Source organism: Sulfitobacter brevis (assembly GCF_900112755.1).
Lineage (GTDB): Bacteria > Pseudomonadota > Alphaproteobacteria > Rhodobacterales > Rhodobacteraceae > Sulfitobacter > Sulfitobacter brevis.
Genome location: NZ_FOMW01000012.1, coordinates 1 through 57,288 on the forward strand (window position 1 = coordinate 1; position 57,288 = coordinate 57,288).

Here is a 57,288-nt window from a genome sequence, read left to right on the forward strand (position 1 = left end):
GACGCTTGACGAAGGGTTTGACGTAAGCTGGCGGGATCAGACGCACTTCGTGGCCCAACTTGCCAATCTCACGGCCCCAGAAATGCGCGCCGCCGCACGCTTCCATAGCAACCAAGCATCGCGGAAGTTGGCTGAAAAACGCCAGAACCTGCGTCCGCCGTAACTTCTTGCGCAAAACCGCGTGGCCTGCGCCGTCAGCTCCATGCACTTGGAATACATTCTTCGCCAAATCGAGTCCGACCGTGATAATATCCGACATGACCGCTCTCCTTTTTGTGGATCATTGCAGACCCACCTTGGCACATCGATGCCGCCGGAGGGCGGTTACATCATCAAAGCCAAGTGACGACCAAAAACGTGATAGTCGACGGCACGTCAGCTTTGTTGAAGCAAAAGCAAAACACGAAAGCTTTTTACGTAGTATTTTGATTGATCGCTATGCGGAGTTCTCCGCTTCTCGCAAGATTTCTTTATTCTTCGGTGTCATCATTGCATTAATAGGATACATCTTATTTTTACTTCCGAGTTTCGATCTGATCGTCACTATAATTTACACATATTTCTCTATTGCATGAATCTTGGTACACGTAGCCATCGCCGGTTTACAACGTGTCTTCGTTGATAGTCCTACCGCCCCCCGCTCGGAACGGGCGCGGCTCTTGCGATGCTCTTGTATTCCGAACGCGCAGTCGTCTTTATAGGAAGTCTCCTTAGAAAACCGGACCACACCCCATGACCCCTGCCGCCGCCCAAGCCTTCCTCGACGAGAACTTCGCCCCTTGGGTCCGTGCGCTCGACATCACCGTGACGCAGGTCTCGCCCGAGCGTACCACCCTCACCATCCCGATCACCGATGCGCTCAACCGTACGGGCGGCATCGTTTCGGGCCAGGCGCTGACGGCTTTGGCCGACACCGCGATGGTGCTCGCCATCGGCGGGTATGAAGGCGCGATGTCGCCTGTGGGCACGGTCACGCTCGACACCCAGTTCCTGCGCCCCGCCAGCGGCCACAACATCCGCGCCGAAGCGGAAGTCATGCGCGCAGGCCGCGGCATGGTTTTTACCCGCTGCACCCTGATTGCCGAGCCTTCGGGCAAGACCGTGGCCCTCGCCACCGCAACCTTCGCGCGTTAAGCCTCGCGCAATAACCGCGACGTGATCGGCCCTTGCTCATTTCCCGCTTGATCTGGCCGGAACCAGCGGCCTAACTCATCGCTATGATCCGAGCATTTTTCCTGCTGTTGTTGCTTGCCTCCTGCGGTCGCCCGCTGACGGAGCATGAGCGCGCGTTCCTTGCCACAATTCACGGCGATACGCTGGATATGGATGCGGTGCGCCTGCATGACGGGGCGCCAACACGCTCGGTCACGTTTCAGCGCAAGGTGCGGCCCCGCACCACCTGCCGCGAGCTGATACTGCCGCCGCAGAAGGACGAAACAGTATCCACCAAGCCCGCCGCCATCGCGCTGTTCAACACGATCCTGTTCGATGAAAACTGGTATCTTGATGATTACCTGCCGGATTACCCTGACAAAATCGGGCTCATCGCCTCGATGCTATTTGCCCATGAGCTAACCCATATCTGGCAGTGGCAGAACCGCAAGACCACCGGCTATTCCCCGATCCGCGCCGCATTGGAGCACGGCGGCGGGGCTGATCCTTATCTGTTTGAGATCAACACCTCACGGCGGTTCCTTGATTTCGCCTATGAGCAGCAAGGCTCCATCGTCGAAGAGTTTGTCTGTTGTCGTGCCTTGGCCCCGACAGCGCCGCGCACGCAGCGCCTGCACGGGCTGATCTCGCAGGTTATGCCTGTCGCGCCCCTGACCGAAGCGCGGCAATCCGACGTGCGCCTGCCGTGGGACGGGGTTGAGCTGGAGAGCATCTGTCAGTGACGCCATTCACTAAGTGCAGCGGCTGAAAAACAGCAGGAGGCCCCGATCCGGTCTTGCCGCTGCCCCGCCGCCGCGACATGATCCCGCACATCAGCCCGTGAGGAGAAACCGGATGCACCATTACGCCCTGATCATGTTGATCGCCGGCATCGGAATTCCGGTCCTTGCTGCGCTGAATGCCGCCTTGGGGCGCACCATCGGCTCACCCGCAGCAGCGGCGACAGTATTGTTTGTAATCGCTTTTTTCGCCAGTTTGATCGTCGCGTTGATCACGGGGCCACATGCCTTCGCACGCATGGGGATCGCACCGAAGCACTTGTTTCTGGCCGGACTTCTGGTGGCCTTTTACATCCTGTCGATCACCTTCATCGCCCCGCATTTCGGCATTGGAAATGCCGTATTTTTTGTTCTGCTCGGTCAGCTAATCAGCGCCGCAGCGATAGATCATTGGGGTCTGTTCGGTGCCAATGTCTCGCCACTGGGACTGGCACGTGCGGGCGGTATTACCCTGATGGCGGCGGGCGTCTGGCTGACCCAGCAAGTTTGACGGGTTAGCGCGCCAGCCGGTTGACCAGCTCCCACAGGGCATCAGGCACGTCCACCACTTCAGCCTCGCGCCGGTTTTGTCCAGGCATCCGCGCAGCTTCGTCAAAGCTGGCGGTCACGGCGAGCTGCGCCAGACGGTTGGCGAAATCTGGGGAAACCGACGGATCGATGAGAATGTAATACTGGCCCAGATCATGCGGCGGGCCGTCGGGCGCTTTCAGCGGGTTTACGTCGCGCGATAGCACACTACCGGTCATCCCGGCGGCCAGAAGTTCGGCCATTAGGCCAAAGCCCCAGCCCTTATAGCCTCCCATCGAAACCAGCGAGCCTTCCAACGCGGCTTGCGGGTCCGTGGTCGGGTTGCCCTCTGCGTCCAGCGCCCAGCCTTCGGGAATGCGCTCGCCCGCGGCCTTGGCCATGGTGATTTTGCCTAAAGCGACGGTCGTGGTGGATTGATCAAAGTGCATGGCGATGCCGCCCTTCCCGTCTGCCACGGAAAAGGCAATCGGGTTGGTGCCGATCACGCGGGTCTTGCCGCCGGGGGCTGCGACAATTGGTGATGCATTGGTGAACCCCATGCCGATCAAGCCTGCCGCCGCAATCTGTTCGGTGAAATAACCCAGCGAGGTGCAGGTATGGGCATGTGCCACGGCAAGCGTCGCGATACCGGTCTGGCGTGCCGCCTCCAGCGCCGCAGGAAGCCCGTAGGAAAAGGCAGGTTGGGCAAAACCAAAACCTGCATCCACATGCACCGCCCCCGCCCGCAGCGCCGTCACCACAGGCAAAACCTTACCATTGACCCGCCCGGACAACAGTTGCTGACAATAGCTTTCGACGTAGTATAGACCGCAAATGCGGTTGCCAAAGGCCTCGGCCCGCGCCACGGCGAGCGCTACTTCTGAGGCCTGAAAAGCATCGGCCCCATGCAGCATCAACGCCGATTGGGTGATCCCCGAAATGTCCTTTAGTGTAACGTCAACCACGCCCGCCCTCCGCTTTGGCCCGCCGGATCAGCGGCGAAAGTCAAGTCTGGAAGACCGCAAGCCCCTGCGTCAAGCACAACTGCGTCTAAAGCGGCACCAAAACGCCCGCTTCCATGCGCACCTGACGGTCCATACGGGCAGCCAGTTCGAGGTTATGCGTAGCGATCACCGCCGCCAGCCCTGTGTCACGCACAAGCTCCATCAGCGCGCCAAACACCTGATCCGAAGTGGTGGGATCAAGGTTGCCGGTCGGCTCGTCTGCCAGCAGCAAGCGCGGGCCATTGGCCAAGGCACGGCAGAAGGCGACCCGCTGCTGTTCGCCGCCCGACAAAGCAGCAGGCCGGTGGCCCGCACGCCCAGCAATGCCCACTACAGAGAGCAATTTATGCGCCCGCTCGGCGGCATCCGCTTTGCTGGTGCCATTGGCAAGCTGCGGTAGGATCACATTTTCCGCCGCCGTGAATTCCGGCAGCAAGTGGTGGAATTGATAGATAAAGCCGACATCATTGCGCCGCATCCGCGTACGCTTGCGATCGGATTGCCCAGTCATGTCTGCGCCATCAATCTCGACTGTTCCGCTGTCAGGCGTGTCCAGCAGTCCTGCGATATGCAGCAGCGTGGATTTGCCAGCGCCGGAGGGTGCCACCAGCGCCACCACCTCGCCCGCCGCGACCTCAAAATCAACACCGCGCAGCACCGCGACTTCGTTCACCGCACCGGGATTGTAGGATTTGGTGATGCCGCTCAGGCGCAATACCGGGTTATTCATAACGCAACGCCTCTACGGGGTTCATCCGTGCCGCGCGGCGGGCCGGAAAGATCGTGACGACAAAGGACAACCCGAGCGACAGCGCCACTGCAGAAAGCACATCGTTGAGCTGCAATTTGGCTGGCAAGAAATAGATGCCCCGCACCGAAGCATCCCATGCCGTACCCCCGCTGAGGTAATTTACGAAGGCAAAAACATGGTCGACATATAGCGCAAACAGAACGCCAAAGATGACCCCCAGCGCCGTGCCGATGATACCGGTAAACGCGCCACAAATGAAGAATATCCGCAACACCGAACCTTCGGTCAGCCCCATAGTGCGCAAGATCCCGATGTCGCGGCCCTTGTTTTTCACCAGCATGATCAACCCCGAGACAATGTTCATCGCCGCAATCAACACCAGCACCGACAGGATCACAAACATCACCCGATCCTCGATATCCAGCGCGTTCAGGAAGGAACCGGAGGCATCACGCCAAGTCCAGATCTGGCTGCGATCCCCTGCGGCCTGCATCAAGGCAGGGGCCAGTAGGTCAACGGCTTCGGGTTCCTCGACCATAACTTCGATTTCGTCGACGACGTCTTCTTTGTTAAAAAACGATTGCGCCTCGGCCAGCGGCAGATAGGCGCGGGTGCGGTCGATGTCATAACGCCCTGCCGAGAAAATATAGACAACCTCATAGCCGTTGACGCGCGGGCTGGTGCCAAAGGCGGTTTTCACGCCGTTGGGCGAGATCAGCCGGATAAAATCACCGACTTCGACCCCAAGCGTGCCCGCGACTCCGATGCCGATCGCGATGCCTTCTTCCAAACGGTTAATGTCACCGCTCGCATCCTCGGACGCGGCGATACGCGGGATCGTCTTGAGGTTCTCCAGCGAGATGCCATAAACCTCGACGCCCGCATTCGCCGCCCCTTGGTTGGCCATGACCTGCCCGCGCACCACAGGCGCCGCACGGGTCACACCCGCCACACCTGCAACCGCCTCGGCCATCGCGTCATAGTCGCGGATCGAGCGGTCGATGGTGCCGTTCAGGCTGACCTCGCCCAATTGGAAAATGGTGACATGGGCATTCGCGCCTAAAATCGTATCGACAAACTCGGCCCGAAAGCCTGACCGCACCGCCAGCGTCGCGATCAGGGCAAAGACCGCAAGCGTGATGCCGATCAAACTGATCCAGGTCATTACACTGACGCCGCCCTCGGCACGGCGCGCCCGCAGATACCGCCACGCGATCATCCACTCGAAAGCCGCAAAAGGCATCGTGCGATTTTGTTTGTCTGCCATTTTGGACGGCTCCTGAAAGGGGCGGTGCCCTGCGGTTTAAACGCCGCAGAGGCACCGTATCTTAGCGGCTTTTCAGACCAGCTTGGCGTAAATCTGCGCGATCCGCTCCACTGCCTGCTCGGGCGGCATCTCTTCGCTCTCGCCGGTGCGGCGCGAGGTCAGTTCAACCACACCATTTTTCAGACCACGCGGCCCAACAGTGATGCGCCACGGCAAGCCGATCAGGTCCATCGTGGCGAACTTGCCGCCTGCCCGCTCATTGCGGTCATCATAAAGCGGATCAAGGCCCAGCGCTTTGAGAGAAGCATAAAGCGCTTCACAGGCCGCATCGGCCTCTTCGTCCCCCTGCTTGAGGTTCACGATACCGGCATGGAACGGCGTGACGCCTTCCGGCCAGATGATGCCCTTATCGTCATGACTGGCTTCGATAATCGCGCCCACCAAGCGGCTGACGCCAATACCGTGGCTGCCCATATGCACCGGAACAGGTTTGCCATCCGGCCCCTGTACTTTCGCGCCCATCGGCTCGGAATATTTGGTCCCGAAATAGAAAATCTGGCCAACTTCGATGCCGCGCGCCGTGCGACGGCGATCTTCGGGCACAGCGTCAAAAAGTGCCGCGTCATGGGTTTCGTCGGTGCGGGCATAGCGTGATGTGAACTCCTCCAACACCGCCGCACAGGCCGCATGGTCATTCACGTCAATCTCGCGATCGCCAAAGGTCAGATCGGTGATCTCGCTATCATAGAAAACCTCCGACTCGCCGGTGTCGGCCAGCACAAGGAACTCATGCGTGTCATCGCCGCCAATCGGGCCACTATCCGCCCGCATCGGGATCGCCTGAAGGCCCATCCGCTCATAGGTCCGCAAATAGCTCACCAGATGGCGGTTATAGGCATGCAGCGCGTCTTCTTTGGTCAGGTCAAAGTTATACCCGTCCTTCATCAGGAACTCGCGGCCGCGCATCACGCCGAACCGTGGCCGCACTTCATCGCGGAATTTCCACTGCACGTGGTACAACGTCAGCGGCAGATCCTTGTAGGACCCGACATGGCTGCGGAAAATATCCGTGATTAATTCTTCGTTGGTCGGCCCATAAAGCAAGTCGCGCCCCTGCCGATCCTTGATCCGCAGCATCTCATCGCCATAATCGTCATAGCGCCCGCTTTCGCGCCACAGGTCCGCCGATTGCAAGGTAGGCATCAACATCGGCATATGGCCAACCCGCTGCTGCTCCTGATGCACGATCTCTTCGAGATTGCGCAGCACCTTAAAGCCCAGCGGCAACCACGAATAAATGCCCGCTGCCGATTGTTTGATCATGCCCGCCCGCAGCATCAGCCGGTGGCTGACAATCTGCGCCTCGGCAGGGTTTTCCTTCAAAACGGGCAGAAAATAACGGCTCAGACGCATGGCGGCGCTCCTTGGAACATGATTGCGCCTTGCCTAATTCAAAGCCCCGCCTGACACAATCACCAAGAAAGAGGCTACGCCGCCGCCACCCTCGCGCCCGCCCCCTTTCAGTTGGCCAAATAAACTCCGGGGGTCCGGGGGCAGCGCCCCTGGCCGGTCAGCCCCGCGCGCTCCTCTGGGCAAGCGCTAAGGCGACCTTGGTTGCCACAGCCATATCCTGCACCGAAATCCACTCGAGCGGTCCGTGTATCTCTTGCATGCCGGTAAAGATATTCGGGCACGGCACGCCCATCTCGGTCAGCCGCGATCCATCAGTACCACCACGGATTGGCACGCTCACCGGCTCAATCCCGACCGCGCGCACTGCATCACGCACCAGCTCAACCGGCGTCATGTCCTTCTCCAGCCAATAGCGCATATTGCGGTACTGCGGCACGATCTCGCAGGAAATCTGCGCGCGCGGCTCGGTCAATGCGACAGCATCACAGACCTGACGCAGCAAATTACCCTTCGCCGCCAACCCATCGAGTTCGAAATCACGCAAGATAAGATGGATTTCCACTTTCGAGGAACCACCACTGATCTCGCCCACATGAATAAACCCTTGCGTGCCTTGCGTCGTGTCCGGCGTCAGGGTCGTCTGAGGCAGCATCATCACGACCTTTGCCGCCAAATGCAGCGCGTTGACCATCTTGCCTTTGGCATACCCCGGATGGGCCGACACACCAACGATCCGCACCAATGCCCCATCCGCTGAGAAGGTCTCGAACTCGATCTCGCCGGGCTTGCCTCCATCGAAAGTGTAGGCGAATGCCGCCCCCAGGTCGTCAGGCAACCGCGCATCGACGCCGCGCCCGATCTCCTCGTCCGGGGTAAATGCCAGCCGGATCTTCCCGTGAGGGATGTCAGGATTCTCGATGAGGTGCCGCGCGGCGGTCATCACGATCGCCACGCCAGCTTTGTCGTCACCGCCCAGCAAGGTTGTGCCGCTCGCCGTCACGATGTCATGCCCAACGCAGACCTCCAGATGCGGCGAATTTTCCGGTGACAGTTTTAAATCAGGCGCATCGGCGAAGGTGATGTCACCACCATTATAGCCGCGGTGCACGACGGGTTTCACCCCAGTCGCATTAAACTGCGGCGCCGTATCCACATGCGCCAGCCAGCCCATCACTGGCGCATCTTCGACGGTGGCGGGTACGGTGGCCAATACGGCACCGTAATCGGTCAGCAACACATCCGCCGCCCCCATCGCGGTTAACTCCTCCATCAACATCCGCGACATATTCAACTGGATGTCCGTGCTCGGGGAGGTCGGGCTCGCGGCATCGCTCTGGCTGTCGACGCCCGCATAGCGCACCAAGCGCTCTTCCAGTTCTGTATCAAATTCTGTGCGCATGATGGCCCCTTCCATTTTTCCCAAAGGAAGACCGGCGCCGCGGCACTGTCAAGCGGCGCAAGATGGTGATTGACCACCCGCCTGCATCGGATTGTATGGGAGCCATGACACAACACATCCAAGAACCCGCCCGCAGCACTCCCGTTATCCATGAAACTGGCGTGCTGGTGATCGGCTCCGGCCCCGGGGGGTTGGCCGCTGCCCTTGCCGCCGCACGCGCGGGCGCTGATGTCACCCTGCTTGATCGTTTCGGCTGTTTTGGCGGGAATATTACGGTTGTAGGGGTCGAAGGCTTTGCATGGTACCGCCACGAAGCCACAGTTGAAGCAGGCGGCATCGGCTGGGAGTTTGAGCAACGCGCCAAGGCCATGGGTGCCGCCTCGCCCGAGTCGCAGTCGCTAAGCTATGAACTGGACAGCGAGGGGTTCAAGCTGGTCGCCGACCGCTTGGTGGAGGAAGCGGGCATCCACCCGATGCTGCACCGCCAGTTCGTCGCCCCGATCATGGATGGCCATACCATCAAAGGCGTGATTGTCGAATCGAAAGCAGGCCGCGAGGCAATCTTGGCAAAGATCGTTATCGACGCCACCGGAGACGCCGATGTGGCCCAACGCGCCGGTGCTGCGACGATCAAAACGCCCGTGGAAGAGATGCAGGCGGCATCGGTGATGTTTCATATTGCGGGCGTCGATAAGGCCGCCTTCATGGCGGGCGTCAAAGCCGATCCGCAAACCTATGCCAACTGGTCCACCGGTGAATGGGTGGTAGAGACCGATGGCAAAGAAGACGCCATGTTCTCACCCTTTCTCGCCAAACCGTTTGCCCAGGCGATCCGGGACGGGGTGATGCCCGCCAACCTCAACACCATTGGCGGCACTTGGGGTGCGGTGCATGACAGCGGCGAGATGACCTATATGAACCTCGTGCACCTCGCCGGATGCGATGGCACCGATCCCGATAGCATGACCCGTTTCGAGATCGAAGGCCGCGTGCAAGCGATGCACGCCATCGACGCGCTCAAAACCTATACGCCAGGCTGCGCCACGGCACGGCTAAGCAATTTCGGCATGAGCATCGGCATCCGTGACACCCGCAAGATCGACGCAGTTTATAACATGACCGAAGCGGACGTACGCGGCGAAGCCCGTTTCGACGACAGCATCGGTATCTACCCCGAATTCATCGACGGCTACGGCGTGCTGATCATCCCCACCACAGGACGTTACATGCACATCCCTTACCGCGCGATGTTGCCCAAAGGCGTGCGCAATCTCTTGGTGACGGGCCGCGCCATCGGTGGTGACAAAATCGCCCATGCCGCGACGCGCAACATGGCCTGCTGTGCAGTGGCGGGCCAAGGCGCGGGCGTTGCAGCCGCACTTGCGCTGGCCCAAGGCATTTCGCCCGACCGCGTCGATATCACTGCCGTGCAAGCGGTTTTGCGCGCCCAAAACGTGCGCCTTCACTAGCCAGACGACAGGCAAATCCGTGCGCGCACCCTTGAAACGCCGCGCGACATGCGCAATGTGGAAGCTCATTGCAATCCGGAGCATCCCATGGCCCTGCCGATCCGCGACCAATTAAAGTACTGGGGCATCGCGGCGGCGGTGTTTTTGGTGGCGTTCTGGTTTTTGGGCAATGTGTTGGTGCCGTTTTTGATGGGCGCGGCGATTGCTTATTTCCTTGATCCGGTCGCGGATCGGTTGGAGCGCATCGGACTCAGCCGTACAATGGCGACCGCCGTCATCACCATCATTGCGCTGCTGACCTTTGTGGTGCTGGCGCTGCTTGTTGTGCCGACACTGGTCAACCAGACCACCAGCCTGATCGAAACCGCGCCGAAGCTTACCCGTGATTTCACCGATTTCCTGATCCAGCGCTTTCCATCCCTGCTCGACGAAGGCTCAACCCTGCGCACCTCGCTGACCTCGCTGGGCGCGACCATTCAGGAGCGTGGAGGTCAGGTGTTGAAAACTGCGCTGGCCTCGTTTGCTTCGATCCTCAACATCATTTTGCTTTTCGTGATCGTGCCTGTCGTCTCGGTCTATCTGCTGCTGGATTGGGACCGGATGGTCGCCTCTGTCGATGAATTGCTGCCGCGGGAACACGCGCCGACGATCCGCAGGCTGGCCCGTGAGATCGACAAGACGCTGGCCTCTTTTGTGCGCGGCATGGGGACCGTCTGTCTGGTTTTGGGCACCTATTATGCCATCGCGTTGATGGCGGTCGGGTTGCAGTTCGGTCTGGTGGTTGGCGCTATCGCGGGGCTGGTGACGTTCATACCTTATCTGGGCGCGCTAATTGGCGGTGCGCTGGCAATCGGCTTGGCACTCTTCCAGTTTTGGGGTGATTGGGTATCAATCGGCCTTGTCGCGGGCATCTTCGTGCTTGGTCAGGTCATCGAAGGCAACTTTCTAACGCCAAAGCTGGTCGGCAATTCCGTCGGACTGCACCCTGTCTGGTTGCTGTTGGCCCTATCGGTCTTTGGCACGCTTTTCGGGTTTGTCGGCATGTTGATCGCGGTGCCTGTGGCGGCAGCAATCGGGGTGATTGCCCGCTTTGCTGTCGAGCAATACCAACACAGCCTTCTTTACAAAGGCAGCGACGCGCCGCCCTCGCCACGGCAGGACCTTCCCTGAAATGAACCGCCAACTCGGACTTGACCTGCCCAGCCACACCGCGCTGGAGCGTGATGCATTCTTCATCGCGCCCTCCAACGCTGTGGCCGTGGCGATGATCGACAGTTGGCAGGCTTGGGCCGGTGGCAAACTGGTGCTTACGGGGCCGCATGGGTCGGGCAAAACCCATCTGGTGCACGTCTGGGCCAAGATGTCAGGCGCGCGGATCATCGCCGCGCAAGATCTTGATCTGGCTGCCGTCCCGGCGTTGGCCACCGGCCCCGTTGCGGTCGAGGACGTGCCGCAAATTGCGGGCGACGATGCCGCCGAAACCGCACTATTCCACCTGCACAACCTCGTGCTTGCCGAAGGGCATGCGCTGTTGGTCACCGGCACCGCGCCGGTGCCGCACTGGGGGTTGACCCTACCCGATCTGACCAGCCGTTTGCGCGGCACCACGGCGGCCGCACTTGAGCCGCCGGATGATACGCTGCTCTCTGCGCTGCTGGTCAAACTGCTGGCCGACAGGCAGCTTACGCCCAAGCCCGATCTGGTGCCCTACCTATTGGGCCGGATGGACAGGTCTTTCGCCGCCGCAATCGACATAGTCGAGCGGTTGGATGCGGCAAGCCTTGCCCTGAAACGGCCCGTGACCCGCGCCTTGGCCTCTCAGGTGCTGGACAACGCCCCCTAAGCCGCGTGATACTGGCCTGCGACACCATATTTCCGTCGCAAAATCGTTACAGATTAACGCCATAAGGCCCCCATGACCCATGCCGACTTTCTCGAGGCACCTTTTGTAGATGCCATTGACCTGCCCAATCTGGATATTTCCGGACCGGGCCGCTTTTTCAATCGCGAGCTCAGCTGGCTAAGCTTTAACTGGCGGGTGCTGGAAGAGGCTGAGAACCCCCGTGTGCCTTTGCTGGAGCGGTTGCGGTTCCTGTCAATCTCGGCGGGTAACCTCGATGAATTTTATACAGTTCGTGTCGCAGGCCTGCGAGAATTGGCCCAAGCCGGCAACACCACGCCCGCCGCCGACGGGCTGACCCCTGCCGAACAACTCGTTTTGATCAACGCCAACGCGCGTGACCTGATGCTTAACCAGCAGCGGGTTCTGGTTGACCTGATGGCCGAGATGGACGCCCAAAATATCATGCTCGAACGGATCGCTGATCTGACAGATGATGACCTGGAATACCTTAAGGAAGTGTTTCTCACGCAGGTATTTGCGGTTTTGTCTCCGCTGGCGATCGACCCCGCGCACCCCTTCCCCTTCATTCCCAACACCGGCTACGCATTGGCGCTTCAGCTTGAGCGCGAGCGGGATAAACGCCCCTTGCAGGCCCTGCTACCGATCCCCGCACAGATCGACCGTTTTGTAGCTCTGCCCGCTGACGAAGGCTGCTTGCGCTACCTCCCTCTCGAGGACCTGCTGCTGATCAACATCCCTGGCCTGTTTCCGGGCTATAAGCTGAAAGCGCATTTTGAATTCCGCGTGCTGCGCGACAGCGATCTTGAAGTCGAGGACGAGGCCGAAGATCTGGTGCGCGAATTCGAGGTTGCCCTGAAACGACGCCGTCGCGGCGAGGTCGTTCGGCTGACCCATTCGGCAGGCGCGCCGGAAAAGCTCAAGGCGGTCGTGATGGCCGAGCTGGCCGTGCACGACCGCGATGTCATCGAGATCGATGGCATGATCGGGATCGACGACCTGTCAAAACTGGTGACCGATGCACGGCCCGATCTGCTCTGGCCGCAATTCACCCCGCGCATCCCCGAGCGGGTCAGTGACCACGACGGCGATATGTTCGAGGCGATCCGCCAGAAAGATATGCTGCTGCACCATCCTTATGAGACCTTTGACATGGTTGTGCGGTTTCTGGCGCAAGCCGCGCGTGATCCGCAGGTGGTGGCGATCAAACAGACCCTCTACCGCACATCGCGTGACAGCCCGATTGTCGAGGCGCTTTGCGAAGCAGCCGAGGACGGCAAGTCCGTCACCGCACTGGTAGAGTTGAAAGCCCGCTTTGACGAGGCCGCCAATATCCGCCAGTCGCGCCGATTGGAACGCGCAGGCGCGCATGTGGTCTACGGCTTTATAAACCTGAAAACCCACGCAAAAATCTCAACCGTCGTGCGCCGCGAAGGCAATCAGCTGGTCACCTACACCCATTACGGCACCGGCAATTACCATCCCATTACCGCGCGGATTTATACCGATTTGTCGCTGTTTACATGCGACCAGAAGCTGGGGCGCGACGCCACCAAAGTGTTCAACTTTCTGTCCGGCTATGCCCAGCCCGAAAAGTTGGACAATCTGGCGATTTCGCCGCTTACGCTCAAGCCGAAATTGCTGGCGATGATTGCGGCAGAAGCGGATCATGCTGTGGCCGGAAAACCCGCGGCAATCTGGGCAAAGATGAACTCGATCATCGATTCCGATGTGATTGATGCGCTCTATGCGGCAAGCCAAGCGGGCGTGCAGATCAGCCTTGTGGTGCGCGGCATTTGCGGGCTGCGCCCTGGCGTAAAGGGGCTGTCGGAAAACATCCGCGTTAAATCCATTGTTGGTCGATTTCTGGAGCATTCGCGCATCGTGTGCTTTGGCAACGGTCATGGGTTACCGCACAAAAAAGCACGGGTTTTCATATCCTCGGCTGATTGGATGGGCCGCAACCTGACGCGACGGGTCGAAACTTTGGTGGAAATCGAAAACCCCACCGTAAAGGCGCAGATCACCAGCCAGATTATGGCCGCCAATCTGGCCGATGTGGCGCAGAGCTGGGTGATGGCTCCCGATGGCTCCTTTAGCCGTCCCGCGATCCCCGAAGGCCAGTTTGCCTTCAATTGTCACCGCTTTTTCATGGAAAATCCCTCCCTCTCCGGGCGCGGCTCGGCAGGGGCATCGGACGTGCCCAAGCTGACCCATACCGAAGACTAAACCCCGCGCTTAGGCCCGTTAGACATTGACCTCACAGGCTGCCTGCCCCACTTTACCCGTCACGCCGCACCGCCCGCAGGAGACCGCATGGCAGAGCTGACCCAATCCTCCCCCGCCGGGGTTCCCGAAACCGGCGTGGCCGACCTTGGGCCCTTTAGTAAGCCGTTGTTTCTGGACCCCTCTGCCCGCGCGCTCAGCCGTGTGGGTGTGGTGGATGTCGGGTCCAACTCGGTCCGGCTGGTGGTGTTTGATGGTGCGGCGCGGTCGCCCGCCTATTTCTATAACGAGAAAATCATGTGCGCCTTGGGTGCTGGCATGGCCGAAACCGGTCACCTGTCGCCGCAAGGCCGAGTCCGCGCCCTATCGGCGATGCGGCGTTTCAGCAAGCTCGCCGACAGCATGGGGCTGTCAGAACTGACCGTGGTCGCCACTGCGGCGGTGCGCGATGCCAGCGACGGCCGCGATTTTTGCGAAGATGTGCGCCGCGAGACCGGATTACGCATCTGGGTGATCGACGGCGAAGAAGAAGCCCGCCTGTCAGCGCAGGGGGTTTTGCTAGGCTGGCCCGGTGCTTACGGGCTGGTCTGCGACATCGGCGGCTCGTCGATGGAGCTTGCCGAAATTTCCGGCGGGCGCGTCGGGCGGCGGGTTTCCTCGCAGCTCGGGCCGCTGAAACTGCGCGACATCAAGGGTGGCGCCAAGGCGCGCAACGCCCATATCAAAGAGGTCATGCAAGGTCTGCAGGAACGGATGGGCGCACAGCGGGACCGTCTGTTTCTGGTCGGCGGCTCATGGCGGGCGATCGCGCGGATCGACATGTATCGTCGCGGCTATCCGCTGCATGTATTGCACGAATACCGCATGACCGTCCGGTCGGTCGCAGCAACAGTGGAATTCATCAAGAAGGCCGATCTGACCGAATTGCGCAACGCTTGCGGGGTTTCAAGTAGCCGGATGGAGCTGGTGCCCTATGCCTCAGAAGTTCTGAGCCGTTTGGTGAAATCGTTCAAACCCAAAGATATCGCTATCTCCAGCTATGGCATCCGCGAAGGCATGCTTTATGAGCAGATGCCGCAGCGCTTGCGCGACCGCGACCCGCTGATCGAAGCCTGCCGCTTTGCCGAAGCCAAGGACGCCCGCGTGCCGGGATTTGGCAAAATCCTCTACAACTTCATCTTGCCGCTCTACAAATCCGCGCCACAGCCACGGCGGCGCTTGGTGAAGGCTGCTTGCCTGCTCCATGACGTCAGCTGGCGTGCGCACCCCGATTATCGCGCCGAAGTCTGTTTTGACGCGGCCACCCGCGCCAATCTGGGCGGATTAAAACATTCGGAGCGCATTTATCTTGGGCTCGCGCTGCTCCACCGCTATTCAAACAAGCGCGAAAACACCCGGTTTGCCGATCTCTATCAAATGGTTGATGAAAAAACCCAGACCGAGGCCGCGATTTTGGGCAAGGCGCTGCGGTTTGGCGCGATGCTCTGGATGGACAAGGACGCCGAGCGCGGTGAGTTGCGGTGGTTCCCCAAGAAAAAGCTGCTGGAGTTATGGCTCACCCCTGACATGCTGCCGCTCTTCGGCGAAGTCGCCGAGGCGCGGCTGAACTCACTCGCCTCATCACTGGATGCGGAGGTACAGGTCAAGACCCGCAAAGCAGGTATTCCGGCGGACTGAAGATCTCAGGTCTAAATTTCGATCTGGGGCTCCGGCTCGGTCGGGGTCTCGGGCGGCACCAGCGGATGATCAGGCTTGCGCCGGATAATAATGTCGCCATTGGGCAGCATTTCGGGTGCTTGGTAGGCGTTCCAGTCTTCGACATCCTCCAATATTTCGGAAAGCTTAGGCCCCATTTCCTTGGCGAAGTTGCGTAACGCCGGAGCCATCTGTTGCGCCAAACCCTCAACCCCGTCCAAGGCAGGTTCCATCTCGTCGAGGATTCCTTCCATGAACAGTCGGGCCCCGCGCTCCATCAGTGAGAGCCCACGTTCAGACGGCGCCTCTTCCTCAGCCATCAGAGGGGCAGCCAAAAGGCCAAAAGTCAAAACTGCGGCGCTGATCTGTTTCATAGACTTTAGTATAGCGCGACTAGCGACGGTTTCTAATCACGAATCGTCGAAATCTATCGTTACCGGAAAATGGTCGGAGGCGGTGATGAGTGCGTCACGCAGCGCAGGGTTGGTCCAGCATTCAGGGTCGTCCATTGGATGCCAGATCCGCCAGGTTGCGCCGCGCTCCCGAAATTGCGGCGTGACCATGATGTAATCCAGCAGCGCCTGCAAAAACCGGTTTTCCTGCCGGATCCAGAAGCGCGACGTGCTGGGCACCGCGCCTATTTTCTGCCCGAGCGCGCGTTTTGCATGCGGATCGAACAGCGCGTCCGGTCCATCAAGCCCCAGCAGAATTTCGACAGAGGACCGTCCAAAGAGGTCCTCAAAAGCATCTAGGCCAGGGCCGTCATTCATGTCCCCCATCACCATCAAGGGGGTGCCAGCGGCCAGATGCTCTTCGATCCGGCGCCGCAGCCAGATCGCCTGCGCCAGTTGTTTGCGGCGGTTGGCAATGCCAAAGCGCAGGACGTCGGCCTCGGTCTTGGCACCGTGAGGGGCTTTGGATTTCAGGTGCGCGCCGATCATATGAAAGGCAAACCCCGCTCTATTTTGGACAGCGAGTTCGAGCGGCGGCTTGGAAAACACCACCAAGTCTTCGGTCGCGTCGATATCCAGATCAATCCGGAAGGCACTGTCAAATCGTGGTGCGCCAGTGGCCCCTTCTGGCCCGCTGAACGGCCCATGCGGATCATGCCGCGCCGTGAGCTTGGCAGGATCGAAAAGCAGCGCGATCTCCTGCTGGGTATCGTTGCCAAAACCCAACACTGCTTCGCTGGTGCGTAGGTCAAACTGGCGGGCAAACCGCTCAAGTGCGCGAACTGTTGAATGGCGGCGACCTTGATCGGGGGCCTCGATAATCATCACCGCATCGGCATCCAGCGCCTGCAACACACGGGCAATCGCATTGGTCTGGTCGGCGCGGGTAACATTATAGCGGCCCGACCAGCCTCCATCGTTGTACAACTGGTCGTGGTCGTCAAACAGGCCCGAAAACCATTCCACATTATAGGTCGCGATCCGCATCAGGCGCGTTTTCGTGACAGGGTTTCCCAGGCGCGGTTAATGTCGATCATCCGTTTTTCAGCGAGTTGCACAGCCTCTTCCGGCAGGCCCCGCGCCAGCAGGACATCGGGGTGATTGGCGCGCACCAGCTTGCGCCACGCGGCGCGGGCCTCGTCCAACGGCGCGCCGGGCCGGATGCCAAGAACCGTATGCGGCAAGGGCGAGGTATTGGGCACGAACCGCGCCCGCAATGCTTCGAAATCACCGTCCGGAAGTGCAAAGATCAGCGCCACTTGCTCGAGAAATGCGTCTTCGTTGGGATGATACTCACCATCGGCCATCGCGATGTGGAACAGTCCCTCCATCAGGTCGCGCAACATCTCGGGCTGGCCGTCAAACATCGACGCAATCCGGCGGGCATAATCCTCAAAACCCGCGACATCCTGCCGTGCAAGATCAAACACCCGAGCAGCACCCGCGGCATCACTCTCTGCGATTTGAAAGACCTCGCGGAAGGCAGTGACCTCGTCGCGGGTTACAAGGCCATCGGCCTTGGCCATCTTGGCCCCAAGGGCAATCACGGCGATGGTAAAGGCAACCGACCGTTCCGGCGGGCTGCGCAGCCTATCAAATACCGCCGACAGCCCCTCGCCGGTGGCAAGGGCCGACAGGGCCTCGGATATGCGTGTCCAGATTGACATGGGTGCAGTCTAACGCTTGGGGGGGAGGAAGTCAGGTGGGGACAAGGGTTTTCTGCATCAAAATAAGGTCAAGCCATTGGCCCGCTTTGTACCCGACTTGGGGTAGATAGCCAGTCTGTTCAAAACCCAACCGAGCGTGGAAGGCAGCCGCTGTGGGGTTAGCGCCGCTGATCGCAGCAACCATCACGTGCCGGCGCTGGCTGGCCGCCGCCGAGAGTGCCTGTTGCATCAACAAGCGTCCTGCCCCTTTCCCCTGCGCCGCTTCCGCAACGATCACTGTGTGTTCGACAGTCGCCGCATATCCCGGCCCGGCGCGAAACGGGCCATAGGTGACAAAGCCCTGCACACCCTGCACCCCCTGCGCTTCAATGACCCAGAAACTACCTTGGCGTTCAGTGATCAGCGCCGCAACACCGGCGAGCGTCTTTTCCTGTGACGTGAAGGTGGCCAAGGTATCGCGGATCATACCGTTCCAAAGTGCCGTCACCTGCGGCGCGTCGTCCAGGCGCGCGGGGCGCACCCTCACGTCAGCATCCGTTCACCTGAGGGGGTGGTGAAACGCGCCCGCAGTGCCCTAGGCCCGCTGACAAAGCCGACCCGAGTATCCGTCAGGAACGGGGCGAGCAGATCGCGCAAGGCGTTGACTTCAGGGTGTGACACTTGAAGATCAATGAGAGCGCATTGGGACGTCTCCAACATCATCGCTGGATGCATATCCCCCTGCCATTCGATCAACGCGGGTGCACAATTGTCAAACGGCAAACGGCCCGATGCCGGCACTGCCATCCGCCAACGCAAATCGCCGCGCTGGAGGGACACCGGTGCGCCGAAAGTCTCCGGCAGATCTGCCAAGGTTGCATCCAGATCATTACATCGGCAAATCCAGTTGGTCAGGCGCGGCGAGCCGGAGAAATTGTCGAGGTCAAACCAACGCGGTCGCTCCGGCGCCGGAGCGACCGCGTTGACTGAAATCGCCTCAAGATAAAGGCCATCGTCCAGACCCAGCAGCTTATTGTGGGTATGGAAAATATCGTGCTCGCCGCCCTGCTGAAGCATAACGCCGAGCGCTGTCTCAACCTGTGTTGCAGCCTCGGCCAAGGTAAGGCCGGCAACCGCCAAATGGTCTAGTTCCATGAACGTTCCCTACACGAGTTTGGGCACCATGCTATGACCTATCTCGGAGTGTACCTAGCTAGAATTATGTTTCTGTCGGCAAAAGATTTATATTTCGGAAATGCAGATCGAGTTTACAGCGAGCCTGAGCGGATTCTTTGAATTTCATTCCCGATCGGCGTAGGGCTGGTGCCCGCCCCAATATGAGGCGGGCACCTTGACCCTAGCTTTTCGTTGCGCGGATCAGTTTCAGAATGTCTTGCGCTGCTGACGGAATATTTGTGCCCGGCCCGAAAATCGCTTTAACCCCTGCATCGTAAAGGAATTGGTAATCCTGCTGCGGTATGACACCCCCACAGATCACCAGAATATCATCGGCTCCTGCGTCTTTGAGTGCCTGCACCAACTGGGGTGCCAGCGTTTTGTGACCTGCAGCCTGCGACGAGATGCCGATCACGTGGACATCATTGTCCACCGCGTCCTGCGCGGCTTCGGCGGGAGTTTGAAATAGCGGACCTACGTCCACGTCGAAACCGATGTCGGCAAAGGCTGTCGCGATCACTTTGGCACCGCGGTCATGGCCGTCTTGCCCCATCTTGACCACCAGCATGCGCGGGCGACGACCTTCGGCTTCGGCAAAGTCCTCAACAGATTTCTGGATCGCAGCAAAATCAGCGTCGCCTTCATAGGCCGCACCGTAAACACCGGCGAGGGTCTTTACCTCGGCGCGGTGGCGGCCAAATTCATCTTCCATTGCCATACTGATCTCCCCAACGGTTGCCCGAACCCGCGCGGCCTCGACCGCTGCTTCGAGCAAATTGCCCCCTTCGCGGGCCACGCGTGTCATGTTTTCTAGCGCGGACTGGCAGGCAGCCTCGTCCCGTTCGGCCCGAATTTTATCCAGCCGTGCAATCTGGCCTGCACGCACTTTGACATTGTCCACGTCCAGAATATCGATGGGGTCTTCCTTGTCGCGGCGGTATTTATTGACCCCGACAATGACCTCGGTGCCGCGGTCGATCTGGGCTTGTCGGGTGGCGGCGGCTTCTTCGATGCGCAGCTTTGGCATGCCCGAGGCGACTGCCTTCGTCATACCGCCCAACGCCTCGACTTCTTCGATCAGCTTCCATGCGGCCTCAGCCAGATCATGGGTTAGCTTTTCGACATAGTAGCTACCTGCAAGCGGGTCGACGACATTGGTAACACCGGTTTCCTCTTGCAAAATCAATTGGGTATTACGCGCGATACGGGCAGAATGATCAGTGGGTAGGCCAATTGCCTCGTCCAGAGAATTGGTGTGTAGGCTTTGCGTGCCTCCCAAAACCGCGCTCATTGCCTCATAAGCCGTGCGTACAACGTTGTTATAGGGGTCCTGCTCGGCGAGGCTGACGCCGCTGGTCTGACAATGGGTGCGCAGCATGCTGGACTTGGGGTTCTGCGGCTCGAATTCCTCCATAATTTTGTGCCACAACATCCGCGCTGCCCGTAGCTTGGCCGCCTCCATGAAGAAGTTCATGCCAATGGCAAAGAAGAACGACAGGCGTCCCGCAAAGCTATCCACATCCATGCCCCGCGCAATCGCGGTGCGGACATATTCACGCCCGTCAGCAAGGGTAAAGGCAAGTTCCTGCACGAGGTTCGCACCCGCTTCTTGCATGTGATAGCCGGAGATACTGATCGAGTTGAATTTCGGCATGTAATCGGCGGTGTATTCAATAATATCCGCGACGATCCGCATCGAAGCCTCTGGCGGATAGATGTAGGTGTTGCGGACCATGAACTCTTTGAGGATGTCGTTCTGGATGGTCCCCGCCAGCAGTGATTTATCGTGGCCCTGCTCTTCTCCCGCGACAATAAAACTTGCCAAGATCGGGATGACCGCGCCATTCATCGTCATTGACACGCTGACCTTATCGAGCGGGATGCCATCGAACAGGATCTTCATATCCTCGACGGAATCTATCGCCACGCCCGCCTTGCCGACATCACCCTCCACCCTCGGGTGGTCGCTGTCATAGCCACGGTGGGTGGCCAGATCGAAGGCCACCGAGACCCCCTGCTGGCCTGCCGCAAGCCCGCGCCGGTAAAAAGCGTTGGATTCCTCGGCGGTGGAGAAACCTGCATACTGGCGGATCGTCCATGGGCGGCCTGCATACATCGTGGCCTTTACACCGCGCGTGAAGGGGGCCGCGCCCGGGATCGTGCCAAGATGGCTCAGATCTGTCAGATCGTCAGCGGTATAGAGCGGTTTGACGTCAATACCTTCCAGCGTGTGCCAGACCAGATCATCAGGTGTGCGTCCGCGAAGTTCGCCTTCAGCCAGAGTGCGCCAGATGTCCTGGGGGGTGTCCTTTGTCATGTCTTTGTCCTTTTGTCATGTCGCCCGCCGGCAGGCTGCTGCCTGCTCTTTTGCGGGTGGGATCCTCTGTCAGTTGGGCAAGCCCGTCTGCACCGGCGGCAAGCCAGTGCAAATCGTCAGCATAGTGTTCGGCCAGTTGGGACGATTGGCGGGTGTCGAAAGGCAGCCAGCGGCCTGTGCCATCGGGCAGTTCGTCAGGGTTGCGGCCGCGCAGAGCGAGCGCCTTGCGTAATGCTGGCAAATTGGGTGAGCGGTTGAGCCAGCGGGATGTTTTGACCGCAGGTGCGGCGCTGCCGAGCGCGGTGGCCAGCAACTTATCCGGTTGACCCGCGGCGCGTTCGAAAGGTGTGACCAAAATCTCGGCCTCGGGCAAGGCGCAGGAGATATCCATGATCACATCGCGCCACGTGCGCCTGCTGTGGGTAATCTTCTCAAGCGCCTCGCTCCCCGCCACATTATGGCCGCGCCCTACAACGAACGCCGCCAGCGAAGACCAGAACAACTCCTGTGAGCGCAGGGTCAGGACGACGCGCGTCACTTGCCCGTCAAACGCTGTTCCCACCCGTGCGAGCCTATCGCCGATGGCCGGATACAGCGCGGCATGACGCAGGCAGTGTTGCGGCGTGCCGATGATGTTTTCGTCGCTGACCAACAACTGCCGTGTCCCGGCGCGATGAGCCAATGCCAGTTGCATCCTGACCCGTCCTTCGGCACGGCGAACCAAATCCCGACCCAGTGCAATGCGCGGTCCGGGAAACAGCCCCGGTATCACAATTGCGCGGGTTCGTAGTGGTCCCCAAAATCCAATGCCCCGCCGCGCCAACGCGTCCACATTATCGCGCATGTAGTGTTGAAAGGTCGTGGTACCGGTGCGATGCGCACCCAAATGCAGAACGATTTCCATGCGAGGTCGGCCCCTGATCAAGGTTCTGGCCGCCCCGACCGGCCGGGATATGGGGAACCTGCCTTTCATGCCGCAAAACCTGTTACACTGGGCTTAATGATAAAAATGGCCAAACCAGTCATCGCAATCGTGCGCAGACCGCTTATATTCAGGGAGACAGGAGCCCAGATGAAATTATTCTTACGAACTGTTATTGCTGGCATTCTAACCGCCGGCAGTATGGTCCATGCCGCTGAAGAAACGCCGCCGGATGTGCTCTTTGCCCCTGCGGATATGGCGGATTTAAGCGAATTTATCTGGAAAAAACGCCCTGTTCTGGTCTTTGCCGACAACGAGAACGATTCCTCATATATCGAACAGATCGAGCTTTTGCATGAGAACGAGGCCGACCTGATCGCGCGGGATGTGATCGTGCTGACCGATACCGACCCCGCCGCCCGCAGCGCACTGCGGATGCAAATGCGGCCGCGGGGTTTCATGCTGGTGCTCGTCGGCAAGGATGGCGGCACTAAAATGCGCAAACCCTTCCCGTGGGATGTGCGCGAGATTACCCGAAGCATCGACAAAATGCCGATCCGCCAACGCGAAATCAGGGACGAGAAAGAACGGCACGGAAACATCATCGAATAGCCGGACAGCGCTGTCCGGCCGCGTGGTGCACCGCCCAAAACGGGCAGAGCATCACGTCGATTTATCCAAGCACGTTGCTTCACCGGGTTTATTCAAACTCCATGATCACGTCGTCCACGGCGAGGCTATCGCCTGCTGCGGCATTGAGCTTGCTCACCACGCCTTTGCGTTCGGCGCGCAGGATGTTCTCCATCTTCATCGCTTCGATCGTGCAGAGCGCTTGGCCTTCCTGCACTTCCTCGCCGACTTCGACGTTCACCTTCACCACGAGGCCCGGCATCGGGCAGAGCAGCATCTTGGAGGTATCGGGCGCCTGCTTTTCCGGCATCAATCGGGCCAGTTCGGCCTGACGCGGGGTGCGGACATGAACGCGGATGTCAGCGCCACGGGTTCGGATGCGGAAACCGCCCGAAATCTTGCCGACTTTCAGCACCAAAGGCGCATCACCGACCGTCATCACCGCAAGTTGGTCGCCGGGCGTCCAGTCGCTTGAGACGCGGTGCGATGTGCCGTCCTCGAACGCGACGGTTGCCCCGTTCGGGTCGGCCTTGATAGTCACGTCAAAGCTTTGCCCTTGCAGTGTCACGTTCCAGTCAGAGCCGACTTTACGCTCATGGTTATCCATCCGGCCTGACACCCGCGCACGGCGGATTTCTGCAACACGGTGCATCGCGGCAGTGGCCGCAGCGATCCGGCGCAACTCGGCCTCGTCCAGCTCGACGCCGTTGAACCCGTCGGGATATTCCTCTGCGATGAAGGCCGTCGTGATGTCGCCCGAAACAAATTTAGGGTGATCCATCACGGCACTGAGGAATGGCAAGTTGTGGCCAATGCCTTCGACCTCGAAACTGTCGAGGGCGACGCGCATCCGTTCTATCGCCTCGCCACGGGTCGGTGCCCATGTGCAAAGCTTGGCGATCATCGGATCGTAATACATGCTGATCTCGCCACCCTCGAAGACGCCGGTATCATTGCGCACCACATGGCTGTCGAGCGTGACCTCGGCAGGCGGACGGTAGCGGGTCAGACGCCCGATGGAGGGCAGAAAGCCGCGATACGGATCCTCGGCATACAGCCGGTTTTCGATGGCCCAACCGGTCAACTTCACATCGTCCTGCGTCATGGTAAGTTTTTCACCATTAGCGACACGGATCATCTGCTCCACCAGATCGACGCCAGTGATCAATTCGGTCACGGGGTGTTCGACCTGAAGCCGTGTGTTCATCTCGAGGAAAAAGAAGTTCTTGTCGCCGTCCACGATGAATTCGACCGTACCCGCACTGGTGTAGCCCACCGCCTGCGCCAGTGCGACGGCCTGCTCGCCCATCGCCTTACGGGTGGCTTCGTCGAGAAACGGGCTCGGCGCTTCTTCGACAACCTTCTGGTTGCGGCGCTGGATCGAACATTCCCGCTCGCCCAGATAAATGCCGTTGCCATGCGCGTCACAGAGCACCTGAATTTCGATGTGGCGCGGCTGGGTGACAAATTTCTCGATAAATATGCGGTCATCGCCAAAGGAGTTTGCGGCTTCGTTCTTGGAGGATTGGAAACCTTCGCGGGCTTCATCGTCATTCCATGCAATTCGCATGCCCTTGCCGCCGCCGCCCGCGGAGGCCTTGAGCATCACCGGATATCCGACCTCGTTGGAGATTTTCACCGCTTCGTCGGCATCCTCGATCAGCCCCATATAGCCTGGAACGGTGCTAACCCCCGCCTCCTGCGCGATTTTCTTGGAGGTTATCTTGTCCCCCATCTTTTCGATCGCTCCCACAGGCGGGCCGACAAAGGCCACGCCGGCCGCTTCTAGCGCTTCGGCGAACTTGGAGTTCTCGGACAGAAAACCATATCCGGGGTGTACAGTTTCGGCGCCTGACGCCTTCACGGCCGCCATTACTTTATCAATAACAATATAGGACTGATTGGCGGGCGGCGGGCCGATATGGATCGCCTCGTCCGCCATTTCCACATGCAGCGCCTGCGCGTCGGCGTCCGAATAGATCGCAACCGTGGAAATACCCATCTTGCGGGCGGTCTTGATGACACGGCAGGCGATCTCGCCACGGTTGGCAATCAGGATTTTCTTGAACATGGGAGGTCCCTTGAGCTTGTTTTTATATTGCGGAACGCAAAAAGACCGCCCGGCGCACTGCCGGACGGTCTATTGCACTATGAAGTTGCGCCGCTGCGAAAGCCGCGCTTACCGATCGCTGATCAGCTACATTTAACGACGTTGGTTTGGCAGGCGAGCACGTTTGCGCCCGCACCGATGGCCGCACCCTTGCCAAGGCTGCCGCCGGTAATTGCCGCGGCACCAGCGCCCACTGCAGCGCCACCCAGAGCTTGTTCGCCAAGTGTGTCACCACAGGCCGCAAGGCCAAGGGCCGCAGCGCCTGCGAGGATGAGTTTTGTTGCTGACATGAAATCGCTCCAGAATATTTGTGTATTGTTGGCTCAACCGCCGAGCGGCTGAAAGGTTTCGTCAGGGACCAATTAACATCAGTATCCGCGACATTTTTCGGGATGAAGATAAAAGCAGCGCCGATGCTTTGGTCGCTGCCTTCGGTGCGGACATTGCCGATTTCCAAACTCCAAGCCAAGGCGGAAACGCAACCTTGGCGCGATCCGGCAAGGCAGCGCCGAGGGGGGGTTGGAATAGGCAAAATCACGCCGATCAATCCTCGAAGGCGTCGGGGAAAGCCGCGCGGGCGACGGCTTCGTTGATTACTAGAAGCGATTCATAATCCGCCGGATCGAACGGATCGGTCGCCGGGAGCACCTCGCGCCCCATCAACCATGACAGCCGTCCCGCATCCAGATTGCCGCGCTCAAACGGCTGATCACCGAAATGATCCCAAAGCGCTTTCATGAAATAGGTATCGGCGCGCTTGTCCGGTGCGCGGCGATCGGCACGGCGCTCGCGCCGCGTGAGCGCTGTCACCCCTTTGGGGTTGGGTCGGCGGATGATAAATTGAAAGTCCGTACCGGGCAAACGCCCTGGAAAACCGCGATGTTTCAGCATGTTACCCCACGGACGTCAGGGGCACTCTGGCGGTTGGTAAGGACAGGCGCGAACGCCTGTCCCTGCAGGCAATTACTTGTACTTGCCTGTGTATGTTGGCTCAACCGAGATAGGCTCTGGGTTAACAACAACGTATTCTTCTTCGGTCTGTCCGCTTGTGCATGCTGCGACGGCGGCAACGAAGCCGAACATTGCAAGCAGTTTGATGCTCTTAGACATCTAAGTCTCCTGTTACTGTTAGTGGGGCACGGCACGACAAAATGCCTCACACACCCCGATTCTGAGGTAAGGTATACGTGGGTATTCCTCAACACGTTATTATTAGAAAGCCGGAGCGAATGATACTGGGGTTGAGCCAATCGGCGGCTGTGTGACGCCAAAGCATCACTGCGACGCCCTCTGCGGGGGCGTGCCGCAATATATTGTAGATCCATCACAGAACCTCCCACATACATGTGTCGCCTTGAGGGCGAAACGCTTCAAAAAACTGGGTCGCATCGGGATCGGGCTGACCGAATTCGGTCTGGCGATCGGCCAGTGATACGATGATGATATCCCCCTCCAGCGCGAAATCCGCGATGTAGGGAAGTGCAAGCATTGAACACAGATGGAGCATGTCCTCGCTGGCCTGCTCATAGCTGATCGCGCCCGCCTCGCGCGAAATCTGCGGCGCGACAAACCGGAAGCGCAACCACGTCTCCTCACCCATGTCATCGATCAGAACTTCTTGCAGCTCGACGGGCTGGCCTGAGGGGACCTCGATCGCATTGGCGGCGCTGGCAGACAGCATAAATGTGAACAACACAGCCTTCATCGCGCGCAGCCGCCCTGCCCCACACAGAAGCGATCTGCGTCAGGTGTGAAACGGCGCGGTATGTGTTGCGCGGCAGCCTGACCGCCGCGCAGCAAGGCGTTAAAGCGGAATATTGTCATGCTTTTTCCATGGGGTTACGACCTTCTTGTTGCGCAACGAGGCAAAAGCCCGCGCGATCCGTTTGCGCGAGGTGCGCGGCTGGATCACCTCGTCGATGAACCCGCGCTCGGCGGCAACAAAGGGGTTGGCGAAACGGTCTTCGTAATCCTTGGTGTGCTGGGCGATTTTTTCAGGATCGTTCAGATCGGCGCGGTGGATGATCTCGGTGGCCCCCCTGGCGCCCATCACGGCAACTTCGGCCGTGGGCCACGCATAGTTGAAATCAGACCGCAGATGCTTGGAGGCCATGACGTCATACGCGCCGCCGTAGGCTTTACGGGTGATCACCGTGACCATCGGCACCGTTGCCTGACCGTAGGCAAATAACAGCTTCGCGCCGTGCTTGATCACGCCGCCATATTCCTGACTGGTGCCGGGCAAAAAGCCGGGCACATCGACAAGCGTCAGAATTGGAATATCAAAGCAATCGCAGAACCGCACAAAGCGCGCGGCCTTGCGCGAGCTATCGATATCCAGACAGCCTGCCAGCACCATCGGTTGGTTGGCAACCACGCCCACGCTGCGGCCTTCGATACGGATAAAGCCGGTGATGATGTTCTTGGCGAAATCTTCCTGAATTTCGTAAAAATCGCCCTCGTCCCCAAGCTTGAGGATCAGTTCTTTCATATCGTAAGGCGTGTTGGCATTGGCGGGCACCAATGTATCCAGCGACGCTTCAATCCGGTTCGGGTCATCAAAGAACGGGCGGACAGGCGGCTTCTCGCGATTGTTGGCAGGCAGGAAATCCACCAGACGGCGGACCTCGGCCAAGGCCTCCACGTCATTCTCGAACGCCGCATCCGCGACGGAAGATTTGCGGGTATGGGTGCTGGCGCCGCCAAGCTCTTCGGCAGTAACGACCTCGTTCGTCACGGTCTTGACCACATCAGGGCCGGTCACGAACATATAAGAGGTATCCTTTACCATAAAGATAAAGTCGGTCATCGCGGGGGAATAGACCGCGCCACCAGCGCAGGGGCCCATGATCACGCTGATCTGCGGGATCACACCACTGGCTTCGATATTGCGCTGGAATACTTCGGCATAACCAGCAAGCGAGGCCACGCCTTCCTGAATACGTGCGCCACCGGAATCATTGATTCCGATCAGAGGTGCGCCGTTCTGGATCGCCATGTCCTGAATTTTACAGATTTTCTGGGCATGGGTTTCTGACAACGAGCCGCCAAAGACGGTGAAGTCTTGCGAGAACACATAAACCAGACGTCCGTTAATTGTGCCCCAGCCCGTCACCACGCCATCGCCAGCAGGCTTTTGTTTTTCCATGCCAAAATCGGTGCAGCGATGGGTCACGAACATGTCGAACTCTTCAAAACTGCCTTCGTCCAGCAACAGATCAACCCGCTCACGGGCCGTCAGCTTGCCGCGGGCATGCTGCGCGTCAATGCGCTTTTGGCCGCCTCCCAGACGAGCGGTTTCGCGGCGCTGTTCAAGCTGTTCTAGAATGTCTTTCATGACCTACCCCTGCTTATGGCTGCGCATACTCTATCGAAGCTGGCAGGCGGACCAAAGAGCCATTATGCAAATTTGCAAATAGTTTTCAAAGACAAGCCTGCAAATTGCGAATATGCAAATGTACGTTCTCGCCATGGACTTAACGCCAGAGCAGGCTTATTTGCATTTTCATGAATAACGCGCCCCCCGTCCGCTTTCTCGACCGGACCACCCCGCCCCACATTACAACGCTGATTATGCTCTCTGGCATGTCGGCTCTGGTGATGAATATTTTTCTGCCGAGCCTGCCGCAAATGGCCGAATATTTCGGCACTGATTACGCGGTGATGCAGCTTTCGGTGCCGCTCTATCTGCTTTGTTCAGCGGTGTTGCAACTGTTCATCGGGCCGATTTCCGACAGTCTGGGGCGGCGCAAGGTCATGCTCTGGGGGATGGCGCTCTTTGTGCTGGCGACAGTGGGCTGTATCTTGGCCCCCAATGCCGCCGTGTTTCTGACATTCCGCATCGGCCAAGCCGTGATTGCTACTGCAATGGTGTTGTCGCGCGCAGTGATCCGCGATCTTTACTCGCAAGACGAATCTGCCTCGATGATCGGCTATGTGACGATGGGCATGGCGTTGGTGCCAATGATCAGCCCGGCCGTCGGCGGCTTAATCGAGCAGTATTTCGACTGGCACGCGACATTCATTCTTATGGCTGTAATGGGCTTGGCCGTGATGTGGCTGGTTTGGGCTGACATGGGCGAAACCGCCGTTGCCTCGGGCAAAACTCTGCGGGCCCAATTTGGAGAATACCCCGAGCTTTTCCGCTCGCCGCGCTTTTGGGGCTACGCGCTCGCCGCGGCTTTCTGCTCTGGCGCGTTCTTTGCTTATTTGGGGGGCGCACCCTTTGTCGGCAGCGTCGTGTTCAACCTTAGCCCCTTCTGGCTCGGCATATATTTCGGCGCTCCTGCCATCGGCTATTTCGCGGGCAATTTCTTCACCGCGCGTTTCGCCACCAGATTTGGCGTGAATAATCTCGTACTCTGGGGCTGCCTCGCCAATGCGATCGGCAGTTCAATCTCGATCCTGATTTTCCTCGCGGGTTATGGCTCGGCCATCAGCTTTTTCGGGATGATGACGCTGGTGGGCCTTGGGAACGGGCTTTGCATTCCTAACGCGACCGCCGGAATGCTATCCGTCAGGCCGCATCTGGCGGGCACCGCATCGGGCCTTGGTGGGTCTATTATGATCGGCGGCGGATCGGGTCTCGCCGTCTTGGCAGGGGCACTGCTGACCCCTGAATCCGGCGCTTACCCGCTGTTGTGGCTGATGTTGTTGACGGCTATCGCTGGCGTCGCCTCGATCATGATCGTCATCCGCCGCGAAAAGCAACTAGGGCTTCGCAGCCGCTAAAGCCCACTCCCGCTTGCGCTAGTGAGTTTGCAAAGCTAGCTTGCAAATTGTGCAAAGTAGGCGGGATAGATCATGGCCACGCAAAAACTATATGCCGGCGCCAAGCTGCGCGAATTGCGTACCCGGCTTGGCCTGACGCAGAAAGATTTCTCGGCGCGTTTGGGCGTATCCCTGCCCTACCTGAACCAGATGGAAAACAACAACCGTCCCGTCAGCACCACTGTAGTGTTGGCAATGGCGACCGAATTCGGGCTCGACGTGACCGAACTTTCATCCGGCGATGGTGAGCGTTTGGTCAGCGACATGCGCGAGGCGCTCAGCGATCCGGTTTTTGGCGGGACCATGCCCCCTGTCGCCGATCTGCGCCTCGCCGCCTCCAACGCACCGGGGTTGGCGCGGGCCTTTCTGGAACTGCATCAAAGCTACCGCCAGACCCATGAACGCCTTGCCTCGCTGGACGAGGCTTTGGGCCGGGAAGATGCCCGCATCAGCCCATCGCCATGGGAAGAAGTGCGCGATTTCTTTCACTACTGCGACAACTATATCGACGCTGTGGACCGTGCCGCCGAACGGTTTGCCACCCGCGACACCAGTGCTGCCTCCATCCGTGAGGTCGCCGTAAATACCCTCAGCGAAGTGGGCGTGCAGGTCGCTTTTGCCGACATGGATACCCTGCGCCATTTCGATCCTGAGACAGGCAAGCTCAGCCTCTCATCCCGCGCGGCCCCGCAGACCCAAACCTTCCAAATGCTGCTGCAAGTTGCCCTGTCCCGCCAGAACCCTCTACTTGAGGCAACGCTCGATCTGGCCCGTTTCCAAAGCGCTGCCGCCCGCGATATCGCGAAAATCGGGCTGGCCAACTATTTCGCTGGTGCCGCACTCATGCCCTACAAATTGTTTCTGGACCGCGCGCAAGACGACCGACACGATCTGGAGCTTCTGGCCAGCCGATTTGGCGCCTCCATCGAACAGGCCGCCCACAGGTTGTCGACGCTGCAACGCCCGGGGGCCAAGGGCATCCCGTTCTTCTTTGTACGGGTTGATCAGGCAGGCACAATTACCAAACGCCACTCGGCCACGCGGCTGCAATTCGCGCGTTTCGGCGGTGCCTGCCCGCTATGGAACGTGCACCGGGCCTTTGAAACACCCGGTCGCTTTTTGCGACAACTGGCCGAAACGCCGGATGGGGTGCGCTACATCAGCCTTGCGCGCGACATCTCAAAACCTGCGGGACGCTTCGGCGCCCCTGTCAGACGCTATGCAATCGCCTTGGGGTGCGAGGTACGCCATGCCGCCGCGATGGTTTATGCCGACGGATTAGATCTCAGCCGCGAAAGCGCGTTTGAGCCGATTGGTATCTCTTGCCGGATTTGCGAGCGCAAGAATTGCCACCAACGCGCCGTGCCCCCGCTTGAGCGCAAACTGGTGGTCGATCCGCACCTGCGCGACGTCCTGCCGTATCGGGTCGAATAGGCGCGCTGTCTGCTCTCCTCCAGCCAGATGAACGATAATAGGCTGCCTCTAGCGCTTGGCTGCCCGCCAGCCGGCGGCCCGGGCCTCAGCTTCAGAGCAGAACCACCTCTCCCCGTTCTGCACACTGATGCCGGCCCGCGCGTAATCGCGTTGCCCCGGTACATGATAGATATGGCCGGATTTGGAGATGTTGCCTTTGATGACACAGCCGTCCGGCGCAGTCGCTGCCGCGTCACCTGATCCCGCTTTGCGCGCTGTTGCGCGGGCCAATCGGTGATCTGAAGGCGCTGCCAACACAAAGCTATGGATGCCGCGCCCCGCGATGAAAGCCGCTTTTTCCTCGAGGTCATAAGCCATTGAATACCTGCGGTAGGCGAAGGCCAAACCGTTTTCTACCAGCACACGGCCCAGATCGCGGTCCTGAACGGTACAGCGTGCCACGACACGGTTATACCGATCCCGTTCGATCGGGTCGCACTGTGCTACCTGTCCTTCAAAAGCGGCGCGCACCTGCGCAGTAACCCAAGCGCCGCAATCCAAAGCCGCCCCACCTGCGTCCTGACAAGGTTGCCCGTGCTCTGGCGCGTCAACGCCGTGTAGGCGGACACGCACGGGGCCCACATCGATCGTGTCCCCATCGATCACATGCAGGACGCCCGAAAAAGCAGCCTCCTCTGCCTGGGCACCCCAAGACAGCAACATAAGAACAAGGAGCGAACAAAATCTTAACATACCAGCGATATGACTCGGCTCACCGGTCACATCAACTGATCAGGTTAATAAAAGTTAACGTTGCGCAATTTGCCAGTTCGGGTGTTGCCAAGGCGCGTCATTGGCGCGGGCCAATGGATCAAGCCCCAACAACATGTCGGAGACCTTCTCGCCGACCATGATCGAGGGCGCATTGAGGTTACCGTTGGTGATCCGTGGAAAGATCGAGCTGTCGGCAACCCGCAGTCCTTCGACCCCGATCACACGCGCCTGCGGATCGACCACGGCTTGCGGATCGTCGGCACGGCCCATCCGGCAAGTCCCGCACGGATGATAGGCGCTCTCGGCATGTTCTCGAATGAACCCGTCAAGCTCGTCATCCGATTGCAGGGCTGCACCGGGCTGGATCTCGTGCTTCACGAAGGGCTTAAACGCCTCCTGTCCGAAAATCTCGCGGGTCAGGCGGATGCACCTGCGGAAATCTTCCCAGTCGCTGGCCTCGGACATATAATTGAAGCGGATAACCGGATCTGCCTGCGGATCAGACGAACGCAGTGTCACCGCCCCGCGCGAGGCCGAACGCATCGGCCCGGTATGGGCCTGAAAACCGTGACCCTCAGCCGCGGCTTGCCCGTCATAACGCACCGCGATCGGCAAGAAGTGATACTGAATATCAGGATATGGCACCCCCGCCTGCGAGCGGATAAAGGCCGCCGATTCAAACTGGTTCGACGCGCCCATCCCGCGCTTGGTCAACAACCATTGCGCCCCGATCACCGCTTTGGACAGCAAATTCCAATGCTTATAAAGCGTTATCGGCTGCGACGCTGCCATCTGGATGTACAGTTCCAAATGGTCCTGCAGGTTTTGCCCAACACCCGGCCGATCCGCGACCACCTCAATGCCGTGCTCGGCCAGATGCGCTGCTGGTCCAATGCCTGACAACATCAGCAACTTAGGTGAGTTCAGCGAAGATGCCGCCAGCACCACTTCACGCTCGGCAGAGATCACCTCGATACGACCCCCGCGCGACACCTCGACGCCGGTGGCACGACCCTCTTCAATAACTATCCGCCGCGCCAAGGCACGCACAATTTGAACATTGCCGGTTTTCTGTGCAGGCCGCAGATAGGCATTGGCCGCCGACCAGCGCCGCCCGCCCCAGACCGTCTGCTCCATCGGGCCAAAACCCTCTTGCTGCTGGCCGTTGTAATCGTCCGTGACCTGATAGCCCGCCTGCTTGCCGGCCTGCACAAAGGCATCAAACAACGGGTTTTCGCGCGGGCCACGACTGACATGCATCGGCCCGTTGGTGCCGCGCCATGTGGCATCGCCGCCATGGCCGCCATCATGCCACGTTTCCATCCGTCTGAAGTAGGGCAGCACATCGGCAAAGGACCAGCCCTGCGCACCAGCCTCCTCCCAATGGTCGAAATCCATCGAATGGCCGCGCACATAGACCATGCCATTAATCGAGGACGATCCACCGATCACCTTACCGCGCGGGCAGACCAACTCGCGGCCGCCCAGATGCGGCTCAGGCTCGGACTTATAGCCCCAGTCATAGCGTTTCATATTCATCGGATAGCTCAGCGCCGCCGGCATTTGGATGAACGGCCCCATGTCGGTGCCGCCATGCTCGATCACGATCACCTTGCGGCCCGCCATCGCCAACCGATATGCCATCGCACAGCCCGCGCTACCTGCCCCGACAATCACAAATTCCGCTTTCATTTCGCTTCCACTTCCTTCGTGATTCCGGGGCGGGTCAAGGATGCGAAGCACCGCGCGCATGCGCGGCTCGTCCTTGACGCGTCCGGGAATCGCATCACAAAATTGTCGAGGTGTCTTGAGCCACAGAAAGTGGGCTCAAGACACCTCTCAGCAATTTGACCTCGCCCCTGCAGCGCACAGAAAGGCCAAATATTTTTACTGGAGCCACCACGACCGCCCAGCATGTCTTGCGCCGCAGGCGCGCATTTGGGCCCCGTCAGAACGGGGCTTCTACATCGTCCATCCGCACAAAAACCGACTTCAACTGGCTATAGTGCTCTATCGCCGCCCTGGAGTTTTCACGGCCGACGCCCGACATTTTCGACCCGCCAAACGGAGCTTCGACCGGCGCGTCGTTGTAGGTGTTGATAAAGCAGGTGCCCGCTTCAAACCGCGCCGCGACACGGTGGGCGCGGGTCAGATCGCGGGTGAACACACCAGCGGCGAGCCCGAATTCGGTGTCATTGGCACGGGTCATCACATCGTCTTCCTCCTCGAAATCGAGAACCGCCATAACGGGGCCAAAGATTTCTTCGCGGGCGATGGTCATTCCATCTGTCACATCGGCAAAGACCGTGGGCTCCAGATAGAAACCTTCGCGGTCGATGCGCTTGCCGCCACAGACCAGCCGCGCGCCTTCGGCTTCGCCCTTTTCGATATAGCCCAGCACCGTGGCCATCTGCCGCTCCGACACCATCGGGCCGAAGCTGGTTTTGGGGTCCATCGGGTCGCCGATTACCGCATTGCCGAGCCGCTCGGTCAGCCGTGCGAGGAACTTTTCTTTGATCGCCTTGTGCACAAAGACCCGTGTGCCGTTGGAACAGACCTGACCGGAGCTATAGAAGTTGCCCAAGATCGCGCCGCTCACGGCATTCTCGATATCGGCATCTTCGAACACGATCATCGGGGATTTGCCGCCCAACTCCATCGTGACGTGTTTGATGCCCTCGGCTGCTGCGGCATAGACCTTGCGCCCCGTTGGCACCGATCCGGTCAGCGATACTTTATCGACGCGCCGGTCGGTGACCAGTGCCGCGCCAACCTCGCCCATGCCCTGCACGACGTTATATAGCCCTGCGGGCAGACCCGCCTCATGCAGAATTTCTGCGACCTTCAATGCACAGAGCGGCGTGGTCTCGGAGGGTTTGAAGACCATCGAATTGCCGCATGCCAGTGCAGGTGCTGCTTTCCAGCAGGCGATCTGGGTCGGGTAGTTCCACGCACCGATGCCGACACAGACCCCGAGCGCTTCGCGGCGGGTATAAACCCAGTTTTCGCCAAGCTGGATGTGTTCGCCGGTCAGGCTCGCGGCGATACCCCCGAAATACTCGAGCGCATCCGCGCCACTGGTGGCATCGGCGACGGAGGTTTCCTGATAGGGTTTACCGGTGTCATAGGTCTCCAGCACGCTGAGGTCGTGGTTGCGTTCGCGCAGCAGGTCGGCAGCCCGGCGCAGGATGCGGCCGCGTTCGGTGCCGGTCATTGCGGCCCATCCCGCCTGTGCTTTTTTAGCCGCCGTGAGGGCGCGATCAATGATGGCTGGCGTCGCCGCGTGCAGGGTCGCGATGACCTCTCCGGTTGCGGGATAAATCACCTTGATCGGGGTGCCTGCGGTATCTTCGACATAGGCGCCATCGATGAAGTGGCTGGCCTCGGGTTGTGTTTTATAGGTCATTTTAGAACTTTCTTGCCTCTGTCGGGGATATTGCAGGTCAAAAGAGCGGTCATTCCCCGCGGGGGTAGCGCTTGCTTTCTTCCAGTGTGTTCAGGTCCATGTGGTTGCGCATGTATTGCTCGGACGCCTGCCGCAAGGGCTGGTAGTCCCACGGGTAATAGCCGCCCTGACGCAGCGCCTCGTAGACGACCCAGCGGCGGGCCTGACTTTGGCGCACATCGGCATCAAAGCTTTCGAGATCCCAGCGGCTCGCGGCTTCAACGCGGAAGCGTTCGAGAGTTTCGGCATGGGCGGGATTTTCAGCAAGGTTGGTGATTTCATGCGGGTCGGCGTCGAGATTAAACAGCTGTTCGGGATCAATGGCGCAGTTGGTGTATTTCCACTGGCCCTGCCGCAGCGCGATCATCGGAGATTGCGTTGCTTCGGCAGCGTATTCCATTGCGACAGCTTCAGTGCGCGGTAGGCCTTTGGCCAAGGGTACAAGCGACTGGCCGGTGGTCCAAGGCATCACCTCGGCCATGCTGACCCCTGCCAGATCGCAGAGCGTCGGGCAGACGTCGATATTGCTGACCGGTGTGCTGTGCAGTCCGGGTGCAATTCCCGGTGCTGCGATCATCATGGGCACGCGACAGGAGCCTTCAAGAAAGCTCATCTTGAACCACAACCCGCGCTCGCCCAGCATGTCGCCGTGGTCGGAGACAAAGAGGATGATCGCCTCTTGGCGGGTGTCTTCGAGGGTTTGCAGCAACTCGCCGATCTTATCGTCGAGGTAGCTGATATTGGCGAAATAGGCGCGGCGCGAGCGGGCGATGTCTTCGTCTGTAATGTTGAATTCGCGCCAGTTGTTGGCGTCAAAGATGCGTTGGGAATGCGGGTCGTGATTTTCGTAGTCGAAAGCCGCCACTTCGGGCTGCAGATGGGCGCAATCCTCGTAGAGATCCCAGTATTTCTTGCGCGCGACGTAAGGGTCGTGCGGGTGGGTGAAGCTGACGGTCAGGCACCAGGGCCGGTCATCGGCACCGCGCGACAGGTCGTAAATCTTGCGGTTGGCATTGTAGGCAACCTCGTCGTCGTATTCCATCTGGTTGCTGATTTCGGCCACGCCTGCGCCAGTGACGGAACCCATGTTGTGATACCACCAGTCGATGCGCTCACCGGGTTTGCGGTAGTCGGGGGTCCAACCGAAGTCGGCAGGGTAAATGTCCGTGGTTAAGCGTTCTTCAAAGCCGTGGAGCTGGTCGGGGCCGACGAAGTGCATCTTGCCAGACAGGCAGGTGTGATACCCCGCGCGGCGCAAGTGGTGCGCGTAGGTCGGGATCGAGGAGGCGAATTCGGCGGCATTATCATAGACGCCTGTTGCCGAAGGCAATTGCCCCGACATGAAGGCCGCGCGGCCGGGCGCGCAGAGCGGTGACGCCGTATAGGCATTGGCAAAACGCGCCGAACGCGCCGCCAGCGCCTTGAGATGCGGCGCATGCAACCAGTCCGCTGGTCCGTCGGGAAACAGGGTGCCGTTGAGCTGATCGACCATCAGAATAAGTATGTTTGGCTTGGACATTCAGCGGTCTTTCAGCAGAAGTTCGAGGGTTGATAGTGCGCTGGCACGCGCGGCACTTGCGGTCCCGCGGCTCGACAGGGCGGCACGCAGATAAAGCCCGTCAATCAACGCCGCCAGTGTATCTGCATCAGCGACGGGATGCCTGCTGATACTGCGCAACGCGTGGGTCAGGTTCGAGCGAAGACGACGCTGGTAGAGACGCAGCAGCCGCTTTGTATCGTCGCTGGTGCGCGACGCGGCATAGAGGGTCATCCAGGCGTTCACGGTGCCCGGGGCAAAACAGGTCTCGTCAAAGCTCGCGATGATGATCGCCTCGGCGCGGGCGCGCGGGGTGCGTGCATCCGCCAGACGGGCGCGGACTTCGGTGCCGTATTCGATCAGGATATGGCGCATCGCGGCGAGAAATATCTGATCCTTGCCGCCGAAATAGTGGTGCGCCAATGCCGTGGACATGCCCGCTCGCCGTGCGATCTGCCCCACGGTTACGTCCAGCGAATGGGCCGCACCGATCTCGGCAATGGTCGCTTTGACCAGTGCAGAACGGCGGATGGGTTCCATTCCGACCTTGGGCATGGGGATTCGTCCTCTCGGCTGTGATACCGCAGGATAGAACTTCCTTTATTGACCCGTCAATCAAGAATGGGAGAAGGTGATGGGATCAGACCTTTGTCGCATGGCTCGGCGGGGTGATTTGGCGGTTAAGCATCGCCTCGCGCCAAGTGATGAAAGTGGCCGAGGCAAGGATAACACAACCGCCCGCAACCACCCAGATATCGATCGCCTCGCCAAACACCACGACCCCCAGAAGCGTCGCCCAGATCAGTTGCAAGAACGTGACGGGCTGGGTCACGGTGACCGGTGCGGCGGCAAAGGCCAACGTCATGGTGTAATGACCCGCTGTGGCAAAGAAGGCGACGCCAAGAAGGATGGTGATTTCCCGCAAGTTCGGCGTGATCCAGACCGGCAGCGCAAAGGGCGCCAAGCCAATCGTCACAAAGACCGACAGGAGCATCACCACAACCGTTGGACGGACCTCATCTGCCAGCACTTTGGCCAGCAGATAGGAACCCGCAAAAACCACCGCCGCGATGAGCATCGCGAGATGGCCGGTGCTGACTTCGCGAAATCCGGGGCGCAGAATGATCACCGCCCCTAACAACCCCAAACAAACCGCAACGATCCGGCGCAGTGCCAACCGTTCGCCCAAGAATATTGCCGCCCCGACGGTGACGTAGATCGGAGCGAGATAATTCATCGCGGTAACTTCGGCGATCGGCAATCGGGTCATCGCGTAGAACCACAAGATCACCCCCAGCGCATGCAAAAAACCACGCAGGCCGAACAGCGACCACTGGCGGCGGCTCAAATGCGCGGAACGCAGCGCGTGCATTGCAGGTAGCAGAAACACCAGACCCATCGCATAGCGCAGAAAGGCCGCTTCCGCCGAGGGCAGGCGCGGCCCCATATGCTTGACCAAGGCCGTAACCAAGATAAAACAGGCACCGGTGACGAGCATCCAGAAGATGCCCGCGACGGGGCGGTGAGGCAAAGTAGTTGTCATACGAACCTTGTTTCCCATGCCACCGGCAAGGACAAGACCGCATTGTCCCAAAGGATCACATCAGCAGCAGTTTGAGCGCGATTGCCCACATGGTGAGCGCGATCAGCCCGTCCAGTATCTGCCAACTGCGCGGATTTGCGAAGACCGGATCAAGCAGCCGCGCCCCGTACCCGAGCGAGAAGAAAAAGACAAAGCTTGCCAGAACCGCACCGCTGCCGAAGGCTAAACGGTCGGGATATTGCGCCGAGATAGAGCCAAGCAATACCAGCGTATCAAGATAGACATGCGGGTTGAGCCAAGTCAGCGCCAGCAATGTCAGGATTGTCCGCTTCAGGCTGAGGGTGCTTGCGCCACCCGTCTTCAAAGCCTCGCCGCCCTTCCAAGCAGCGCGGGCGTTTTGCCAACCGTACCAGATCAAAAACCCCGCCCCACCATAGCGCATGGCAGTTTCAAACCACGGCATGGCCTCGGCCAATGCACCAAAACCCGCAACCCCCGCCGCGATCAGGATCGCATCGGAAAGCGCGCAGGTCAGACAGACCCAGAACACATGCGCCCGCCGTAACCCCTGCCGCAAAACAAAAGCATTCTGCGCCCCTATCGCCAGAATAAGCGTCAGGCTCAGCGCAAACCCGGGAATGAAAGAGGTGAACATGGTGGTCTATCCCTTGGGGTTTCCCGCTGGCTTTGCATTCCCTTGCGACAGCGCGGCACGCAGAGCAAGTCCCCTCAGCCGATGCGCCGCAAGTCAGCCGCAATACGTCGTTACAAAAACGACACAAATCAGTGATCCGCACGCGATGCACTGGCGAAATGCCAACACCGCGCCTATGTGCACTTCAGCAATAAGGAAATTGAGATGTTCGACAGACAACAGAAGCTGGAAATCAGCCCCGAGCAGTTTGCAATCATTGAAGAAGCGCTGCACACGCAGTCTAAAATTCTGAACGTTCAGGCCAGTGCTGGCGGCAGCAATGCCCGCCGCCGTTTGAACGAGGTAAAAGGCGTTTTGGCTTTTATGGCCGCCCAGAAACCGGCTGCGAATGACAACGAAAGCCGCGCAGTCTTTGGCTGGTTCGGCAAGACCCGCGTTTCAGGCTAACGCAACGCGCCGCATTTACGCGGCATCCCCCGACATAAAAAAACCGCCTCCGAAACGGGGCGGTTTTTTTCGTACCAGATTGGTCAGCTACCGCAAAATGGGCAAGTTGGCGATCGCCTCCCCTGCCCTGCAAGGCGCTTACTGACTTACAGTTGCGCCATAACTTCGTCGGACGCTTCGAAATTCGTGGTCACGCGCTGGACATCGTCATCATCTTCCAGCGCTTCCACCAGCTTCATCAGCTTTTCCATATTCTCCAGATCCATCTCGGTGGTGGTGGTCGGACGCCAAAGCAACTTGGTCGACTGGCTTTCCCCCAACTCCGTCTCCAAGGCATTGGACACCTCGGCCAGATCGGTATCGGCGCACCAGACAACATGTCCGTCCTCGGTGCTCTCGACATCCTCGGCGCCCGCCTCGATGGCCGCCATCATCACCGTATCAGCATCGCCGATCTCGGCGGCATAGGTCACCGCGCCCTTACGCTCGAACATAAAGCCGACGCTGCCGGTTTCACCCAGATTGCCGCCGTTCTTGGTGAAGGTCGACCGCACGTTAGAAGCGGTCCGGTTGCGATTGTCCGTCATCGCTTCCACGATCACTGCCACGCCATTGGGGCCATAGCCCTCATAGCGGATTTCTTCGTAATCCTCGCTGTCGCCCTGTACCGATTTCTTGATCGCACGGTCGATGACATCCTTGGGCACCGAGATCGCTTTTGCTTCTTTTACAGCAAGGCGCAGACGCGGGTTTTTGTCGGGATCAGGGTCGCCCATCTTGGCCGCGACAGTAATCTCCTTGGACATTTTGGAAAACATCTTTGCCCGCACCGAGTCCTGACGGTTCTTGCGATGCTGGATATTTGCCCATTTGGAATGGCCGGCCATGTTAGTCCCCGTCTGGTGAAAAAGATCGCGTCTCTATATGCCAGCCGCAACCGCCTCACAAGTCTCAGCGCGCGGCCGAGGCCGAAGTGTTTCGAAATTTCCTATCGGCCCGCCGCGTTCAAGGCAGCGCAGGCTGGCAATATACACCCGAGGGGCTACCTTCCGCCTCACCTATAGAAAAGCTAGACCAGCCTCATGACAACAGATCAGATTATTCTCTTTAGCCTCTTCGGCGCCGTCTTTGGCATGCTGCTCTGGGGTAAATTCCGCTATGACCTTGTGGCCTTTTCGGCACTGATGGCGGGCGTGGTGCTCGGCGTTGTGCCGACCAAGAATGCCTTTGACGGCTTTGGTCACCCCGCAACCCTCATCGTGGCGCTGGTCTTGATTGTATCGGCAGGGCTGGTGAGATCTGGCGCGGTGCTGCTGATCACCCGCACACTGGTGGATTCCACGCGCAGCCTTGGGGCTCATATCACCCTGATGGGGGCCATCGGTGGTGTGCTTTCGGCGTTTATGAACAACGTCGCCGCGCTCGCCCTGCTGATGCCGGTCGATATTCAGACCGCCCGCAAGGCAGGACGACAGCCCGGCCTGTCGCTGATGCCGCTCAGCTTCGCCACAATTCTTGGTGGAATGGTCACGCTGATCGGAACCCCACCCAACATCATCATCGCCTCGATCCGGCAGGAATCGCTGGGTGAACCCTTCGGGATGTTTGATTTCGCGCCCGTCGGCGGGATCGCAGCGATCGCCGGACTGGCTTTCGTCGCTCTGGTCGGCTGGCGTCTCATCCCCGCGCGCGCAGATGCCACACTCGATTCAGAAGATCTCTCTCAGTATATCGCTGAACTCACCGTGCCCGAAGACAATAAACAGATCGGCAAGCGGCTGGGCGAGCTTCAGGAAACCGCCGACAAAGCGGATGTTGCCATTCTTGGTCTGATGCGCGACGGCAAGCGGCGCTATGGCCCGTCCCGCAACACCATGCTGCGTGCCGGCGACGCCATTGTTCTTGAAGCCACACCAGACGCATTGGACGAGTTCCGCAGCACGCTTGACCTTGCCCTCGCCGATGCCGACCGCGAGGAGCGCCTGAAAGCCGATGGCGATGGCGTCGAGATCATTGAGGTCGTGGTGCCCGAAGACAGCCGCCTTAACGGTCGGACCGCGCTTTCCGTCGGGCTGGCATGGCGGCAACGCACTGTGCTGCTTGGTATTTCGCGCAGAGGGCGCAAGATCACATCGCAACTGCGCAATACCGAGATTATGGCCGGTGATATTCTGCTACTGCTGGTCCCGCGCGATACCGGTGCCCATGTTACCGACTGGCTCGGCGTGTTGCCCTTGGCGAACCGTGGCCTTGCTGTAACTGAGAACACCAAAGTCTGGCTCGCCATCGGCCTGTTCGGCGGCGCCGTGGCTGCGGCCTCCTTCGGGCTGATCTACCTGCCTGTCGCCCTCGGCCTCGTGGTGATTGCATATGTGTTGGCCAAAATCGTGCCCTTGGCCGAGCTCTATACCCATATCGAATGGCCCGTGGTGGTGCTGCTCGGCTCGATGATCCCGCTTGGCGCTGCACTCGAAACCTCTGGCGGCACCGAGTTGATCGCCGGTGCACTGGTTAACTTGACCCAAGGCTATGCCCCCTGGATCGTGCTCACCGTGCTGATGGTGGTCACCATGACCCTCTCCGATGTGCTCAACAACACCGCCACGACGATCGTTGCCGCGCCGGTCGGCATTCAGATGGCGCAAAGCCTCGATGTGTCACCGGATCCGTTCCTGATGGCCGTGGCCGTTGCCGCCTCCTCGGCCTTCCTCACGCCCATCGGTCATAAGAACAACACGCTGATCCTTGGCCCCGGGGGTTACGGCTTCGGAGATTACTGGCGCATGGGCCTCCCGCTCGAAATCATCGTTATCGCCGTCTCGATCCCCGCGATTTTGGTGTTCTGGCCGCTTTAAAATCAGCGAAAATTCTATTGATATTGAATGTTGAGGGTTCGGGGTGCGCCGCCAATCTAGCTTGGCGGCGCACCCCTATCATCTGGAGCGCTCCCGAAACCAATGCACTCCGGCCTTGCCATTCCGCCCCACCAACACTCGACATAAAAAAAGCGCGCGGTCTCCCGCGCGCTGTTAAATTTTTGGTTGTAGGGAAAGCTTAGAATACCATCTCCATCTCTTCTTCGTCTGTAGCATCCATCGGCACGTCGTCTTCCTCGACTTCGACCGTCATCAACTTAACGAAGTCTTCCACTGTAGCGGTGCTTTCAGTTTCCGCCTCCGGCTCGACGAAGCTCAGGTCTTCACTGCTATTCACACCCAACAGCTCGCCATTGCCATTCTCTGAGTTAACAACCACGCGCATTCCCGATGTATCCAGATCGGAAACCTTAAGCGGGCCGTCATCGGACCACAGTGTAAAGGCGGTCTGCGTGACCGAGCCATGTGCCGTGTCAGCCTCGGTGCCAAACTGCAGGCCAACATCAAACTTGCCACCGGCGCTGGCGCCGTTTGGCAGGGCGTCAACCCCGTCAGCTTCAGCCTGAATATCCGTCAGGAAATGGTTCGGATCATTCTCATCCGGGAAGAAGTTCAGCGATTGCAACGAACTGTCGTCGGTCAGGTTAAAGAAGAACCCGTCGATGTCCGCAGGCTCGTTGTCGTAGTTCGTCTGAAGCAGTTTGACAAAGATTTGCCCTTCAGGTGTTTCGGTGAGTTCAACAGTAATCTCATTGGGGTCACCCATTGAGAAGTTGTAGGTCACCTTTTCTGGACCGGGTTCTTCGGAGCCGCCGCCGGTACCACCGGAACCTTTGCCGGTGCCATCAGAACCGCCGCCGGTACCACCGGAGCCTTTGCCAGTTCCGTCCGAGCCACCGCCCGTGCCGCCGGAACCTTTGCCGGTGCCGTCCGAGCCACCGCCCGTGCCGCCGGAACCTTTGCCAGTCCCGTCAGAACCGCCGCCGGTACCACCGGAGCCTTTGCCAGTTCCGTCCGAGCCACCGCCCGTGCCGCCGGAACCTTTGCCGGTGCCGTCCGAGCCACCGCCCGTGCCGCCGGAACCTTTGCCAGTTCCGTCAGAACCGCCGCCGGTACCACCGGAGCCTTTGCCAGTTCCGTCCGAGCCACCGCCCGTGCCGCCGGAACCTTTGCCGGTGCCGTCCGAGCCACCGCCCGTGCCGCCGGAGCCTTTGCCAGTCCCATCAGAACCGCCGCCGGTACCATCGGAACCTTTGCCAGTTCCATCAGAACCGCCGCCCGTACCACCGGAACCTTTGCCAGTCCCGTCAGAACCACCGCCGGTCCCACCGGAGCCTTTGCCAGTTCCGTCCGAGCCACCGCCGGTACCACCGGAGCCTTTGCCAGTCCCGTCCGAGCCACCGCCCGTGCCGCCGGAACCTTTGCCAGTCCCGTCAGAACCGCCGCCGGTACCACCGGAGCCTTTGCCAGTGCCATCAGAACCGCTGCCCGTGCCATCGGAGCCTTTGCCAGTCCCGTCAGAACCACCGCCGGTACCACCGGAACCTTTGCCAGTCCCGTCAGAACCGCCGCCAGTACCATCGGAACCCTTGCCAGTCCCGTCCGAGCCACCGCCCGTACCACCGGAGCCTTTGCCGGTCCCGTCAGAACCGCCGCCCGTACCACCGGAACCTTTGCCGGTCCCGTTCGAGCCACCGCCCGTACCATCGGAACCTTTGCCAGTCCCGTTCGAGCCACCGCCCGTACCATCGGAACCTTTGCCAGTCCCGTTCGAGCCACCGCCGGTACCACCGGAACCTTTGCCGGTGCCGTCAGAACCGCCACCGGTACCATCGGAACCTTTGCCGGTGCCGTCGGAGCCTTTGCCCGTGCTGTCGGAGCCTTTGCCCGTGCCGCCGGAACCTTTGCCAGTCCCGTTCGAGCCACCGCCCGTACCACCGGAGCCTTTGCCCGTGCCGTCAGAGCCTTTACCTGTGCCATCCGACCCTTTGCCGATGGTATCTTTCAGCCACTTCGCGGCAGTATCTTTGCCCTGCACATCGCCGAACTTGCTGGCGAGAGAGCTGTCATACCATTTCGAAAACGTGGATCCTTCGACCCCGCCGTTGTGATACGATGTGCTGCCGCAAGCGTCTTTTCCGCTCGCACCGCTGTTCGCATCCCACGCGGTTTTACCGCTGGCCTTGCCGATCGTGGCTAAATTTGAAAACCTAAATGTCATACTCGCTCTCCTTGTCTAATTTCCGCTCAAAAACGAGCATGCAACGCCCCGTCGCGCTCTGCGGCCAAATTGCCGACATCGAGGGCGACGCCCCCTTCTAATCCCCGCACGGAATCCTGACTTAACTATTCAGAAGAAGGCTCTTTAGACAAACTTTTTGACAATTTTCGCCTTATTTACACCCCTACGCTGTCAGCGCTGGAAACAGTGCAATCACCGGCCCTGCATTAGCCCGATCTGGTGGCCAATAATCGCACCTTGGACTCGAATCACCTTATGCAATGCTTAAGAGGGCCTTAATATCGCCATAGTAGCGACCTAAGCCCTTGCGGCAGTGCACAGCCCGACCCGCGTGAGGACAGAAGATGGCAAAATCCGAAAAGATCACTACCAAGCAGCAGATACTCGACACGGCCGAAGCATTCTTTGGCCAGCCCGTCTCCAAAGTCAGCGCACCAGGCGGAGAGAGCCGTTCCAGCTTCCGCCTCGAGATCGGCGACCGCAGCCTGATTGCCACCCTGCGCCCTAATTTTCGCCGGACCCACCTTGAAGCCTTTGTGTTGCGCGAACTCGGCGAACATTGTTCGGATTTGCCTGAATGTATCGGCGTTTCGGGCGAAGTTTTATTTCAATCCGACGTCGGCGGGCGGCGCCTGAACGTGCATATCGCCGAGGTTGACGAAGCCCGGCAGCTTGATCTGGCCGCCGAAGCTATTGCCGCGATCTTTCGCATCCACAGTGCAGCGCGTAAAACCAAATTGCACGAGGTGCTCCCCCACCTAGGCGCGACCGACGAGTGGGTGCGCAGCTTTGTCGGCAGCATCGACAAACTCGAAGAGCTCACCGGCGCCTTGCCTAAAGACTTTGACCGCGACGCCGCCTGTGCTGCGGTCTCAGTCACCGGCCAGCAGTTCGTCAAATGGGACTGCCGCTCCGGCAATGCCGCCATCGGCACCGACGACAAACTGCGCTGGTTTGATTTTGAATACGCCGGTCTGCGCCACGGAGCCGAGGATTTCGCGTGGCTGATCGGTGATGAGGCATGGCCCATCGGACCCGAAAAGATGATCGATATCATGATCGCCAATTATGACCGAAGTACCGGCATCGCGATTGAGGATTATCTGCATTATCTCGCGATCTACATGACCTTCCACGCCACCCAGCGGCTTAACCTGATCGTGCGGGAATCGAAGAAACGTGGCTGGGCCAGCAAGCGACACATTCGCAAATACGACGATGCCGGGCGCAATCCCGATTTCGCCATGCATATCGCCGAGGTCGCCGCTTACTTCGCAGATCAGTCTACTCTGACGGCGCCGCTGGTGCGCAATTTCCTGACCGCGCGCAATGGGTTTGCCGATATCGCGGCAGAAGAAGCGCGCAAATCGGCCTGACCCCTACCAGAACATCGGAATAATCGCGCTGGCGATCAGCGACATCGACAGGTTCAGCGGGATTCCGATGCGCATAAAGTCGGTAAAGCGGTAACCGCCCGGCCCGTAAACCAGCGTATTCGTCTGGTATCCAATCGGCGTGGCAAAAGCACAGGACGCCGCAATCATCACCGCCACCACCAAGGGGCGCGGATCAATGCCAAGTGCTTGGCCAAGGCTGATCGCGATTGGAGTCATGATCACCGCCACGGCGTTGTTCGACACGATCTCGGTCAGGATTGTGGTCAGCAAGAAGACGCAAAAGATCACATAGAACGGCTGCAGCGTGCCCAGTTTTGGCGCGATGGCATCCACGATCAATGAGATCGCGCCCGAGTTCTGTAGCCCCGCCCCGACGGCGAGCATCGCAAAGATCAACGCCAGCAACCGGCCGTCCACAAAGGAAAAAGCCTCGTCGGCGTCGATGCAGCCCGTCACCAACACCAGCGCCACGGCCAGAACCGCCAGTAGCAAGATCGGCGCGACATTAAACGCCGCCAGCACCACGATCCCCACCAGAGCAGCAATCGCTATCGGTGCATGACCGCGGCGATAGGCACGTGCCGAGGGGTGGCTGACGTCAACCATATCCATATCCGCAGCAAGTCGCTGGATGTCTTCGGCAGCGCCCTCCAACAGCAGGGTATCCCCGACCTTGACGATGAGGTCGTCCAACTGTCGCCCGATGTTCTGGTTGCGACGGTGCACCGCCAACGGATAGACGCCGTAGCGCCGCCGCAGACGCATCGACCCAAGGCTGCGACCGACCATCCGGCATCCGGGTGTGATCAATGCCTCAACAGTCGTCGTCTCGACAGCCGAGAGTTGATCGACACGCTTAAGCTCTTTGTTAGCCTGAAGGCTAAGTAATTCGGTCATCTGGGTGCGCAGCACCACGCGGTCGCCGACTTGCAGTATAACAGCCTGTAGATTACGCCGCAGCGAGGTATCGCCGCGCACCACGTCGATCAGCCGCACGCCCTCACGTTTAAACAGTTGCACATCCAGCACTTCGCGCCCGACAAGGTTGGACTCTGGCGGGATCACGGCTTCGGTAAAGAACTTCATCTTGGAGCGGTCACTGAGCATATTGGCCATGCTGTCGCGATCCGGCAGCAGCTTGCGCCCGAACAGCCCCATATAGATCAGCCCCCATGCACAAACCGCGAGGCCGATAGGCATAATCTCGAAAATGCCAAAAGGCTCCATCCCCTGCGACCGCGCCACACCATCGACAAGCAGGTTGGTCGAGGTACCGATCAGGGTCAGCGAGCCACCCATGATCGCGGCATAGCTGAGCGGGATCAGCAGCTTGGATGCTTTGGTGCCCAAGGTCTGGCTAAGCTGCACGACCACCGGAATCATCACCACAACCACCGGCGTGTTGTTCATGACCGCCGAGGCCGCCATCACAGAAACAATCACGCCGACCACCGCCGTGCGCGGATGGGTGCGGGCATAGCGTTCCGCCAGCCGCGTCAGCACATCCAGCGCGCCGGTGCGCACCAGCGCGCCCATGACGATAAACATCGCCGCAATGGTCCACGGCGCCGAGTTTTGCAGCACCGCCTGCGCATCGTCGTAGGGCAGCACCCCGATCGCCAATAGCGTGGCCGCCCCGGCAATCGCCACGACCTCGGTCGGGAAGCTTTCGCGCAGGAACATCACAAACATCACCACGACCACGCCGAGGGTCAGCACAGCGCTTGTCATCGGGGAAAAGCTCAGAATATCCATGCACAGCCTGCTATTGGAAGATTACAAAACGTCAGAGGGCACTTTTGCGCATCGGTGCGACAGGGGCAAGCGCCGCCTTAGGGCGTGGCTGCACCAGATACATGCCAATGAACATCGCCGCCAGTGCCAGCCAGATCGTCGGGGCATAGGCCTCGCCCAGCATAATCCGTGCCCAGATCAGCCCGAAACCGGTCACCAGATAGCTGACTTGCACGGCAAAGATCGCCCCTGCCCGCCCCACCAGCCAGACATAGGTCGCATAGACCAACACATGGATCATTGAGGAGCCGACCAAGGCCAGTTGCGGCAACGGCAGCGGCCACACCGGTGTGATATATTGCCCGCTGATCACCATGGCCGGCGCCAGCAGCACGATCCCCGCCAGGGATGCCCCGAGCATGACCTGAAAAGGGTCCAGCCCTTCGGTCCCCCAGCGCGCGACATAGTTGCCCTCAAAGGCATAAAACACCGCGGTGCCGAGATAAATCACCGCCCAAAGCACCGGAATGTCGCGCCCGAGATCAACAGACGGCGCGAGGATAATCAGCACCCCCACCAACCCAATCATCAGCCCGACAAGACGGCGTTTGCTAAAAGTGTCATTGCCCAGTGGCAGAGCAATCGCAAAAGCAAACATCGGCACGGTGCTGAGCAGCAGCGACATGATCCCTGCAGGCAGATGTACCGCCGCCTGATAGGTAATCGTACCCGGCAGCACGGTCCCCACAAGCGCAAGGATCAGGTATAGCCGCAGTGCCCGAAAATTCAAAGGCAATGGGGTTCGGCGCAGGCCGCACGCCACGGCCATCATCGCTGCACCAATCACTACCTGCCAGAATACCAGCGGGAAATACCCGTATCCGGTGCTGACCGCGATCTTGGTCATTGGCTGGGTCGCGCCCCAGCCCGCGCCCATCAGCGTCAGCCAGAGCGCATAGAGTGCGATCTGGCCGCGTGTCACGGCGCGCTGGCCGCCAGTACCCCGCCCTGCCGGACCGGTACGATCCTCGTGGCACGGCCGGTGCGATCGTCAGTTTCGATATAGACCCCCGACAGCGTGGCCTCGCCGTTGGCAGGAGTAAACCTGTCCTTGGGCATGCCGGTGATGAAGCGCCGCAGCGGTTCGGTTTTCTCCATTCCGATGACGGAATTGTAATCGCCGCTCATCCCTGCGTCCGACAGATAGGCAGTGCCGCCCGGCAAGATCATCGCATCCGCCGTCGGCACATGGGTGTGGGTGCCGACCACAAGGCTCGCCCTGCCGTCGCACCAATGACCCATTGCCATCTTCTCGGATGTCGCCTCGCAGTGCATATCCACGATCACCGCTTGCGCCATGCCGCCCAAGGGGTGGGTTTTCAGCACCGGTTCCAGCGCCGAGAACGGATCGTCATAGGGACGCTTCATAAAAACCTGCCCCAAGGCCTGTGTGACCAGCACCTTTTTGCCGTTCTGCGCAGTAAACAGCCGCGCCCCTTTGCCGGGGGCGGACTTGGAGAAATTGAGCGGCCGGATCACCCGCGGTTCCGCTTCGATAAAACTCAACATATCTTTTTGGTCGAAGGCATGATCGCCCAATGTGAGGCAGTCGGCGCCTGCCGCCAAAAGCTCCTTTGCATGGGCCCCGGAGAGCCCCATGCCGGAGGTGGCGTTTTCGCCATTTATTACAATGAAATCAAGCTTCCAGTCTGTTCGCAGACGGGCCAGATTTTCGGTAACAGCACGGCGCCCAGCGCGGCCCATTACATCGCCAAGAAACAGTATTTTCATGCCCTAGCACTATGCCGCAAACGGCGGCGGCGCAAGGGTGCAGGCCACTGCCGTTCAGAGCCGGTTAAGAACTTGCTGATAGCCCGATTCCACAGGGTCATCGGGGATTTTTTAACATGGTAACGCGCTCATTCGTCGCTTTCGACAACGACAACTTTTCAGTCATTTCCAGTCCTAACGGGGCGCTGGTCGGCAGCGGCATCATCAACAACTCAAACACACCAGATGGCACGGTGTTCACCTATACGTCCGGTTCTCGCCGCAACATCACGATCGAGGATGACAGCACTGATCCCGATATTTTCGAAGATAACGAACTTGCCACCCATCGGATAACCGATGGTGGTGGGTTGGTGCCTGCGGGCACTTTTGCGGAGGCTGAATCGCTCATTTACGTGCGGGCGCTAGACACAGACGGCGTCCCCACGGGGCCGACGATCACACTGACAGTGCTGTCTCAGGCGGGAAACTTTTCCGACATCTGGGGCGTCTCGGCCAATTTGCCCCTCCGCGACGGGGTATCTTATGTCAAGACCGACGGCGATAATGACGGCAGCAGCCGGTACAACAGCTTTGTGACCTGCTTTGCAGCCGGCACCCGTATCGATACGCCCTACGGCCCCCGCGCCGTAGAAACGCTGCAACCGGGCGATCTCGTCACGACCCAAGAGCATGGCGCCAAGCCAGTGCGCTGGGCGGGCGGCACGCGGGTATCGGGCATGGGTAATTTTGCGCCAGTTCGCTTCTCCGCCGGGCGTCTCGGTCACGCGACCCCGCTGGAGGTATCGCCCGAGCATCGCATGTTAATCGAACATCCAGCGGCTGAACTCTTGTTCGGCAGCGCAAAAGTGCTTGTGGCTGCCAAGTTTCTGGTCGGTCTCGCTGGTGTTACCCGCGTCCCGATGGAACAAATCGCCTATTTCCACATCATGTTTGACCATCACGAGATTCTGCGCGCCGCTGGATGCTGGAGCGAAAGCTTCTTCCTTGCGGAAAATTCGCTCGGCGGGCTGGACGCGGATGCCCGTGCGGAGATGATGGCGCTATTCCCGTCCCTCAAAGCAGGCCAGCAGACATTTGGCGCCAGTGCGACTATGGTTTTAAAAGCGCATGAGGCGGAACTGCTGTGTCGTTTCCTGCAACGCGACGAGGGAGTTTTCTCGCGCTACCATTCACTGGCAGCATAATTATCGGTTGATCTCGATCACACCCGCCTCGGTAACAATCATATCCAAGGGTTGGTCGGTGGCCTCTAGCGGAAGATCGTCGACCTCCTGCCCGGCAAAGGCAAAGCCAATCGCCAAAGTCGGGCGCTTCGAGCGCAACAGTTCAAGCGTCCGGTCATAAAATCCGCCGCCGTATCCCAGCCGTCCGCCGCTGCGATTGAATGCCAACAGCGGCACAATCAGGATTTCAGGCTCAAGAAAGTCTGCCACTTCCGGTATCAAGGCACCGAAGGGTCCAGCGACCATCGCAGCATCCGGGCTCCAGCGCGAGAAGGCCAAGGGCCGCCCCGCCTGCAATATTACCGGCACCCCGACAGGACCATGCGCGCTGGCCTCGGCCATGGCGGGAACCGGATCAATCTCGGTGCGGATTGGCATAAATCCCGACAGTGGCACGCCGCGATATCCCGCCAACACGGCGCTGAGATGCGCCGCCTGCGCGGGATGGGCCGCCTCAAATAATGGCTTGCGGCACGCAAAGGCCGCTTTTCGTGCTGCCGCTTTCACTACCGCCAAGTTGCTCACAGCAATACCAACGCCGCGAGACCGAGGAAGGCAAAGAAACCGACCACGTCTGTCACGGTGGTTACAAAGGCCCCCGACGCAAGCGCAGGATCAACGCCGAAACGCTCCAGCAAGATCGGGATCCCCGTCCCCGCAAGGCCCGCAACAACCATGTTCACCACCATCGCTGTCGCGATGACATAGCCCAGCGCCGGTGAGCCGAACCAGACGATGCCGACCACTCCCATCACCGCAGCAAAAATCAGCCCGTTAATCAGCCCCACTAAACATTCGCGCCGGATCACCCGCCAAACGTTTGATCCGGTAAGATCGCGGGTCGCGATGGCCCGCACCGCAACAGTCAGACTTTGGGTCCCGGCGTTGCCCCCCATTGAGGCCACGATTGGCATCAACACCGCCAGCGCCACGATCTGCGTGATCGCCGCCTCAAATTGTGAAATCACCATCGACGCGGCAATCGCGGTCACAAGGTTCACGGCCAACCACGGCAGGCGCTGTTTCGTGGTCTCGATCACCCTATCGGACAGCGAACCTTCGCCAACCCCCGCAAGGCGCAGAATGTCTTCCTCGTGCTCTTCGTCCAGCACCGACATCGCGTCATCAATGGTGATCACGCCGATCAGCCGCCCTTCGTCATCGACAACGGGGGCCGAAATCAGGTGATACTGGTTGAAGGCATAGGCCACATCGCCCTCGTCACGCATCGCGGGAATGACCTGAAATGTGTCTTCCAGAATGTCCTTCAGCAGGGTGTCGCGTTTGGAGCGCATCAGTTTGCCCAAGGTGACATTGCCGACCGGATGCAGGCGCGGATCCACCATGACAATGTGATAGAACTGGTCCGGCAGGTCTTCCTCCGCGGTCTTGCGCAGATGGTCGATGGTCTGCCCGACGGTCCAGTGTTCGGGCGCCATCACCACTTCGCGCTGCATCAATCGACCGGCGGAGTATTCCGGCCAAGATAGCGCTTGTTCGACCGCGACCCGGTCAACGTCTTCCAGCGCGCCTAGGATGGCTTCTTGCTGGTCGTTTTCAAGGTCTTCGATAAGGTCGACGACGTCATCGCTGTCAAGCTCGCGCACCGCTTCTGACAACACCTCAGGCGTGAGGAGCGAAATGACTTCTTCGCGGATGGACTCGTGCAATTCCGACAGAATTTCACCGTCAAATTCGCGATCATAAAGCCGGATCAGCGCGGCGCGGTCATCCGCGTCTACCTGTTCAAGAAGGTCGGCGATATCGGCTGCGTGCAGCGGCTCCATCAGGGCGGTCAGCCCGGCCTGATCGCCCTCTTCAACCGCCGTCAGGATCGCGGCGACCGCCTTGCGATCAAGCGAATAGGCTTCGTTCTCGTCCTCTTCGACGGCGGCCTGTTCCAGTTCCTCGATTTGATCCGACATGCCGCGCCCCTTTTGATTTGGGGCGACCATATGCAGCGGCGGCATCGGACACAATGCCAGCAAGAACCGATTGTTCCTGTCTGGCCGGTTGCATATGGTCGCGCCATGACAAATCACACCCTGCTGACCGGCCCGACCCTCCTCTTTGAGGCAAACCCCCTGCAGACGCCGTGGCAAGCGGCGGCGCGGATCGATACCGATGGCGCGGTGCTGATCGCGCAGGGCAGGATTTTGGACGTCGGCTCCGCCCCGACCCTGCTAAAAAAGCATCCGCAAGCGCAGGTCACACGCTATGGCGCCGACCGGCTGATTTGTCCGGGTTTTGTCGATGCGCATGTGCACTATCCTCAAACCGCAATCATTGCCTCATGGGGTAAGCGGCTGATCGACTGGCTCAACAGCTATACGTTTCCCGAAGAAATGCGCCTGTCCGATCCGGCCTATGCCCAGACCATCGCAGAGCGTTATCTTGACCTGACACTGGCCCATGGCACCACCACGGTCGCGTCCTATTGCACCATCCACCCGCACAGCGTTGATGCGCTGTTCACCGCCGCGCAACACCGCAAACAGCGGATTGTGGCGGGCAAAACTTGTATGGATCGCAACGCCCCAGACGGCCTGCGTGACACGGCACAATCTGCCTATGATGACAGTAAAACCCTCATCGAGCGCTGGCACGGTAGAGGCCGCGCGACTTATGCGATCACGCCGCGTTTTACCCCAACCTCGACTGCCGATCAGCTTGCGGCGCTTGGTGCGCTCTGGGCCGAGCATCCAGAGTGCCTGATGCAAACCCATCTCAGCGAACAAACCGACGAGATCGCGTGGGTGCGCGAGTTGCATCCCGAGGCACGCGATTATCTTGATACCTACGAGGCCCATGGATTGCTGGGCGAACGGGCGGTTTTTGGCCACGTTATCCATATGGAGCCGCGTGAGATCGACCGGCTGAAAGAAACTGGCGCTTCTGTGGTGCATTGCCCGACGTCCAATACCTTTATCGGTTCAGGGCTATTTGATATGGCCCGGATGACTGCCGCGGGCATCAAGGTCGGCTTGGCCACTGACACGGGGGGCGGATCGTCGTTTTCGATGTTGCGCACGATGGCGGCGGCTTATGAAATCGGCCAATTGCGGGGCACGCCGCTGCATGCCGCGCAACTGATCTGGCTTGCCACAGCAGGTTCGGCACAAAGTTTACATCTGGGTGCACAGGTCGGCACGCTAGCCGCAGGGTATGAGGCTGATATTTGCGTGCTAAATCTCGCCTCGACCCCCGCAATCGCCCAGCGCAGCGAACAAGCCACAGACATGTGGGAAAGCCTTTTTGCGACAATCATGATGGGCGACGACCGCGCCATTGCGGACGTTTGGGTCTCGGGCCAGCGCGTGCGATAGTCGCGCTTGTATTGAAAGCGATGCGCATCCATCGGCATCGGGAGGGGGAATGCCCCCTCCCGATTTTAACGCGGCGCTTTTAGCGTTAGAATACTAGTGCCATCGAGGGCTCAGATCCCCTCGCGCAGAATCTTTGTCATTCTGTTCTGGCGCGCGATTTCGGCGCTAAGATCAAATGTGACCATCTGACCGTCGCGCACCACATCCTTGCCCTCCACGATCAGATCGCGAACCGTCGTCGGCCCTGCCAGCAACAGCGCCGCCGGATCCCAGCTTCCGGCGCTATGCACACCGCTGACATCCCAAATTGCCACGTCCGCACGCTTGCCCCCGGCAAGGCGGCCACAATCGGCACGGCCCAGCACATCGGCACCATGACGGGTTGCGAGGGTAAGCGCTTCACGCGGACTCATCGCGCTGGCGCCTTGGCTGACCCGTTGCAATAACATCGCCTGACGTGCCTCGGCCATCAGGTTGCCCGCATCGTTGCTGGCGCTGCCATCCACACCCAGCCCGACCCGCACACCCGCATCCACCATGGCGCGCACCGGGGCGATGCCAGAGCCAAGGCGGCAATTCGAGCACGGACAATGCGCAACACCCGTGCCAGTCGCGGCGAAAAGCGCGATTTCGTCAGCATCCAGTTTGACACAATGGGCGTGCCATACGTCCGGCCCGACCCAGCCGAGGCTTTCGGCATATTGCCCGGGACGGGTGCCAAAGGCTTGCAGCGAATACTGCACATCCTCGTCGTTCTCGGCCAGATGGGTGTGCATCATCACGCCCTTGTCCCTTGCCAGCACAGCAGTTTCCCGCATCAGGCTGCGGCTGACTGAAAACGGCGAACAAGGCGCCAGCCCGACACGGCACATCGCGCCTTCGTCGCGGTCGTGAAAAGCATCGACCAAACGGATGCAATCTTCGAGAATAGCTTCTTCGCCCTCCACCAATGTGTCGGGTGGCAAGCCGCCGCGACTGCGCCCGATGCTCATAGAGCCGCGCGTGGGATGAAACCGCAACCCGACGTCGCGAGCGGCATAGATCGTGTCATCCAGCCTTGCGCCATTGGGGAATAAATACAGGTGATCCGAGGACAACGAGCACCCGGATAGCGCCAGTTCGGCCAACCCGACGCGGGTCGATACCGCCATGTGGTCCGGCGTGAACTGTGCCCAGATTTTATAAAGCGTGGTTAGCCAGTCAAATAGAGGCGCATTTTGCGCTTCTGGCACGGCACGGGTCAGGGTCTGGTATAAATGATGGTGCGTATTCACCAAACCGGGCGTCACCACACATCCGTCGGCTTCAATCACCCGCCCTGCCGTGGTCAGCCCCACGCCAACTTCGATGATTACGCCGTCGCGGATGAGCACATCAGCACCCACAAGCTCGCGCGCGGCATCATCCATTGTCAGGATATAATCCGCGTTGCGGATGAGTGTTTCGGAAAAAGGTTTCATGCTACCTCGTCGGCCCGCCTCATGCATGAAACCGGTATCGATGGAAAACGGGATGAGAACCGATACACGCCCCAGTTTCGCAGGCGCATATCAGTGCGTCAAGCCAACTCTCAGAAATGCTTGAGGATTTCCAAGGCTTGCGCGTGGATTTGCGGGTTCGCCGCCGCGATGGCACGGCCCCCGCCATGGGCCGGATTGCCCTGCCAATCGGTCACTAAGCCGCCAGCCGCCTGAACGACCGCAATTGGCGCGCAGATGTCATAGGGTGCCAGCCCCGCCTCAATGACCAGATCAACCTGCCCTGCCGCGACCAGCGCGTAAGCGTAACAATCCATCCCGTAGCGGGTAAGCTGTGCCTTGCTTGCGACGGCTTTGAAACCGGCCGCATCCTCGGGCGCGCCGACTTCCGGGAAAGTCGTAAACACAATCGCCTTTGACAGATCGCGCGGGGTCATTGTGGCAAGAGTGAATTGGCCATGTGGGCCATTAAGCACCGCGCCATTTGGCGCCCCTTCGAACCGTTCGCCGATATAGGGCTGGTCGATAATCCCGTAAAAAGGGCCGTTGGCGTCGGAAAGCGCGATCAACACGCCCCAAGTCGGCGTGCCGCTGACAAACCCGCGGGTGCCGTCAATCGGGTCGAGCACCCATGTCAAACCGGAGGTGCCCGCAACTGTGCCATATTCCTCGCCCAGGATGGCATCGTCGGGCCGCTCTTTGGCAAGGATTTCGCGCATCGCCCGCTCAGCCGCGCGGTCGGCTTCCGTCACCGGATCATAGCCCCCACTCAACTTGTTATCCGCCACCAAACTGCTGGCGCGGAAATACGGCAAAACCACCGCCCGCGCCGCGTCTGCAAGCAGATGCGCGACACGGCGGATGTCGGGGTCAAAAGATGTCATGATGCGTTCAGCGCCCGTTGTCATAGCGGGTGAAGTGCCAGCTTCGCGGTTGCAATGCAAGCGCCCCGCTACAGCTAAGCGACGTCGCTAAGCACCCGTGCCAGTTCGAACAACCGGCGGCGCTGGTGTTCGGGAATCGCATAGTATGAGCGCACCAGATCCATCGCTTCCTTGTCGCCCATCAGGTCAACAGTCGCATCCCGCTTGATCGGCGCACCTCCTTCATCTTCGGATTTCAGCCCGTCGAAAAAGAATGAGACTTCGACCTCAAGCGCGTCTGCAATGTCCCACAGCCGTGAAGCACTGACACGGTTGGCACCGGTTTCATATTTCTGGATTTGTTGGAATTTTATCCCGACAATCTCGGCCAGTTTCTGTTGGGTCATGCCCGCCAGCCACCGTCGCTGACGGATCCGCTTACCAACGTGTACATCTACCTTGTGCGCCATGGTGCCTCTTCCAAACTATAAAAACGTCTAATGCCGTTGAACTGATTACGAATGCCGAATGCCTATGATCCAAACCGACCTTAACTTCGCTCGATGCAATATAGGCGGGTGATTTCTACCAGCAAATACATTTTACGTGAATATGCAAGTAAATGGTTAACATTTCTGCAACTCAAAGGATAGCGTGTTTCCGGCTCTCTTTGCCGTACGAGCCCGCAACACATACCACTATCAGAATAAATTGCCTAGTCTGCACCCTGGCGCCGCGCGCTAAGGCCCTACCCTGGCGTGAATTGATTCCACTCATAATTGAATAAAATTCTAATCTTATGGTTAATATCTCGCCTTTAGGAGCGCTGTTGGGAGCACTATCAGCTTTTAATCGCTCTCAGCCGAAGCCGCTGCGCCACGATTGTCACCGCAACGGCCATCACACAGCTCGCAGTTTAGCCGCGCCAAACGTGCTGGAAAACGCCGTGCGGAGCAATTCGGCCAGATGTAGCG

The 57,288-nt window shown here is 59.5% G+C and carries 52 protein-coding genes and 1 pseudogene (1 of these 53 only partly in view); 16 read left to right on the forward strand and 37 right to left on the reverse strand.

The annotated features are described in order from the left end of the window. A pseudogene (locus BM174_RS15710) lies at positions 1–259 on the reverse strand (IS110 family transposase); the annotation flags it as partial. A 473-nt stretch (positions 260–732) separates the two neighbouring features. Here BM174_RS15710 and BM174_RS15715 point away from each other — a divergent pair. The 3 genes from BM174_RS15715 (at position 733) to BM174_RS15725 (ending at position 2,442) form a co-directional block, all read left to right on the forward strand. Continuing rightward, positions 733–1,134 carry a PaaI family thioesterase gene (locus BM174_RS15715; protein ID WP_093924816.1) on the forward strand — a complete coding sequence of 134 codons (402 nt, stop codon included), beginning with the start codon at positions 733–735 and terminating at the stop codon, positions 1,132–1,134. 83 nt (positions 1,135–1,217) lie between these two features. Then, positions 1,218–1,895, forward strand: coding sequence for a hypothetical protein (locus tag BM174_RS15720; RefSeq protein ID WP_093924817.1), 678 nt, complete (start codon positions 1,218–1,220; stop codon positions 1,893–1,895). A gap of 112 nt (positions 1,896–2,007) precedes the next feature. Beyond that, a complete protein-coding gene (locus tag BM174_RS15725) occupies positions 2,008–2,442 on the forward strand; it encodes a DMT family transporter (protein WP_093924818.1) in 435 nt (144 codons plus the stop codon). Between the two features lie 4 nt (positions 2,443–2,446). Here the strand turns inward: BM174_RS15725 and BM174_RS15730 are convergent, their stop codons facing one another. The 5 genes from BM174_RS15730 to pepT form a co-directional block, all read right to left on the reverse strand. After that, positions 2,447–3,424 (reverse strand): Ldh family oxidoreductase, encoded by a 978-nt coding sequence (locus BM174_RS15730; RefSeq protein WP_093924819.1) that lies wholly within the window; start codon positions 3,422–3,424, stop codon positions 2,447–2,449. 85 nt (positions 3,425–3,509) lie between these two features. Beyond that, positions 3,510–4,193: an ABC transporter ATP-binding protein gene (locus tag BM174_RS15735; protein ID WP_093924820.1), complete on the reverse strand. Its 684-nt coding sequence runs from the start codon at positions 4,191–4,193 to the stop codon at positions 3,510–3,512. Next, positions 4,186–5,481: a lipoprotein-releasing ABC transporter permease subunit gene (locus BM174_RS15740; RefSeq protein ID WP_177209501.1), complete on the reverse strand. Its 1,296-nt coding sequence runs from the start codon at positions 5,479–5,481 to the stop codon at positions 4,186–4,188. Before BM174_RS15740 ends, BM174_RS15735 begins: the two co-directional genes overlap by 8 nt. Before the next feature lie 72 nt (positions 5,482–5,553). Continuing rightward, positions 5,554–6,894 carry a proline--tRNA ligase gene (gene proS, locus BM174_RS15745; RefSeq protein WP_093924821.1) on the reverse strand — a complete coding sequence of 447 codons (1,341 nt, stop codon included), beginning with the start codon at positions 6,892–6,894 and terminating at the stop codon, positions 5,554–5,556. A gap of 157 nt (positions 6,895–7,051) precedes the next feature. Next, a complete protein-coding gene (gene pepT, locus BM174_RS15750) occupies positions 7,052–8,293 on the reverse strand; it encodes a peptidase T (RefSeq protein WP_093924822.1) in 1,242 nt (413 codons plus the stop codon). 104 nt (positions 8,294–8,397) lie between these two features. On the opposite strand from pepT, the gene BM174_RS15755 reads away from it, so the two are divergent. The 5 genes from BM174_RS15755 to BM174_RS15775 all read left to right on the forward strand — a co-directional run bounded on the left by BM174_RS15755 (position 8,398) and on the right by BM174_RS15775 (position 15,526). After that, positions 8,398–9,762 carry an FAD-dependent oxidoreductase gene (locus BM174_RS15755; protein WP_093924888.1) on the forward strand — a complete coding sequence of 455 codons (1,365 nt, stop codon included), beginning with the start codon at positions 8,398–8,400 and terminating at the stop codon, positions 9,760–9,762. An 87-nt stretch (positions 9,763–9,849) separates the two neighbouring features. Further along, positions 9,850–10,932, forward strand: coding sequence for an AI-2E family transporter (locus tag BM174_RS15760; RefSeq protein ID WP_093924823.1), 1,083 nt, complete (start codon positions 9,850–9,852; stop codon positions 10,930–10,932). Between the two features lies 1 nt (position 10,933). Beyond that, positions 10,934–11,605: an HdaA/DnaA family protein gene (locus BM174_RS15765; RefSeq protein ID WP_093924824.1), complete on the forward strand. Its 672-nt coding sequence runs from the start codon at positions 10,934–10,936 to the stop codon at positions 11,603–11,605. Between the two features lie 72 nt (positions 11,606–11,677). Continuing rightward, on the forward strand, positions 11,678–13,852 hold the full coding sequence (locus BM174_RS15770) for an RNA degradosome polyphosphate kinase (RefSeq protein ID WP_093924825.1): 2,175 nt from the start codon (positions 11,678–11,680) through the stop codon (positions 13,850–13,852). An 87-nt stretch (positions 13,853–13,939) separates the two neighbouring features. Next, entirely contained in the window at positions 13,940–15,526 is a 1,587-nt protein-coding gene (locus BM174_RS15775; RefSeq protein ID WP_093924826.1) for a Ppx/GppA family phosphatase, read from the forward strand. Between the two features lie 11 nt (positions 15,527–15,537). Here BM174_RS15775 and BM174_RS15780 read toward each other — a convergent pair whose 3' ends face one another. From BM174_RS15780 to BM174_RS15810, 7 genes are all read right to left on the reverse strand, one after another. Then, positions 15,538–15,918: a hypothetical protein gene (locus BM174_RS15780; protein ID WP_093924827.1), complete on the reverse strand. Its 381-nt coding sequence runs from the start codon at positions 15,916–15,918 to the stop codon at positions 15,538–15,540. A 36-nt stretch (positions 15,919–15,954) separates the two neighbouring features. Then, entirely contained in the window at positions 15,955–16,983 is a 1,029-nt protein-coding gene (locus tag BM174_RS15785) for an endonuclease/exonuclease/phosphatase family protein (RefSeq protein WP_093924828.1), read from the reverse strand. Next, a complete protein-coding gene (locus BM174_RS15790; protein ID WP_093924829.1) occupies positions 16,983–17,663 on the reverse strand; it encodes a molecular chaperone DjiA in 681 nt (226 codons plus the stop codon). The genes BM174_RS15785 and BM174_RS15790 overlap by 1 nt, the downstream gene beginning before the upstream one ends. 31 nt (positions 17,664–17,694) lie before the next feature. Further along, positions 17,695–18,189 carry a GNAT family N-acetyltransferase gene (locus BM174_RS15795; protein WP_093924830.1) on the reverse strand — a complete coding sequence of 165 codons (495 nt, stop codon included), beginning with the start codon at positions 18,187–18,189 and terminating at the stop codon, positions 17,695–17,697. After that, positions 18,186–18,797, reverse strand: coding sequence for a VOC family protein (locus BM174_RS15800; RefSeq protein ID WP_093924831.1), 612 nt, complete (start codon positions 18,795–18,797; stop codon positions 18,186–18,188). Before BM174_RS15800 ends, BM174_RS15795 begins: the two co-directional genes overlap by 4 nt. Positions 18,798–18,999: 202 nt before the next feature. Then, positions 19,000–21,135 carry a methylmalonyl-CoA mutase gene (gene scpA / locus BM174_RS15805; RefSeq protein WP_093924832.1) on the reverse strand — a complete coding sequence of 712 codons (2,136 nt, stop codon included), beginning with the start codon at positions 21,133–21,135 and terminating at the stop codon, positions 19,000–19,002. Next, on the reverse strand, positions 21,092–22,039 hold the full coding sequence (locus tag BM174_RS15810; RefSeq protein WP_093924833.1) for a hypothetical protein: 948 nt from the start codon (positions 22,037–22,039) through the stop codon (positions 21,092–21,094). The genes scpA and BM174_RS15810 overlap by 44 nt, the downstream gene beginning before the upstream one ends. Before the next feature lie 168 nt (positions 22,040–22,207). Between BM174_RS15810 and BM174_RS15815 the strand changes: the two genes are divergently transcribed. After that, the gene (locus BM174_RS15815) at positions 22,208–22,669 is read left to right on the forward strand and encodes a DUF4174 domain-containing protein (protein WP_093924834.1); all 462 of its coding nucleotides are present in this window, start codon (positions 22,208–22,210) and stop codon (positions 22,667–22,669) included. An 88-nt stretch (positions 22,670–22,757) separates the two neighbouring features. Here the strand turns inward: BM174_RS15815 and BM174_RS15820 are convergent, their stop codons facing one another. The 6 genes from BM174_RS15820 to BM174_RS15840 form a co-directional block, all read right to left on the reverse strand. After that, positions 22,758–24,758: an acetyl-CoA carboxylase biotin carboxylase subunit gene (locus BM174_RS15820; RefSeq protein WP_093924835.1), complete on the reverse strand. Its 2,001-nt coding sequence runs from the start codon at positions 24,756–24,758 to the stop codon at positions 22,758–22,760. A 122-nt stretch (positions 24,759–24,880) separates the two neighbouring features. Then, positions 24,881–25,087, reverse strand: a complete 207-nt coding sequence (locus tag BM174_RS15825) for a hypothetical protein (protein WP_093924836.1) — start codon at positions 25,085–25,087, stop codon at positions 24,881–24,883. A 253-nt stretch (positions 25,088–25,340) separates the two neighbouring features. Beyond that, entirely contained in the window at positions 25,341–25,688 is a 348-nt protein-coding gene (locus tag BM174_RS15830) for a hypothetical protein (RefSeq protein ID WP_093924837.1), read from the reverse strand. A 72-nt stretch (positions 25,689–25,760) separates the two neighbouring features. Continuing rightward, complete coding sequence (locus BM174_RS21115) at positions 25,761–25,907, reverse strand: hypothetical protein (RefSeq protein WP_177209502.1); 147 nt, start codon at positions 25,905–25,907, stop codon at positions 25,761–25,763. 214 nt (positions 25,908–26,121) lie between these two features. After that, positions 26,122–26,502 (reverse strand): DUF6497 family protein, encoded by a 381-nt coding sequence (locus tag BM174_RS15835; protein ID WP_245766403.1) that lies wholly within the window; start codon positions 26,500–26,502, stop codon positions 26,122–26,124. A gap of 99 nt (positions 26,503–26,601) precedes the next feature. Then, a complete protein-coding gene (locus BM174_RS15840; RefSeq protein WP_093924838.1) occupies positions 26,602–28,134 on the reverse strand; it encodes an acyl-CoA carboxylase subunit beta in 1,533 nt (510 codons plus the stop codon). A 170-nt stretch (positions 28,135–28,304) separates the two neighbouring features. Between BM174_RS15840 and BM174_RS15845 the strand changes: the two genes are divergently transcribed. Together BM174_RS15845 and BM174_RS15850 are read left to right on the forward strand one after the other, a co-directional pair. Next, complete coding sequence (locus tag BM174_RS15845; protein ID WP_093924839.1) at positions 28,305–29,528, forward strand: multidrug effflux MFS transporter; 1,224 nt, start codon at positions 28,305–28,307, stop codon at positions 29,526–29,528. A gap of 72 nt (positions 29,529–29,600) precedes the next feature. Next, a complete protein-coding gene (locus BM174_RS15850) occupies positions 29,601–31,001 on the forward strand; it encodes a helix-turn-helix domain-containing protein (RefSeq protein ID WP_093924840.1) in 1,401 nt (466 codons plus the stop codon). 48 nt (positions 31,002–31,049) lie between these two features. Here the strand turns inward: BM174_RS15850 and BM174_RS15855 are convergent, their stop codons facing one another. The 7 genes from BM174_RS15855 to BM174_RS15885 form a co-directional block, all read right to left on the reverse strand. After that, positions 31,050–31,646, reverse strand: a complete 597-nt coding sequence (locus tag BM174_RS15855; protein ID WP_342742072.1) for a thermonuclease family protein — start codon at positions 31,644–31,646, stop codon at positions 31,050–31,052. Positions 31,647–31,787: 141 nt separating this feature from the next. Further along, on the reverse strand, positions 31,788–33,446 hold the full coding sequence (betA, locus tag BM174_RS15860; RefSeq protein ID WP_093924890.1) for a choline dehydrogenase: 1,659 nt from the start codon (positions 33,444–33,446) through the stop codon (positions 31,788–31,790). A 256-nt stretch (positions 33,447–33,702) separates the two neighbouring features. Then, positions 33,703–35,160 carry a betaine-aldehyde dehydrogenase gene (gene betB, locus BM174_RS15865; RefSeq protein WP_093924842.1) on the reverse strand — a complete coding sequence of 486 codons (1,458 nt, stop codon included), beginning with the start codon at positions 35,158–35,160 and terminating at the stop codon, positions 33,703–33,705. A gap of 49 nt (positions 35,161–35,209) precedes the next feature. Beyond that, a complete protein-coding gene (gene betC / locus BM174_RS15870) occupies positions 35,210–36,718 on the reverse strand; it encodes a choline-sulfatase (RefSeq protein WP_093924843.1) in 1,509 nt (502 codons plus the stop codon). Further along, a complete protein-coding gene (gene betI / locus BM174_RS15875) occupies positions 36,719–37,291 on the reverse strand; it encodes a choline-binding transcriptional repressor BetI (RefSeq protein ID WP_093924844.1) in 573 nt (190 codons plus the stop codon). It abuts the gene before it with no gap. A gap of 85 nt (positions 37,292–37,376) precedes the next feature. Next, a complete protein-coding gene (locus BM174_RS15880) occupies positions 37,377–38,279 on the reverse strand; it encodes a DMT family transporter (protein WP_093924845.1) in 903 nt (300 codons plus the stop codon). Between the two features lie 55 nt (positions 38,280–38,334). Continuing rightward, positions 38,335–38,934, reverse strand: coding sequence for a LysE/ArgO family amino acid transporter (locus tag BM174_RS15885; protein ID WP_093924846.1), 600 nt, complete (start codon positions 38,932–38,934; stop codon positions 38,335–38,337). A gap of 204 nt (positions 38,935–39,138) precedes the next feature. Between BM174_RS15885 and BM174_RS15890 the strand changes: the two genes are divergently transcribed. Continuing rightward, on the forward strand, positions 39,139–39,381 hold the full coding sequence (locus tag BM174_RS15890; protein ID WP_093924847.1) for a hypothetical protein: 243 nt from the start codon (positions 39,139–39,141) through the stop codon (positions 39,379–39,381). A gap of 146 nt (positions 39,382–39,527) precedes the next feature. On the opposite strand, the gene BM174_RS15895 is transcribed toward BM174_RS15890, so the two are convergent. Further along, positions 39,528–40,268, reverse strand: a complete 741-nt coding sequence (locus BM174_RS15895) for a YebC/PmpR family DNA-binding transcriptional regulator (RefSeq protein ID WP_093924848.1) — start codon at positions 40,266–40,268, stop codon at positions 39,528–39,530. A 195-nt stretch (positions 40,269–40,463) separates the two neighbouring features. Between BM174_RS15895 and BM174_RS15900 the strand changes: the two genes are divergently transcribed. Then, entirely contained in the window at positions 40,464–42,236 is a 1,773-nt protein-coding gene (locus BM174_RS15900) for an SLC13 family permease (protein ID WP_093924849.1), read from the forward strand. Positions 42,237–42,435: 199 nt separating this feature from the next. Here the strand turns inward: BM174_RS15900 and BM174_RS15905 are convergent, their stop codons facing one another. Next, positions 42,436–44,478 carry a hypothetical protein gene (locus BM174_RS15905; protein WP_093924850.1) on the reverse strand — a complete coding sequence of 681 codons (2,043 nt, stop codon included), beginning with the start codon at positions 44,476–44,478 and terminating at the stop codon, positions 42,436–42,438. A gap of 365 nt (positions 44,479–44,843) precedes the next feature. Between BM174_RS15905 and BM174_RS15910 the strand changes: the two genes are divergently transcribed. Next, the gene (locus tag BM174_RS15910; protein WP_093924851.1) at positions 44,844–45,875 is read left to right on the forward strand and encodes a phosphotransferase; all 1,032 of its coding nucleotides are present in this window, start codon (positions 44,844–44,846) and stop codon (positions 45,873–45,875) included. Positions 45,876–45,878: 3 nt separating this feature from the next. Here the strand turns inward: BM174_RS15910 and BM174_RS15915 are convergent, their stop codons facing one another. From BM174_RS15915 to BM174_RS15925, 3 genes are read right to left on the reverse strand one after another with little or no spacing between them, the layout of a single operon-like run. Then, entirely contained in the window at positions 45,879–47,651 is a 1,773-nt protein-coding gene (locus tag BM174_RS15915) for an SLC13 family permease (RefSeq protein WP_093924852.1), read from the reverse strand. A 31-nt stretch (positions 47,652–47,682) separates the two neighbouring features. Beyond that, positions 47,683–48,612 (reverse strand): DMT family transporter, encoded by a 930-nt coding sequence (locus BM174_RS15920; protein ID WP_093924853.1) that lies wholly within the window; start codon positions 48,610–48,612, stop codon positions 47,683–47,685. Then, positions 48,609–49,421: a TIGR00282 family metallophosphoesterase gene (locus BM174_RS15925; protein ID WP_093924854.1), complete on the reverse strand. Its 813-nt coding sequence runs from the start codon at positions 49,419–49,421 to the stop codon at positions 48,609–48,611. The genes BM174_RS15920 and BM174_RS15925 overlap by 4 nt, the downstream gene beginning before the upstream one ends. Positions 49,422–49,537: 116 nt before the next feature. Between BM174_RS15925 and BM174_RS15930 the strand changes: the two genes are divergently transcribed. Next, positions 49,538–50,608, forward strand: coding sequence for a Hint domain-containing protein (locus BM174_RS15930; RefSeq protein WP_093924855.1), 1,071 nt, complete (start codon positions 49,538–49,540; stop codon positions 50,606–50,608). Here BM174_RS15930 and BM174_RS15935 read toward each other — a convergent pair whose 3' ends face one another. Beyond that, positions 50,609–51,172 carry a 5-formyltetrahydrofolate cyclo-ligase gene (locus BM174_RS15935; protein ID WP_093924856.1) on the reverse strand — a complete coding sequence of 188 codons (564 nt, stop codon included), beginning with the start codon at positions 51,170–51,172 and terminating at the stop codon, positions 50,609–50,611. It abuts the gene before it with no gap. Further along, on the reverse strand, positions 51,169–52,572 hold the full coding sequence (gene mgtE / locus BM174_RS15940; RefSeq protein WP_093924891.1) for a magnesium transporter: 1,404 nt from the start codon (positions 52,570–52,572) through the stop codon (positions 51,169–51,171). Before mgtE ends, BM174_RS15935 begins: the two co-directional genes overlap by 4 nt. Positions 52,573–52,677: 105 nt before the next feature. Here mgtE and guaD point away from each other — a divergent pair, with 105 nt between their 5' ends. After that, positions 52,678–53,973, forward strand: coding sequence for a guanine deaminase (gene guaD, locus BM174_RS15945; protein WP_093924892.1), 1,296 nt, complete (start codon positions 52,678–52,680; stop codon positions 53,971–53,973). A gap of 110 nt (positions 53,974–54,083) precedes the next feature. Here guaD and BM174_RS15950 read toward each other — a convergent pair whose 3' ends face one another. The 4 genes from BM174_RS15950 to BM174_RS15965 all read right to left on the reverse strand — a co-directional run. Further along, the gene (locus tag BM174_RS15950; protein ID WP_093924857.1) at positions 54,084–55,433 is read right to left on the reverse strand and encodes an 8-oxoguanine deaminase; all 1,350 of its coding nucleotides are present in this window, start codon (positions 55,431–55,433) and stop codon (positions 54,084–54,086) included. Between the two features lie 110 nt (positions 55,434–55,543). Beyond that, positions 55,544–56,335, reverse strand: a complete 792-nt coding sequence (gene hisN, locus BM174_RS15955; protein ID WP_093924893.1) for a histidinol-phosphatase — start codon at positions 56,333–56,335, stop codon at positions 55,544–55,546. 74 nt (positions 56,336–56,409) lie between these two features. Then, positions 56,410–56,784: a helix-turn-helix domain-containing protein gene (locus tag BM174_RS15960; protein ID WP_093924858.1), complete on the reverse strand. Its 375-nt coding sequence runs from the start codon at positions 56,782–56,784 to the stop codon at positions 56,410–56,412. Between the two features lie 430 nt (positions 56,785–57,214). After that, positions 57,215–57,288 carry the final stretch of a LysR family transcriptional regulator gene (locus tag BM174_RS15965; RefSeq protein ID WP_093924859.1) on the reverse strand. Its footprint extends 805 nt past the window's final position, so 74 of the gene's 879 nt are visible here — the last part of the coding sequence; its start codon lies beyond the right edge, outside the window; the stop codon is at positions 57,215–57,217.

Bases quoted from the DNA above. Each gene is read 5' to 3' on its own strand.
- BM174_RS15715 (WP_093924816.1), top strand. From the start codon at position 733: ATGACCCCTGCCGCCGCCCAAGCCTTCCTCGACGAGAACTTCGCCCCT.
- BM174_RS15720 (WP_093924817.1), top strand. From the start codon at position 1,218: ATGATCCGAGCATTTTTCCTGCTGTTGTTGCTTGCCTCCTGCGGTCGC.
- BM174_RS15725 (WP_093924818.1), top strand. From the start codon at position 2,008: ATGCACCATTACGCCCTGATCATGTTGATCGCCGGCATCGGAATTCCG.
- BM174_RS15735 (WP_093924820.1), bottom strand. From the start codon at position 4,193: ATGAATAACCCGGTATTGCGCCTGAGCGGCATCACCAAATCCTACAAT.
- BM174_RS15740 (WP_177209501.1), bottom strand. From the start codon at position 5,481: ATGGCAGACAAACAAAATCGCACGATGCCTTTTGCGGCTTTCGAGTGG.
- proS (WP_093924821.1), bottom strand. From the start codon at position 6,894: ATGCGTCTGAGCCGTTATTTTCTGCCCGTTTTGAAGGAAAACCCTGCC.
- pepT (WP_093924822.1), bottom strand. From the start codon at position 8,293: ATGCGCACAGAATTTGATACAGAACTGGAAGAGCGCTTGGTGCGCTAT.
- BM174_RS15755 (WP_093924888.1), top strand. From the start codon at position 8,398: ATGACACAACACATCCAAGAACCCGCCCGCAGCACTCCCGTTATCCAT.
- BM174_RS15760 (WP_093924823.1), top strand. From the start codon at position 9,850: ATGGCCCTGCCGATCCGCGACCAATTAAAGTACTGGGGCATCGCGGCG.
- BM174_RS15765 (WP_093924824.1), top strand. From the start codon at position 10,934: ATGAACCGCCAACTCGGACTTGACCTGCCCAGCCACACCGCGCTGGAG.
- BM174_RS15770 (WP_093924825.1), top strand. From the start codon at position 11,678: ATGACCCATGCCGACTTTCTCGAGGCACCTTTTGTAGATGCCATTGAC.
- BM174_RS15775 (WP_093924826.1), top strand. From the start codon at position 13,940: ATGGCAGAGCTGACCCAATCCTCCCCCGCCGGGGTTCCCGAAACCGGC.
- BM174_RS15780 (WP_093924827.1), bottom strand. From the start codon at position 15,918: ATGAAACAGATCAGCGCCGCAGTTTTGACTTTTGGCCTTTTGGCTGCC.
- BM174_RS15785 (WP_093924828.1), bottom strand. From the start codon at position 16,983: ATGCGGATCGCGACCTATAATGTGGAATGGTTTTCGGGCCTGTTTGAC.
- BM174_RS15790 (WP_093924829.1), bottom strand. From the start codon at position 17,663: ATGTCAATCTGGACACGCATATCCGAGGCCCTGTCGGCCCTTGCCACC.
- BM174_RS15800 (WP_093924831.1), bottom strand. From the start codon at position 18,797: ATGGAACTAGACCATTTGGCGGTTGCCGGCCTTACCTTGGCCGAGGCT.
- scpA (WP_093924832.1), bottom strand. From the start codon at position 21,135: ATGACAAAGGACACCCCCCAGGACATCTGGCGCACTCTGGCTGAAGGC.
- BM174_RS15810 (WP_093924833.1), bottom strand. From the start codon at position 22,039: ATGGAAATCGTTCTGCATTTGGGTGCGCATCGCACCGGTACCACGACC.
- BM174_RS15815 (WP_093924834.1), top strand. From the start codon at position 22,208: ATGAAATTATTCTTACGAACTGTTATTGCTGGCATTCTAACCGCCGGC.
- BM174_RS15820 (WP_093924835.1), bottom strand. From the start codon at position 24,758: ATGTTCAAGAAAATCCTGATTGCCAACCGTGGCGAGATCGCCTGCCGT.
- BM174_RS15825 (WP_093924836.1), bottom strand. From the start codon at position 25,087: ATGTCAGCAACAAAACTCATCCTCGCAGGCGCTGCGGCCCTTGGCCTT.
- BM174_RS15830 (WP_093924837.1), bottom strand. From the start codon at position 25,688: ATGCTGAAACATCGCGGTTTTCCAGGGCGTTTGCCCGGTACGGACTTT.
- BM174_RS21115 (WP_177209502.1), bottom strand. From the start codon at position 25,907: ATGTCTAAGAGCATCAAACTGCTTGCAATGTTCGGCTTCGTTGCCGCC.
- BM174_RS15835 (WP_245766403.1), bottom strand. From the start codon at position 26,502: ATGAAGGCTGTGTTGTTCACATTTATGCTGTCTGCCAGCGCCGCCAAT.
- BM174_RS15840 (WP_093924838.1), bottom strand. From the start codon at position 28,134: ATGAAAGACATTCTAGAACAGCTTGAACAGCGCCGCGAAACCGCTCGT.
- BM174_RS15845 (WP_093924839.1), top strand. From the start codon at position 28,305: ATGAATAACGCGCCCCCCGTCCGCTTTCTCGACCGGACCACCCCGCCC.
- BM174_RS15850 (WP_093924840.1), top strand. From the start codon at position 29,601: ATGGCCACGCAAAAACTATATGCCGGCGCCAAGCTGCGCGAATTGCGT.
- betA (WP_093924890.1), bottom strand. From the start codon at position 33,446: ATGAAAGCGGAATTTGTGATTGTCGGGGCAGGTAGCGCGGGCTGTGCG.
- betB (WP_093924842.1), bottom strand. From the start codon at position 35,160: ATGACCTATAAAACACAACCCGAGGCCAGCCACTTCATCGATGGCGCC.
- betC (WP_093924843.1), bottom strand. From the start codon at position 36,718: ATGTCCAAGCCAAACATACTTATTCTGATGGTCGATCAGCTCAACGGC.
- betI (WP_093924844.1), bottom strand. From the start codon at position 37,291: ATGCCCAAGGTCGGAATGGAACCCATCCGCCGTTCTGCACTGGTCAAA.
- BM174_RS15880 (WP_093924845.1), bottom strand. From the start codon at position 38,279: ATGACAACTACTTTGCCTCACCGCCCCGTCGCGGGCATCTTCTGGATG.
- BM174_RS15885 (WP_093924846.1), bottom strand. From the start codon at position 38,934: ATGTTCACCTCTTTCATTCCCGGGTTTGCGCTGAGCCTGACGCTTATT.
- BM174_RS15890 (WP_093924847.1), top strand. From the start codon at position 39,139: ATGTTCGACAGACAACAGAAGCTGGAAATCAGCCCCGAGCAGTTTGCA.
- BM174_RS15895 (WP_093924848.1), bottom strand. From the start codon at position 40,268: ATGGCCGGCCATTCCAAATGGGCAAATATCCAGCATCGCAAGAACCGT.
- BM174_RS15900 (WP_093924849.1), top strand. From the start codon at position 40,464: ATGACAACAGATCAGATTATTCTCTTTAGCCTCTTCGGCGCCGTCTTT.
- BM174_RS15905 (WP_093924850.1), bottom strand. From the start codon at position 44,478: ATGACATTTAGGTTTTCAAATTTAGCCACGATCGGCAAGGCCAGCGGT.
- BM174_RS15910 (WP_093924851.1), top strand. From the start codon at position 44,844: ATGGCAAAATCCGAAAAGATCACTACCAAGCAGCAGATACTCGACACG.
- BM174_RS15915 (WP_093924852.1), bottom strand. From the start codon at position 47,651: ATGGATATTCTGAGCTTTTCCCCGATGACAAGCGCTGTGCTGACCCTC.
- BM174_RS15925 (WP_093924854.1), bottom strand. From the start codon at position 49,421: ATGAAAATACTGTTTCTTGGCGATGTAATGGGCCGCGCTGGGCGCCGT.
- BM174_RS15930 (WP_093924855.1), top strand. From the start codon at position 49,538: ATGGTAACGCGCTCATTCGTCGCTTTCGACAACGACAACTTTTCAGTC.
- mgtE (WP_093924891.1), bottom strand. From the start codon at position 52,572: ATGTCGGATCAAATCGAGGAACTGGAACAGGCCGCCGTCGAAGAGGAC.
- guaD (WP_093924892.1), top strand. From the start codon at position 52,678: ATGACAAATCACACCCTGCTGACCGGCCCGACCCTCCTCTTTGAGGCA.
- BM174_RS15950 (WP_093924857.1), bottom strand. From the start codon at position 55,433: ATGAAACCTTTTTCCGAAACACTCATCCGCAACGCGGATTATATCCTG.
- hisN (WP_093924893.1), bottom strand. From the start codon at position 56,335: ATGACATCTTTTGACCCCGACATCCGCCGTGTCGCGCATCTGCTTGCA.
- BM174_RS15960 (WP_093924858.1), bottom strand. From the start codon at position 56,784: ATGGCGCACAAGGTAGATGTACACGTTGGTAAGCGGATCCGTCAGCGA.